A 57,671-nucleotide genomic window follows, 5' to 3' on the forward strand; every position below is an offset into this window, starting at 1 on the left:
GCGGGTGATCACTGTCGTGCCGGCCGCTGTGTCTCCACCACGCAGCCTGCGTAGCAGGATGATGAATGCGGTCAGTCCGAGGTAGGCCTCGGTCTTGCCACCACCGGTCGGGAACCAGATCAGGTCGACGAGGTCCCGGTCGTTCGAGTCTTCGGTGGTAGCGCCCTCCAGGGTCAGGAGGAGGAAGCCCAGCTGGAACGGCCGCCAGCGATACGTGTCTGCCGGGTAGTCCGGGTTCACCTCGGGGGCGCTGGTGGGGTCATGGGGTTGACCGGCGAGACTCGGTCCGCTGTGGACCATCTGCCTGAGCATCGCCCGGTTGGTGAGCGCGAACGCCCGGCGGACCACCGGATCTGCCTCGAGTAGCCGGACGCCGGCGCGCATCCGGGTTCGCGCTGCGTCGACGTCCGCTATGACGCGGGCCGCGGCTGCCCGAAGCTTGGGCGGGACGTCGCCGTCGGCCCGGACCTGTAGGCCGTCCCCCCAGGTCTCGTAGCTGTCTACGAACTCGTCCAGACCGCGGACCAGCTCCGGCCAGCCCGTGGTGTCGAACTCGGCGAGCCGGGCGAGGTCGAGGACCTTCTCATGACCGGCAACCTCGAAGGAGATCCCGGGCACCACCTGCCTGGGAAGGAATGCCGTGTGGACCCACGCCGGGGTCTCCCGACCATTGCCGGTCCAGGCCGCAGCTGCGCCGTGTCCGATCGCGTAGGTCGGTACGTTCCGGTAGAGGAGTTCGAGTTCCTCAGTCTCGTCATCGCCATAGAGATGCGGAGTGCTGGGGTAACGCTCGATCGTTCCTTGCGCAGGACGAGCGCGCATGGTGACCTGGAGTAGACAGCCGGCCGTGATCTCGGCGTGCGTCTCGGCTCGGATCTGGTTCACCAACGAGACAGTGACGATGGCGCCGGTAGGTCCGTGCCGCCGCCACACCACCTCGACGCTCGCGCGGCCATCGAGGATCAGTCTGCGATCCGTGAGTCGCGGCCGCCCGGCGTCGTCGGGAGGCTCGATGCGCACGGCGTCGTCGCCGACGAGTGAGATGGGTGTCCTTCGCCATTCCTGCCGGACGTCCCGACCATGGCCAGCGGACAGGTACCACGCGGCCTCGACCTCGACCACGATCGGGGAGCACTCGCTGGTGACAAAGCTAAGGCCGACCGAGCTCGGCTTGTTCTGGCCGGCCAGCGTCAGGGGATCTTCGTCGGCCTCGTCAGCCTGGTTGCCCACCTGACCGGGGACCTCGTCGAGGATCTCGCCATCCTGCTCCGCGGCTTCGGTGGCTTGCGTGGACTGGTACGAGGTCACCTCGGTCCGCGGGTACAGCAGACCGGTCAGGTACCGCCGGTCAGGCGCCTCTTGGAGCACCTCGTCGCGGCCGTTGACGGGCCCTACAAGCTGACGCTCCAAGTATTCGATGATCTTCCGTCGGTCGTCCACGCTGGAAGTCACCGACGCCCCCGTTTCATGTCTGATGATCGCCATCGGGATGATCTGTATCGGTCGTCCACGCCGCGCGTCTTTGGGCGCGGCTACGTTACGGAGAGCAAGGCTGGCCTGACGCGGAGGCGCCGTCGCGACTGTTGATGGTCCGTCGAGCCGAACATGTCCCTCCGTTCGCTGTTGCTACTCGTATGGATAGATTTCGTCGCAGACTGCAGCTGCACGGCGATCGTGAGCCGCCGGGTGTGCGTTGTGCTGTCCCAGGGATGCGGAGGATGACGTCAGCTTGCGCGCAGGAACCGCCGAAGGGACGTCATCCTGTGACGCGAGACTACTATGTGCTGCGTCGCGGGATCGGCGCGTACACGGCTGTTCCCGGGGTTCGGGCAGCCTGTCAGCCAGGCGTTCCGCACCCACCTGGTGTGTCGGATCGAACGCTCGGGGTGTCCATGGCGTCGCTAGGCTTCGCGCAGAGCTTCTTCAAGCGGCTTCCGGATCTTCCGAAGGAAGTCCAAAAGCGGATTCCGGAGCTCCTCGGGAAGTTCCAGGAGAGCACGATCGCCGGGCTCCATCTCGAGAAACCCCATGCGATCGCAGATGATCGCGGACGGACGATCCGGGTCACCAAGTTCTGGCGGGGCGTCGTGATGGCACCTACGGAAGGTGACCACTACATCCTGTTCGACATACTCGAGCACGACAAGGCGTACGCCTGGCTGGAGAACCACACCTTCGCGATCAACTCCGCGACGCAGGACGTGGAGATCGTGGATGTCTCCGCGATGCGGGCAGCAGCGGCAGCGCTTCCCGGTGCGGAGGCGCACCCGTCGCCTGGCATGTTCGACGCGTACGACAACGTCGTTCTCCTGGAACTTGGCATCGAGGCCAGTTACCTCCCGGTCGTGCGCCGGGTCCGGTCCGACGCCGACCTCGACCTGCTTGCCCAGGCAATGCCGGCGAGTCAGCACCAGGCGATGGAGATGCTCGCCGCTGGTTTCACCCTGCGCGAGGTTCGGACTGAACTCGGCATCCGGACCGGTGCCACCAGTGGCATGCCGCTTCCGGATGCATCAACGACCGGAGCCCTCGGCTCACCGACCGTGTTCGTTCCGAAGGGCGCCAGAGAACTACAGGAGGCACTGGACCACCCACTGGAGCTCTGGCGGATCTTTCTGCACCCGTCGCAGCGTCGGATCGCCTACCGCGAGAGGCATGCGGGCCCGGTCCGGGTCACCGGCGGTGCCGGTACCGGAAAGACGGTCGTCGCGCTTCATCGCGCACATCATCTCGCGCGGAGGCTCCCGCCCAAGTCGAGGCGGCCGGTTCTGCTCACGACTTTCGTGCGCACACTCGCCGATGACCTTCGGGCGAGCCTGAGGTCGCTCGACTCGGTGTCCGGCATCGATTCCAGTTCCTCGATCGAGGTGACTACGGTCGACGCGCTCGCGCATCGCATCGTCTCCGAGGCCGAGGGTGCCACCCCAAAGGTGATCGTCGACGACGAGCTCTTGGCGAAGATGTGGTCCGCCGCGGCGGCCGCGACCGGCGTGCCATTCAAACCGACTGTGCTCCGCCAGGAGTGGGAGAACGTCATCCTCGCTAAGGGGGCCAGGACATTGGCGGACTACCTGTCCGTCTCCAGGACCGGAAGGGCACAGCCACTGACCAGGCCCCAGCGTGTCCAGCTCTGGACGGCGGTCGAGCGGTTCCTAGGTCTGATGCACGAGTCGGGTGCGAGAACCTTTTACCAGCTCGCAGACGACGCGGCGAAATATGCCCGTGCCATGTCGGTCGGCGATCTGTTCCCACATGTCGTCGTTGACGAGGCGCAGGACCTGCACCCCGTACAGTGGCGACTGCTACGCGCTGTGGTGTCCGACGGGCCCGACGACCTCTTCATCGTCGGCGATGCGCACCAGCGGATCTATGACCATCGTGTGGCCCTGACGACCATGGGGATCAACGTGCGTGGGCGGTCGTACCGTCTGCGTCTCAACTACCGCACCAGCGAGGAGATTCTCACCTGGGCGATTGCCCTGCTAGGCGGCCAGACGGTGGACGACCTCGACGCCGGCACGGACAGTCTGGACGGCTATCGTTCCGCGTTCCGCGGCACGCAGCCGCCAACGACTCGTGGCTACCCGACGTCGGCCGCCGAACAGGACGGACTCGTGGTGACGGTCCGAGGCTGGCTCGACGGGGGAGTCGCCGAAGCCGCGATCGGCATCGCGGCCCGCACTCGTAAGGGGGCCGACGCGGCAGCAGAGGCGCTGCAGGCGGCCGGGATCACGTGCAGCCCGCTCGACCGCAAACAGCGTGGCGGCGTCGAGATCGGCACGATGCATCGCATGAAAGGCCTGGAGTACCGTGCGATGGCCGTCGTCGACGCCTCGGCTCGCTCGATTCCGCTTCCATACGCGGTCACGCCGAAGGCCGACGACCCGGCCGCTCACGCCCAAGACACCCTGCGTGAGTTGTGCCTCCTCTACGTAGCCTGCACCCGGGCCCGCGAGTTTCTTTCGGTCTCCTGGTCAGGTGCGCCGAGTCCCTTTCTACAGATGCCTGGCAACTGACGCCACCAATGAGGTCAGCACCCCTAGACGTCCTGCCCGAGCGCGAAGGCCGTCTCGAGGAAGACCTCCTGCACCACTTCGTGGAGATCGCCCTCATCCATGGCGTGCAGCGTCAGGATCGTGGTGAGCCGGCGGAGCCGCTTGGTTGCTTCTCGCATAAGCGCGGTCCTCGGCAGCGACCCCTTCTCCCTGACCAGGCCAATGTGAGTTCGAGCGATGGCGCGGGCGACCGCCGGGGAACCACCCAGCGTCGGGCGCTCCATGATGGCCACTGCCTCGTCCTCCAACAACTGGCCGGCGAGATCGGCCCCGAGCACATAGGCCCGCCACCACAGTCGTCGGAAGACATTGCGCGGCTTGCCGATCAGGCGTTCGTAGCTCGCGCTGCGCTGGGTGTTCGGGAAGCGCCAGAACGCGATGTCAGGAAGCAGGACGAGCGTGAGGAAGGACCACACGCCCTCGTCGGCCGCGTCCGCCGGCATGATTTCCAAGGTGCCGAGCAGGAGCTCGTAGAGACGGTGCTCGAAGTCGGTGAAGCCGCCGGCCGGCGCCATTGGCCAGCCGTACTCGCCCGCCAGCGCGCAGACCTTGTCGCGGATGACCATCAGTCGGTCCGGTGAAATCCGCGAGCCCCCGGTCGCGTACCAGTCCATACCCGGGTGTTCGGCGGTGGCGAGGGAACGCAACTGGTCCGGCGGCACATCGGTGCGTTCGACGAGCAGCACGCGCGCAGCACCGGGATCGAGCCTAGGGAAGACATGGTTCACGCCGGGCGCTCCAGCAGTCGAAGGGACGCTTGGAGCTCCGTCGCGAACTCGCCCGGAGACTCGCGGAGCAACCCACGCATCCCCGCGACTCCTCTGTCTTGGAAACACACACGGACGAGGCCCACGAGCAGGTCACCCAGGGTCCCGGCGTCGTGCTCCGCCTCGTCGTCGAGATCATCGTGGCTGGCCGCGAAGGTGAGCAGGGTTCTCGCCGCGTCGTAGAAGATGATCTCTCTCAGCTCCACGTCAGCGGATGGCTCGACGGCGTCGAGGATCTGACGGATCCGCGGATGGGCGCTGTTGAGGTAGAGCCGAACGGCACCGGTCGCGGAAGCAGCCAGGTCCGTCTCCTCGATGGACAACGCCCAGGCGCCACCACGGCCGTCGGCGATGCCCGCATGAGCGAAGTCGACGGCGACGACCGGGAATCGCTGGGCGTCACTTCCGAGATCAACGATGGTGCTTTCCGTCCACAGCGTCGTGCCGGGCCGGGCCGGAGCGAGCGGGTGCTGAGAAGCACCGGGCCGGCGAAGCAGTACATGGGTGTCGAGAGTGAGACGGCCGCCCAACTGCTCGCCGGGCAGCTTCAGCTCCAGTTCGGTGGCGCGACTGCTGATCGGAATGCCCGGGAGGGCGCCACGGAGGTTGGTCCAGGACGAGTGCCAGCTGATCGTCGCCTCGAGACGTGCATCCGCCGGCAGCCGGCAGTCGGCGAGCACCTTGGGCAGGTCCACTTCCAGCGTCCGATGGACCTTGACGTCCTTGAAGTAATCCCATTCGGGCAGTCGGGTCGGATCATCGGTCACGGGATGACCGACCGCGGTCAGATGCCAGTCCGCCCCCCGGATGTCGCCTGGCTTCGGCGTCAGGAAACCAAGGCTAACCGGCGCCTTCATCCGACCCCATCCTCAGCGATCTCCAGGTCTAGGACGACCGTGACCGCGGTGTCACGCGGCTGGAGGATGCGTACGGTCCATGCGGCCGAATCATCGGGACGGACGACGAGGCGGCTGCCTGCGACGAAAGCGTGATCGTTACCGGCCGGCCGCCAGCCCAGCACCGACGGAACCATCGCGCCCGCCGGCGCGTTCTCGGCGGGCTCGGCCTGGCTGCCGTCGAGGATTACTCGAGGAACCGCGGTGACGTAGACCGTCCGTGACCTCTTGCTGCTGCTCAATCGGAAGCCGAACTCAACCTCCGTCCCCGACGAATCCCCGGCCACGAGTCGGTGGCGCCGGTCGAGAACCACTGACACCCGTGCAGAGGAGCCGCCGCTCCGGGCCGCCGCGCCGTTGCCCGGAGCCCCGGTCTCATGCTGGGAGCCGCTCGAGATCTTCCCACCTGCTTCACCGGGCGCGCCGCGCCCTACGGCCGCTGACAAGCCGGGATCGGCTGCGGTGGCGTCACCTAGAAAGCGCCCGAGCAGCTCGGAGATGCCAACGACGCCGGCGTGTAGACCCTCCGAACCTGGAAGGGGCGGTGGTGTCGACGTCTTCTTCGCCTCGTCCCGCAGCTTGCGCAGGGCCACGCGAACGGGGTTGGCCTTGTGCTTCGTCGCCTGTGCGTTGTCGGGGATCCAGTCATCGTGGGTCACTGGCTCGGAGCGGGCGAAGTCGTCGTTCAGGTCGGGGTCCACAACGAAGACACCAGCGGCTCCTGCGGAGCTGTTCGGAACCCCGATCTCCAGGTACCTGACGACGAACCGTGGGTTTCTCATGAGCGCGATGCTGTTTTCAAGGTCGGCTGGGGGCGCCTCGAGCAAGTTGGAAGGAGACTTCGGTGCCCGCTCGAAGCCGCGGTTCACCAGCACACCGAGCCTCCTCGGTGGCCGCTCGGAACGGATCTCTGTCACCGTGTGCGGGCCGTGCTTGCCCTTCTCGATGTCACCCCTGTAGAACGCCTGTGCCAGCCGGTAGGCGCTCGTGTAGTGCCGCAGCACGCCTTTGTCCCTGGCCGGGAGCGGGACCGGATCGCCGTCGCAGTCGAACCCGAAATCGATCGAGGGACCGCCGGTGAGTGCGCCCATGTCGTGCGGCCAGGCGTGCCAGGAGGCGGCTGCTGCGATGCGGGCAACGACGTCGCGGAGGTTCTGACCAGGATCTCGCTTCGGAGCCAACACCATGAGCGCGGTGCCCGTTCCGTCGCGGGGAATGCGGGTCATCCCGAGGTTCGCCGCGAGATCCTCGGCAGCTTGGCCCAGCACGGGCTCGGCGCCGGTCGTAGCGTCGGGTTCGCCCCACCAGTGGCGACCTGTGAAACGCTGCCCATCCTCGGGCCGGGCGTATGCGGATCCAAGAGCCACGGCCATGAACCGACTAACCGGCTTGCCCGCGTCCGTCGACCTTGTGAAGAGGACGATCGTCGAGCAGGAGCTGGCCTCGTAGAGGACGCCCTTGCCGAAGCCGTAGGTGCCAGCGCCGAGGTGCTTGGTTTCGTCGCGGCCGATGTTTCGTACGAAGTCCACAAAATCGGTCGGGCCGTCCACAGCGACGTCCGCGCGGGTGGGTCCTCGAAGCCCCTGAGTGCCCGAGTCCGTGACGACGAGGACGGACAGGTCGTCGGTGCGGAGCCGATCGCCGATCGCGGGGTCGTCATGGTCCGGCAGGTCCTTGAACACCACCGTGCTGAGGGTGCGGCGCTGCTCGTCGTTCACCCGCCAGGCATCGACGTGGTACGAGATCGAGCCGCCCGCGATCCGTGCGTCCCAGCTGTTCTGCAGAGTCTCGCGGAGAAAGACCGTCCATGGCCCGAGGGCAGAACGTCCCAGTGCACGCCGGGCTGCGCGTGCATCGATGTTGCCGCGTGGGTGGAACGGCTCCGAAAAAATCTTGATGATCGTAGCTCCCGGTCGCTGAGCTTTATGCTGATGGGGCTGGCTCCGGACGTTATCCGCCGCCGCCGGAGTGGACTACCCGGACTCGTCGTCACTTCCGGCTTGCTGTCGTGGCGAGCCGGAAGCGACGATCGCATGCAACCGGTCAGGACTGCGCGTCCAGTTCGTCGATGGCGTCGAGATCGATGATCTCGGTCTCGAGCTGCCGGTTCGAGAGGTCGGCGGACTTATAGGTGATCTCGCTCCTGACTCCGCCCGCCTTCGGGAAGAAGATCCCGAGTCCGATCACGTGCTCCACCGCGTCCAGCGCGACGCGCGGGGAGGAGCCCTCCAAGCGCCTCGGTTCCGAGACCTTGTCGATCGGGTAGACGCACAGCAGGCCGACGTCGCCAAGGACATCCTCGCGATAGACGCGGAGCTTGTTGTCGTCTGGCTTCCCGCCATGGAGCTCGCCGAGTTCCTTGCTGCCGAGCTGGAGATCGGCTACGCGGTCGGTCGTGGAGATCAGCGCCTTGATGTTTGCGTACGGCTTGCTTGGCATCGGCAGGCGGCTCCGCTTGAGGAGCCCCACAGGCCGGCCGAGCCCGAGGTCAATGGCGCCGTCGGAGCCGGAGCCGGTCCGGTTCATGACGACGACGTTCCAGGTCCGCAGGAAGCCCTGCCGGTTCTGGCTGGCAATGTACTCGCGAAGGAGATCGCCCTTCATGCGGAAGGCCTCCTCGTGGAACCGGTAGTCGCTGAGGAACGCCTCGATCAGTGCCGAGGGCACGCTCCTGAAGAGGAGGTGCTCGCTCGGCATCGAGACCGGCGTGGCCCCGACCTGCTGTACCAGCCGGCGGGTCGCGTCCTGGTTGTGCAGCAACCAGTCTTGGTCGCGGTGGTGGAACAGGATCGTCTGCTCGCGGTGCCGGCTGAAGCTGATCTCCGCGTCAACCGCGTCGCGCATCTTGGCGGCCGAGGTGATGGCCATCGCGGGGTGGGTGCGGATCCTGACCGGGACCTCGAGCGGGCTCAGTTCCTCGACCTCGTACCGGCGGATGTCCCGTCGGATCTCCTCCTCGACCGTCGCCAGCGCGAAGAACCACTCCTTCAACTCGTCGGTCATCCAGATCCGCGGCAGGTCACCGTAGCCGCGGCGATAGCCGAACCAGCGGCCCATCTGGAGCTGGGTGTCGTAGGCCGAGGAGGCGCGCACGAAGTAACTGCAGGTCAGCCCCTCAAGCGTGAGCCCACGCGAGAGCGTGTTGCCGCCGATCACCACCGCGGTGATCCCGGCCGGGTCGCCGTAACTGAGCCGGTCCTTCGAAAGGTAGTTGTCGACGATGACTCGCACGTCCGCCAACACGGCGGGAAGGTACTTCTCGATCTCCGCCCAGGTAACGGGGCTCAGGCCCTGGGAGGCGGACGGCAGCTTGGCTGACTCCTCCTCCCATTGACTGCGCAGGCTGGCGAGCACGGCCGTCCTACTGTTCGTCACGTCCTTGCGCAACTGGTGGAGAATCTTCTCCACCGGTGCCTTCGTAGCGAAATGTGCCCTGGCGTTCATCGAGGTGTGGATCAGCATCGAGTTGTGGAGCCCGCCATCGGGACGCGCACGACGCGCTGCCGTCGCGAGCAGGAACCACTGCAACGCGTCGATCAACGACAGGGTGATATCGGGTTCCCAGAGGTCGAGGCCGTCCTTGACCCGCGGGGGCCTGATCGCAACGGCCTCGTCCTCAGGGATCTGGCGGATGATGTCGAGGCCTTGGTCCAGGGCCTCGACCTCGTCGATCGTCAGAGGGTCCCGGCCGAACAGCTTCTCGGGCCCGAAGTATCCGTCTGGACGCGGCAGGTCGACCACGAAGTCGCGAGGGTAGAGGTCATCCTCCTTCTCCGGGTCGATGAGCAGGTTGGCGAACGGCGTCGCGGTGTAGGCGATGTAGGCGGTCTTCGGCTGCCTGAGGATCTGGCCGATCAGCCCGTTGATCGAGGAACGGTCCTTGAGGCTCACGTTGATGCTCGCCTGGTCGGCCTCGTCGTCGATCACGAGGATCGGGCAGTTCGCAACAACCTCGTCACCGGCCTGGCGCATCCAGCGCACAAGACGACGCAGCCGGTGTGGGTTCTTCTTGACCACGGCGAGCAGGCGGTGGTCCGGGTTCGAGAGCAGTTGGCGCGCGTTGCCACGCACCGTGAAGTCGGCCTCCGGATACGTCAGCAGGTGCCAGTGGGCTTCCAGATCCTCGACGAGCATGCTCTGCAGCCGGCCCTGGGTCTGTGCACGGAGGTTCTCTGTGAGGCCGGACAGGACGATGACGAGCCGGTAACCGACGTCAGCTGCCTTGGCAATCACGCTCATGAAGTTGGTGGTCTTGCCGCTCTGGACGTAGCCCAGGACCAGGCCGCGGACGTTGATCTCGGCCGTTCCGGGCGGCCTGAGGAGACTCACGACTCGATCGGATGTTCGATTGAGAGCGTTCATGGATTCGTCGGGGATGCCGCTGAAACGAAGTCGCTTCTCCAACACCGGCCAGAAACGATGGTCGGGGCGCGGTCCGGCATACCACGTCCCGGTCTCCCTCTCTCGGTTCAGGAGCACGTGAACGTCGTCGAAGCTGCGTACCCGCTGCGTCCGCTTCTCGTAGAGTTCGCGCGCGTTCGCGAGGACGTCATTGGGGGTGTACCTGCTGAGGCGTCGGATGGCCCCGTCGGCCGAGCTGCCACCAGCCACCATCATCGCGATCGTGTCCGCAGTCTCATCCACGAACTCGTCGCCCGACGACAGCATGTTCGACGCTTCGGTACCCATGGTACTTACCCCCGGTTGTCCTTGCTTCCGCCGTTAGCGATCGACTGCAGGCCACATGTTGGCACACGGGTGCGACAACACGTGTCCGCCGTGATCCAGTGCGATGGCACGCGGCAGGTGCAGGTTGTCCTGCAGTGGCAACGTTCGGAACTACGGTCCTGTGGGAGCAATACGGGTAATCATGCCGTTTGCGACGGGATGGGACGTCGCACCGAGAAGCGTTGCGGCGCGCGGGAGGCCGAGCCCGATCCCTGACCGGGAGCAAGAGCTACGTCACCAACCTTGCCGACCCCTCATCTCCGCGAACCATCGGTTCGTCTGGGCACTGCCGAGTCCGTCGGTCCACATCCGGCCTCGGAGTCCCTGATCGAAGTCAGGGCTGGCGTCGGGGCCTGCGGTGGAGGTAGGTGCGTAGGCGGTCGGCGGGATCGTGGGTGGCGTCAGGCTCGGYGGGGGTGCGGTGGAGTCTGGTGAGGAGGGCGGGGGCCTTGGTGGTCTTGAGAGTTTGGTAGCCGGCGAGGGCTCGGTCGACGGCTTGGCGGGTGGTGGCGGCGGCGCTGTCGCCGAGCCTGCGTACGGTCTCGGACCTGTGGGGTCGAAGGCCATGCCTGTCTGTGGGTGTGCTCGCGGCCGGCCTTGGTCCGGGCATGGTCGTGCGCTGCGGCTCGGGTTCCGACCCGGACTCCGACTCGAGGGTGAACTCGGGCACGCGGGCCGTCGACGGCGTCTCCACGGCGAGTTGAGCGGTGAGTAGATCGGCGATCTGCCTGGCGCCGGCGCGCTCGTCGGGGTTCGTGGCGAGGGCAGCGTCCAGAACGTCGCGGACCTTGCCCGGCAACGAATCGGGTGCCCGCGGTGCCGTCGATGGGTCGGGCTGGCCCAGCTCCCACCAGGCGAGCAGGCACAGCGCCAGGGAGTAGACGTCGGATGGGTTTCCGGCGGCGTGTGCGGTTCGGCGGCATTCGGGTGCGCGGAACGCTTGGCCCTCGTGGTCGACGTCGTCGGCGTCGTGCACGGTGCCGACGTCGGCATCGGCGATCTTGGCGATGAGGAAGTCGGAGAACGTCACCCGGTTCGTTTCCGGGTCCATCCAGACCCGGCTCGGGTGCAATGCGCGGTGGGTGATGCCCTCGGCGTGGATGTCGGCGAGCCCGGCGTAGGAGTCGGCGGCCACAGCCACGAAGGTCTCGATCGCGGGCCGCACGTCGGCGCGGATCAGGTTCCCCAGCGTGAGCAGGGTTGGCTCCGGCGGGTGCATCGGGATGACCCACATCCGCTCGTAGTCGACGCCGAAGTATGGGTCGACGGCGAAGACTCTGCGCAGTGGTGCCAATCGTCGCATCGCGTTGTACTCGCGTAGCAGCGGGTTGTCGTTCTTCCGGAGTTCATCCTCGGTGAGGCCCTGGCGCTCGAGGGTGAGCAGCACCCTTATCGAGCCGTCGTGATGCCGGCCGACGTAGCGGCGTCCGCGCGGCGTCGGGTCGAGTCCGGTCACGATCACGTAGGGTCCGAGCTTCTTCGGAATCGCCGAGCGCCCGGACAATCCAGCGACGTGATCTTCGACGCGCTTGCGGAAGGGGGCGAAGTTGAAATGGCGGCCGACGAAGTCGTCGATCTCGCGGAGGGCCTGCTCGCAGCCGGCCAGGCGGACCACGTGGCGCTCGACGCGCGGATCGTCGACGTTCAGCCTGACATCGGGCGAGGACAACACGACCAGCGCGTAGACGAGGTGAAGCGGAGCCTCTCCGAGCGGAACAGCCTGCTTGAGCGCGCTGCGCAATGGCCGGTTGTGCTGCGTCAGGCCGCCGGCCAGGATGCGGGCGGCGCCCACAGCCTGGTTGATCGGGTTACCGCGGTCCTCGCGGGTAGCCCGGTCGTACCAGAAGACATCGTTGCCATTGAGGTCGCCGTGCCAGGATTTTTCCTCTATCACGATGACGCTGTTCGGCCCGATGGCAATGAAGTCGGTGTCGCGCGTTCCCGAGGTGTGTACCAACTGCCGGCCGCAGACGATCGTCCACTGCTCGTCCAGGTGGTCGCGCAGGTAGCGGGCGGTGGCCTCCTCGCCCGGCCCGCCCCACTCGCCGTGGCGGATGATCGTTGCTCCCATGCGCCCCCCTCGCTGTCATCCGCGCCGCCCGGCGCACACCCGCGGAGGCGCCCCGCCGGTGCGAGCCGCTTCCTTCCAGAAGGGGTACAGCCACAGGAACCAACGATCCGGTTCGTGGGATTGTGGCGCCGGCCTCCCCGTCAAGTTCCGACAGACTGTCGCATACCCCGATACGGGCGCTGCACCACAGGTACGCCTAGGTAAGCGGATTTGACCCGGACAGTGACTATCGCCGCCGGCTGCTCGCTCAGAGTGCGGATGTGCCCGAGGGGAACGGACATTCCGGGCGAACCAGAAATTGCCGGGCGAACGCCGGGTTCTCCGGCAGATGGCCGCCCTGGGCGAGCTAGCGTGTCTGGCGAGCTAGCGGGCGGTCTCCAGGCGATCGGCTACCCGAGTGGCCAGGCAGGTGCCCGACCGCGGACCGATTGCCCGCGGGTTGGCGCCGGCGCGCCGGCGCTCCGGAGCGCTCTGACCCCCTCCGTCCAAGGGCGAGATCGCTGGTTCTGTATCGAGGTCCGAACCGCGCACCGCTCTTAGCCCGGATCCCGATACAGAATTGATGATCATATCTGGCGTAGGGCRTTGACGACTGTCTCGACGATGTAGGTGGGGCGGGTGAGCACGTCCTTCCAGGTGACGCGGACCAAGCGCCAGCGCAGTCCCTGCAGGCGGTTCTGTCGTTCGCGGTCGTGATGGAGGGGCTTGGGGTCGAGAACCGGCGTGCCATGAAAGGCGGCGCCGTCCGCTTCCAGACAGACCCGTCGCGACACCMAGGCCATGTCGACCCGAGCGACGAACGTCCCGGACCCATCACAGATTGGATACTGCAGCTCCTCCGGAGGTATCCCGGCATCCGCGAGAACCAGCCGCACCMACGACTCCAGCGGCGACTCGGCACGCCCGTCGACCTGGAGGAGCCACCGATATCGGCTGGCTGCGCCGCGTCGGCCGAAGAGTTCCGTCCGTATGTCGTCCAGATTGAGCAGTCGGCGGCCATGCAGCGCGGCGTCCAGCAGCGCGACCGCTTCGGGTCGTTCCCAGGCGAGTACCAGATCGGCGAGTGTTCGAGGGAGGCTTGTCGCCGGCAGGCCTCGGATGGGTCGCACCTCATCCTCAGGAACCGTTCCGGCGTGCAGGACCAGCCCGGCGGACCGAGGACGGGAACTCGTAGGCGCGACCAGCAGACGAACAGGCTCGGTCGGCGTGCACGGCGGGAGCGCGCCGAGCCCGTATAGCCGCGCGGCGCTCAGGCCGCACACGATGGCATCAGGACGGCGATGCAGTGCGGCGCGCAGGCGCCCGAGTAGCGGATCCGCGCCAGGTACGTCAGGTACGAAGTAAGTGCCGTTGAAAGGTCGTATCCAGGCGTTGGTCCGTATTAGCTGTTCGATCTGCCCACGGGTCAGCCCGGCGTCGCGGGCCTGAGCCACGCTGATCATGCCCTGCTGCCGGCGGGCGACGCGCAGAGCCGCCGCCAGCCCCGGGTACTCGGCCCGCTTCCGCTGACTGGCTGTCGCCACGAGCGGCAGAATCCGCCCGACCAGCTCGCCGCGTCAGGCAGAGGCGCCGCTTGTGGACAAGGCAAGACCTGTGGATATGCGGATGCCGCGGCGCCTTACCTCGGCGGTGACGCGACGCCGGCCCGGGCGAGGATCGCCCTTCTATATCTGGACCAGAGCCCCGGCATCCGGATCAGAGCCTCAGCCGAGGCTGGCGCGCGAACCCCGGGCAGAACTCACGATCACCGCGTGGYGCACGAGGTTGATCGTCGGTTCTGTACTCGAATCCGAACTGGGAGCGGTGTGCGGTTCGGATTTGAGTACAGATCTGGCGATCATCTGAGGGTTGTCAGGTGATCTCGGAGTGCGGTGGCGACCTGGTTCGTGGTGGGGGAGGCGTCGATCTCGGTGAAGGAGGGGAACTCGGGGAGAGAGCGGTAGGCGGCGTCGAAGGCGGTCAGGTAGGAGGGGTCCTCGACGTCGCGGCCGCGGGCTTCGACGCGGCGGGCCGCCTCGTCTGCCGGGATCGTCAGGTAGAAGGTGACGTCGGGGCGAGGGAAAACGGAGTAGGCGACGCGCACCAGCCGCTCAGCGTGGCCGCCAGTCTCGCCGCCTCCGCCACCTCCGCCGGGTGCGCCGCCTCCACTGCCTCCGCCGTATGCGCCGCGTGCGCTGCCGCCTCCGCCGCCTCCGTCGGGTGCGCCGCCTCCGCTGGGTGTGCTGTCGCCGCGGGCTCGCATGATGGCGAACTGGCAGTAGGAGTAGCGGTCCATGACGGAAACGCGGCGGGTCAGGGTCGAGATCGTGGTCGCTCGGGCGATCGCGACCCAGCGGATGGACGCCTCGACTGCCAGATAGCCACGCCGGCCGAGTAGGTGCCGCCCGTCCCGGCGTCCGAGCCGACGGGCCAGCGGATCGATCAACGGCCGTCCGCCGCCGTTCTCGAAGTACCGCGCTGGCGTTCCAGCCGCCGTGAGCTCCCCGGCGAGCCGTTTCGCCGCGGTCGACTTCCCCGACCCGTCAACCCCCACCAACACGATCATCGTCGGCCGCAGGCGCATACCTGACGTTATCCGTGGGTCGCCACCGGATGGTCAGTGCCGCATGGACGGCGCTGCATGGTCGACCCCGCCTGGCCGACTGCCGGCCGTTGGCCGTTGGAGCCAAGCCGGGCGCCGTGGAACGGCGGCTAGCTCTGGCAGCCCACGCCGTCCCCGTCAAAATCCAGCTCGAAGGGGTCTGGCTCCAGGACCCGGCCCGGCCCGCGCACGTAGTTCGGGCCATCGCCCGAGCCGCCCGCGCAGTCGTAGTCGCCGACGCCGTCCTGGAGGCACTGGTCCGGATACGACGGATCACAGCCCGGTGCCGGTGCCGGTGCGGCAACGGTCGTCGGCATGGGAGATGGTTCCGCGACCCCTGGCTGCTCGGGTGCCGACGCGGGTGCGGGTGCGGACCCGGGAGCGGGAGCCGTCGTCGTGTCCGGGCGAGGAGCCGTCGTCTCCGGGCCAGGAACTGCAAGGGTCGTTGCCGAAACTGACGCGGCCGCCGGCGCCGGTGGAGTCGCCAGCACCAAAAGCGGCGGCGGGGCCGGCATGGGAGTAGACGCCGGTTCCTCCGCCGCCGCCGGCGGCGCCGGCGGCGGCAACGTCGGCGAGGTCGGCAACGGCTGCGGGGTCGGCGAGGTCTGCGGGGTCGGCGTGATGATCCCCGGCTGAGAGGTCACGTCAGTTCGCGGCGTAGTCGTCGCTGGTGGTGGCGCGGTCAGTGCTAGCGCCGCCAGATCCGCTGCTGGCTGGTTCCGCGGCACGCTCGAACCGATGGCGGGCCCCGAATCCGTTGCGGAAACCGGGCTCGATGGCCCGGCCGCGACGGCCACGATCTTGCTTGCTGGCGTGCCTGTATCGGTCGGGTCGGCGGCGCCGGACGGGATCGGTCGCGCCAGTTCGGACGGCGTCGCGGGCGTGGTTGGGACGGTCCGGGCGGCTGGCGGGGGTGGGGTCGCCGCCGGTACGGCCATCACTCCGGCCGGCGGCTCGGTCTGCTCCAAGAGCTCGGTGCTTGGGCTTGACGGCTKGGGTTGGCCGGTCTTGGCGAGGATGAACCCCTGGTCTGGGTCGCTGCGGCAGCCGGAGAGCGCAATCAGCAGAAATGCGGCCGGAACGGCGGTGACCGCGATGCCGAACTGCCCGTTCGAGCCTTTTGGCCGGTGCCGCCGGCGAGCCATTCCACTAGGCGCGTCGGCCACCCCTACCGCGGCCTCACGGATAAGGGGAAGCTCGCGCGATGTCGCTCCCGGAACAATCAGCATTGCACTCCTCGATCGCCGTAGATCGATCAGGTTAGCGCTCGAACCGGCATCAAGGCGTCAGGCGCGCTCCGAACAGGAAACGGTGAAGCGCGCGGAACCGACCCGATGCCGCTATTCCCTCTTTTGGTTCGATGCCGGATGCGTTCTTGGCACGAGGCGTGCAGTGAAGAGGCGGCATGGCACGGCGGCATGCGACTGAATGATCGTGGGTGGCGGATCTCGCTGCCGAGACTCCCGCCGCGGGATGGTGTCTAGCTCTGGCAGCCGACGCCGTCGCCGTCCGCGTCCAGGCCAAAGGGATCCGGTGCCAGGACGCGGACCGGTCCGCGCACGTAGTTCGGGCCATTGCCAGAGCCGCCGGCGCAGTCGTAGTCGCCCTTGCCATCTTCCAGGCAGACGTCCGGGTAGGCCGGATCGCAGTTCGAGCTGGCCGGCGGAGCGGGAGCGGCGGCCGTTGTCCGGGCCGGTGYTGGAGCCGGCGCGGGTGCGGGCGCGGCGGTGGTGGTCCTGACCGGGGCGGGAACCGCGGTTGTGGCCGGGGCCGCGGGGCGCGCTGGCGGCCGCGTCGCGCCGGGCTGGTTGGCGGCGGCGAAGGGMATCGGCGGATTGGCCGTGGTTGGCGTCGGGCTGGGTGGCGCTGAGGACGTCGCTACCGAGGCCGATGCGGATACGGTCGCCGAGGCCGGTGTCGTCGTGATCCCGTCCGACAGGACGTCAGCAGTCTGAATCCGGCCAGCGTTAGCCAGGCTGTCCTTTGTCGCGGACGCGCAGGCGGACAGTCCCAGTAGCAAAACGGCGGCTGGTACAGCCACCGCCACGGCGCATGTGAGGCGAATTCGTCGACCTCCAGCGGACGCTGCTCGCCGTCCATCCTTCGTCGCGATGACCGCAGAGATGACCGCAGAGTCGAACCGCTGTCTGGACAATGAGAAATCTCGCATAGTGCCCCCCCGAGTCACTTGAGGTGACCAAGCTAGTTGCAGGCCAATGAAAAAGACACGGGGAACGCACGCGATGGCGCAATCCTGTTCATCCGGTGTTGACCGCACCGCAGGGATTGCTCGCCCGTTTTTTCTCGGCCTGGGTCGACTACGGGAGTCGGCGGCCATGCCTGCTTCCGGCGACGCTGGGGCGGCAGCCTACGGTCCCTGCGTCGGCGCGAGAGTCACTGCCCGGTGAGGCCGGCTCCGCCTTCTCGGGTTGGCTCCGCCTTCTCGGGTTGGCTCCGCCTTCTCGGGTTGGCTCCGCCTTCTCGGGTTGGCTCCGCCTTCTCGGGTCGCCGTGGCTTTCCGTTACCCCGCTGCGCGGTTGGCCCGGCGTCGGATCCGCTCCTGATGCCAGGTGCGTAGCGGTGGCATGACGTGGCGGAGGGCGGGGCGGGTTACTTCGTAGGCGACGGTGCCGAGTTTCAGAGGGAGCTTTTCCAACGGACGGTAGTCGTCCGCGGCAACGAGGCGGCATGCCAGATCGGGACGGAGCTGGCGGAGGTAGCGACGCGCTCGGGCCGCATGCAGCGGATCGGAGGCAATCTTGATGGTCGCCGCCGATTCCAGGTAGGTCATCGCGAACGCGAGATTTTGCTTGGTGGTGTGCGCTTGAGTCTCCAGGACGATCTGTTCCGGGGGCACTCCGAGTACCTCCCGCGCATAGCGCGCCATCGCCTCGGCCTCGGCGATCACCGCTCCCCGCGTGGCGGCCCCGCTGAAGACCAGCAGTGTGCCGTCCGAGACCGGCAGAGCGCCGTCCGAGACCAGCGACGTGCCGTCCATGCCGGCTCGGCCGCCGACGTCGTGTGCCTGGCCTCTCGCCTGGTCGCCAGCCTGGCTTCCGTCGTGGCTCATTGACCGGACCGCGATCTCGGTGCGCCAGCGCTGCAGCGGGTGTGTCCGGCCGTCACGGGCCGATGGATAGCCGAGAACGAGCACGGTCTCCCCGACGACCCCAGTCGCGGTTCCCCCGTCTCCCTCGCCGGCGGACGCTGAATCGGTCCCCAGGTCGGGCCTGGTCACGCCGGTCCTCGGTGGGCGCCGGGCGAGCGGATCGAGATGCCGGCGGGAGGCGGCCCAGTGCGGGATCTCGGCGGTACCGACCACCAGGCCGGCGAGCGCGATGACTCCCACTACCGCTACCACGAGCATCGTCACCCACATGACGACGGCCGCCTTCGCGACGCCAGCCGTGACGTCGGTCGCGACGCCGGTCGCCGCAGCGGCGGCGACGTCAGCCGCGTCGACAGCGACAGCGACAGCGCCGGCGCCGGCGCCGGCGACGATCGAGGCGATGGCGATGGCGATGTCGATGGCGGTGACGACGGACGAGGAGGGCTCGAACGGGCTCGCACGACTCGATTCTCGCCCGGTTGGGGTCCGCGCTCAGGATCGCCGGCTGGCTACGGAGGCCCCGCCGGCTGGTTCCGGAGGCTCGCCGGCTGGCCGGGGCCCGGGTGGCGGAGGATCGTCGGGGTAGCCGGCCAGCGGGCCGGAATACCAGCGGGCCGGAATGTCAGGCACGATCGGAAGCACCATGACGCTTGCGACGACCGATCTTATGGACGCCCTGCCACCGGGCGGGCTGGCCGCTGCCCGCGAGGACCCGCTCGGCGAGGACGCGATCTACGCGACCTTCGAGGAGTGGGCCGGGGAGCAGGGGCTGAGCCTCTACCCGCACCAGCAGGAGGCGCTGATCGAGATCGTCTCCGGCGCGCATGTCATCCTCTCCACCCCGACCGGTTCGGGGAAGAGCATGGTGGCGGCCGGGGCGCACTTCGCGGCGCTCGCGACCGGGCGGCGCTCCTTCTACACCGCGCCCATCAAGGCGCTGGTCTCGGAGAAGTTCTTCGCGCTGATCGAGATCTTCGGCGCCGAGAACGTCGGCATGATCACCGGTGACGCGGGCGTCAACGAGAAGGCTCCGATCATCTGCTGCACGGCCGAGATCCTGGCGAACCTGGCATTGCGCGAGGGCTCGGCCGCGGACGTCGGCCAGGTCGTGATGGATGAGTTCCACTTCTATGCCGACCCGGACCGCGGCTGGGCCTGGCAGGTTCCGTTGATCGAGCTGTCGGGGGCCCAGTTCATCCTCATGTCGGCGACGCTGGGCGACGTCAAGCGGTTCGAGGAGGACCTGACCCGGCGCACCGGTCGCCCGACGGCCGTCGTCCGTTCCGTGGACCGGCCGGTCCCGTTGTACTTCAAGTACGTCGTGACGCCGCTGCAGGAGACGATCGAGGAGCTCCTCTCCACCCACCAGGCTCCCGTCTACATCGTCCACTTCACGCAGGCGGCGGCGCTGGAGCGAGCCCAGGCGCTGACCAGCATCAACGTCGCGACGAAGGCCGAGAAGGAGCAGATCGCGGCGGCGATCGGCGGTTTCCGGTTCACCTCCGGGTTCGGCAAGACGCTGTCCCGGCTGGTTCGCCACGGGATCGGCGTGCACCACGCCGGGATGCTGCCGAAGTACCGGCGGCTGGTGGAGATCCTCGCTCAGGCCGGCCTGCTGAAGGTCATCTGCGGGACGGACACCCTCGGCGTCGGCATCAACGTCCCGATCCGCTCGGTCATGTTCACGTCGCTGTCGAAGTACGACGGGACGAGGAACCGGATCCTGACCGCCCGCGAGTTCCACCAGATCGCCGGGCGCGCCGGCCGGGCCGGCTACGACACCGCCGGCTACGTCGTCGTGCAGGCGCCCGAGCACGTCATCGAGAACGAGAAGGCGCTGGCGAAGGCCGGCGACGACCCGAAGAAGCGCCGCAAGGTCGTTCGCAGGAAGCCGCCGGAGGGCCAGGTCGGCTGGGGCCAGCCCACCTACGAGCGACTCGTCTCCGCCGAGCCGGAGCCGCTGACGTCGCATTTCCGGGTCACCCACTCGCTGCTGCTGAACGTCATCTCCCGGCCCGGCGACGCGTTCACCGCGATGCGCCATCTGCTCACCGACAACCATGAGGACACCGCCGCGCGGCGCCGGCACATCCATCGCGCGATCGCGATCTACCGGGCGCTGCTCGCCGCCGGTGTCGTCGAGAAGCTCGACGAGCCGGACGCGGAGGGCCGCACGATCCGGCTCACTGTCGACCTGCAGTTCGACTTCGCGCTCAACCAGCCGCTCTCGCCGTTCGCGCTCGGCGCCCTCGACCTGCTCGACAAGGAGGCGCCCGACTATCCGCTCGACGCGCTGTCCGTCATCGAGTCGACGCTCGACAACCCGCGCCAGGTGCTGTCCGCGCAGCAGTTCAAGGCGCGCGGCGAGGCTGTCGCGGCGATGAAGGCCGAAGGCATGGAGTACGACGACCGGATGGAGGCCCTGCAGGAGGTCACCTACCCGAAGCCGCTCGACGAGCTGCTCACCGCCGCGCTGGAGATCTACCGGCGCGGCCATCCGTGGGTCGACGACTACGAGCTCTCGCCGAAGACGGTCGTGCGCGACATGTACGAGCGGGCGATGACGTTCGCCGAGTACATCCAGTTCTACGGGCTGGCCCGCTCCGAGGGCCTGCTGCTGCGCTATCTCGCCGACGCCTACAAGGCGGTGCGCCAGACGGTTCCGGACGCGGCACGCACCGAGGAGCTCACCGACCTCATCGAATGGCTCGGCGAGCTGGTCCGCCAGGTCGACTCCAGCCTGCTGGACGAATGGGAACGCCTCCGTAACCCGACGAAGGGCGACCTCGCCGCCGCCGCCGCGATCGAGCACGGCGAGCGGCTCACCGACAAGCCTCCGGCCGTCACGAAGAACGTCCGCGCCTTCCGCGTCCTCGTCCGCAACGCGCTGTTCCGCCGGGTGGAGCTGGCGGCGTTGCGCCGCTACTACGACCTCGGCGAGCTGGACGCCGAATCCGGCTGGAACGCCGAGGCCTGGGAGGACGCCCTGGCGCCGTACTTCGAGGAGCACCGCGAGATCGGCACCGGCGCCGACGCCCGCGGCCCGAAGATGCTCATCGTCGACACGGCCACCGAGCGCGGGAAGTGGCTGCTGCGCCAGATCTTCGACGACCCGGCCGGCGACCACGACTGGGGCATCAGCGCCGAGGTCGACCTCGCTGCCTCCGACGAGCTCGGCGCCGCCGCCCTCACCGTGACCGCCGTCGACCAGCTCTGAAAGCCCGGTCCGCCGACGCCCCACAGCCCCGTCGGCGGCCGCCCGAGCCGGCCGGGCATCGACTTTGGTAGCGCCCTTCGGGCGGTTTCGGACGACGTGTCGACCCCGTACGCTGCCGCACATGGGCGCGGTCGGCACCGGCGGGCGCGTCGGAGTGCGCCGGATGGAGTACCACTGGCTGTTGCCGGCCCTGCTCACCCAGGAGATCCCGGCCGACGGCGACGCCGGCCGGCCGGCACCCCGGTCGGCACGGGACTGGGCCGTGGACGTGGTCCTTTTCGTGGCCGCGGTCTGGGGCGGGCTCGCGGTGTGGGTGCCGCTCGTCGAGCAGGCGCCCGACGTGTCGCCGGCTCTGCGCGCCGCCGACCTGGCGGCGGGGCTGGTGACCTGCGCGGCGCTGTGGTGGCGGCGACGCTGGCCGGTGACGCTCACCCTCGCGCTGACCCCCCTGGGGGTGTTCTCCGCGTCGGCCTCCTTCAGCCTGCTGATCCTGATGTTCAGCGTCGCCGTGCACCGGCGCCCGCCCGTGGCCGCCGCGGTGGCCGGTGTCTTCTGGTTGCCCGGTTTCCTCTACCCGCTGGTCTGGCCGGATCCGGAGCTGTCGTACGCGGGCTCGGTGGTGCTCACCCTGGGACTCACGGCCGGGGTGACGGGCTGGGGGATGTTCATCCATGCCCGCCGGCAGCTCGTGATCTCCTGGCGGGAGCGGGCGGCGCTGGCCGACGCCGAGCGCCATCGGCAGGTGGCCGACGCCCGCCGGCTGGAACGGCTCCGCATCGCGCGGGAGATGCACGACGTCCTCGGCCACCGGTTGTCGTTGCTGACCATGCACGCGGGCGCGCTCGAGTTCAGGYCGAACGCGCCACCCGAACAGCTCGCCCACGCCGCCGGCGCGGTCCGTACCAGCGCCCGGCAGGCTCTCGTCGAGCTGCGCCAGGTGATCGGCCTTCTCCGGCAGGACGATGCCATGCCCGAGCCCGGACCCGAGCCCGGACCCGAGCCCGGACCCGAGCCCGTGCCCGAGTCCGAGCCCGTGTCCGAACCCGTGTCTGAGTCGGTGCCTGAGCCCATGCCTGAGCCTGGGCCTGGGCCCGACCAGGTCGTCCATGCCGAGCGGGTCGAGCGGGTCGTCCATGTCGAGCGGGTCGGGCGGGTCGAGACGGGCGAGAGGGTCGGCGGCGAGGGTGCCGGGCCGGTCGACGGGTACGCGCCGGTCCCGGAGACGCCTGGCCTTGCGGACCTGGCGGCCCTCGTCGGCGAGTCCCGTCGCGCCGGTACCGCCGTCCGGGCCTACTACCGCGTGGTCGAGCCGCACACGGTATGGCCGGTAGCCGCCCGCGGCGCTTACCGGATCGTCCAGGAGGCGCTGACCAACGCCCGCAAGCACGCGCCGGGGCGGCCGGTCACGCTGATGGTCGACGGTTCGGTCGGCGAGGGACTGCGCATCGAGGTCCGCAACCAGACCGGCCCGTCCGCGGCCCCCGAGTCGGCCGGGCGGTCCGAGCCAACCGGCGGAGCGGGGCTGGTCGGGCTGGCTGAGCGGGCGGCCCTGGCCGGCGGGGCGCTTCGGCACGAGGTGACCGCGGACGGTGAGTTTCGCGTGTGTGCCTGGCTGTCATGGACGCCGGTCGAGAACGCCGGAACCATCAGCGGAACCACCGCAGGAACGATCACCGGAACCCGGTCGGCGCGCGAACCGGGCGGGAGCGGCGGATGACCGATCCACGGCAGACTGCTCCGCCTGGCGCGACCGGCGGGCCGGCCGCACCCGTGCGGGTACTGGTCGTCGACGATGACCCGCTGGTACGGGCGGCGCTGGCCATGGTGTTCGGCGGTGGGGATGAAGTCGCGCTCGTCGGCGAGGCGGGCGACGGCGACGAGGTGCTGGCCGCGGTCGAGGCGCACGGCCCGGACGTGGTGCTCATGGACATCCGGATGCCGAGGGTCGACGGCCTGGCCGCGACGGAGGCGTTGCGCGCCCGGGCGGACCCGCCCGAGGTCCTCGTCCTGACCACGTTCGACACGGACGAGCATGTGCTGCGGGCGCTGCGGGCCGGCGCGAGCGGATTCCTGCTCAAGGACACCCCGCCGGCCGAGATCATCCGTGCCATCCGGCGGGTCGCGGCCGGAGACCCGATCCTGTCGCCCGCGGTGCTCCGCCGCCTCATGGCGCACGCCGCCGCGTCCTCGGCGGCCACCCCCGCGGCGGCCACCGACTCCACGGGCGCGTCGCCGCCGGCCTTCACGCCAGGCGCGTCGGCCGCGCCGCGCGCGTCGGCGGAGGTCTGGCGCGCCCGCACCCTGCTCGACCAGCTCAGCGAGCGGGAACGCGAAGTGGCGCTCGCGGTCGGGCGCGGGCTGTCCAACGCCCAGATCGCCGCCGAGCTCTATATGAGCGTCGCGACCGTCAAGTCCTACGTCTCGAAGCTGTTTGTACGCCTCGGTCTCGACAACCGCGTACAGATCGCTTTGCTCGTCCATGACGCCCACCTCGACGCCGGATAGCCGCTTCCACGGGATCAACGGAGGCGGAATCAACTGAGGTCGTCGAGCCATAGCCCAATGGCCGTAGGCGGTGGCCGGGTGGCTGGCACAGCCTGGCGGCATGAGCTATCGAGTGGACGTTCAGYGGCTCACGGTCCGCTGTCGGGGTGGCGGTTCGGCGCCACCGGCGCTGGATGATGCCTCGTTCTCCGTGGAGCCGGGCCGCGTCTGCGGCCTCTTCGGCCGGGAAGGGGCCGGGAAGTCGACGCTGCTCGCCTGCCTGGCCGCCTACCGGCGCCCGTCCGCCGGGACGGTGCGCGTCGACGGTGACGACCCCTACGAGAACGCGCGGCTGATGAACGGGATCAGCCTGGTCGACGGCCGGGGCGGGATCGGGGTCGACGAGTCGACGACTGTCCGCGAGGTGCTGGAGATCGTCGCCCTGCTGCGTCCCCGCTGGGACCAGGCCTTCGCGGACACGCTGCTCGACCGGTTCGAGGTGGCCGCCGGCGCGAAGGTCGGTCAACTGGCCCGGGGCCGACGGGCGGCGCTGGCGGTGACGATGGGGCTGGCCACCAGGGCGCCACTGACGATGGTCGACGAGGCGCATCTGGAGCTGGAGCCCGCGCACCAGTCGACCTTCCAGGAGGAGCTGCGCGCCGACCAGGCCGCCCATCCGCGGACGGTCATCCTCGCCGGTGCCACGGTGGGGGAGCAGGGCGCCGAGGGCATCCGCGGCGTGGATGATGACGGAGGCCTGCTCGACGACGTCGTTCTCCTCGGCCGCGGGCGGGTGCTGGCCGCGGTGCGGGCCGCCGACCTGCGCGGCCTCGGCCGAGAGCTGACCGGCGATGCCGATGCCGTCGCCGCCCTCGTCCACACCCTGACCGGCGATGCCACGGCCGACGAGGCAACGGCAACGGCCACGGCCACGGCCGACGAGGCAACGGCCGGCGATGCCCTGATCGGCGATGCCCTGATGAGGGACGCCCTGACCGGTGAGGCCGTGGCCGTGGTGGCCGACCGCCGGCTGGGCCGGCTCCGCTCGGTCGTGCTCGCCGGCCAGGTGCCCCCCGACGCGCTCAGCGCGGCGGACCGCGCCGGGATCAGCGTCAGCCCGGTGGGGCTGCGCAGGCTCGTCACCTGCCTTACCGATGACCGGCTCCGGTCCGGCGACCACCGGGAGCGCACCTCATGACGGAAGCAGCCAAGGCGGAAGCAGCCGAGACGGATGCCGCCGGCCGTCCCCCGGCCGTCCCGGCGGCCGCGGCGGCCGCGGTCGTGACCTCGGCCCGGACCGCGAACCGGGAAGGGCCGCCGCCGCTGGCGAACGTCGCCGCGATCACCACGGCCGGCACCATGATCTGGATCGGCCTGCTGTGGCTGGTCGTCGCCGCCGGTTTCGGCATCGTGCTGGGCGTCGTCGCCGCGGTGGGTTCGTCCGACCACAGCCTCTGGCAGCACGGGTTTTCGGGCTGGCAGCGGTTCATACCGTTCGCCGCCGGCCTGTCGATGACGTCGGCCTTCGCGCCGATGCTGGTCGGCAACGGCGTCACCCGGGCCCGGCTCGCCACGGCGGCCACCGTGACCCTCGTCGTCGTCGCGGTGGCCGGTGGCCTGTTCGTCGCGCTTGGCTATGGCGCGGAGAGGCTCGCCTTCGACGCGCTCGGCTGGCGCCATGAGCTGTCCGACGGCCGGCGGCTCTCGGGCGGCGGATACGTCCGGGCGGGCGTCGCCTATGCGGCGCTGTTCGCCTGCTACTTCGCCTCTGGATGGCTGATCGGTGTCGCACGCGGAGTCCTCGGTCGGGATGGGTTCGCGCCGCTGGTCGTTCCGGCTCTGATTCCGGCGGTCGTCGCCGAGCTCCTGCTCCGGTCCGAGGTCACCGGCCTGCCGTTCGCCGGCCGCCTTGGTCTGGATCGCCTGCCCCAGCCGTCGCTCACGCTCGGCCTGCTCGCGGCGCTGACCGCCACCGCCCTCGCCACGTGGGTGGCCCATGCCGCCAGCCGGCACATCACCCTGCCCATCGGCGGCGGCCCACGTTAGGGGGCGGTCGCGGTCCCAATGCCCGGCCATACCGGGGACAATTCGGCCATCCGGATGAACCCTCCGATGGCGGTCCGGCACACTGGGCCGCATGGGTGTAGGGGAGCCCTCCGGGGAGTTCTCGGGCCAAAGCCAGCCGACGGGCTGGAACCAGGGCTACCCGCCAATGGGCCAATATCAGCAGCAGTACCCACCAACCGGTCAGTACCAGCAGCATCCGCCAACAGGCCCGTACCAGGGCTACCCGCCGCCGGGCCAGTACCAGCAGCCGCCGGGCGAGTACCAGCAGGGCCAGTACCAGCAGCAGTATCCGCCGGCCGGCGGATACCAGTGGGCTCCGCCGGAAGGGCAGGTCCCGCCAGCCGGCCAGAACCCCTGGTACCCGCCGCCGGGCGGCCACCAGCCATCGCCCCGTCGGCGACCCTGGCTGGTGCCGGTGCTGGTCGTCGGTGGATTGGTCCTCGTCGCCGGCGTCGTCCTCGGCGTGCTGAGACTGGTCAACCATGACGGGGGCGGGAGCGGAACCGGGACCACGGTGCCGAGCGCCTTCCTCGGAACCTGGTACGGCACGCACGGTGGCTCCGAGATGTCCCTGGAGCTCAAGGACGGCAAGGTGGGTGACGTCGTCGGCGCGACGACGTACCCGGGCGCCTGCACCGAGACGGTGACCCTGATCGAGGTCGGTGACGGCTCGTCGATCCGCGTGCACGAGGCGGTGCAGCCGGGCGACACCGAATGCACCGACGAGGACATCACCCTGACGCTCCAGGGATCGGGTTCGTTGAGCCTGCGCTATGAGTCGTACGCGGAGGGTGACCCGGACGGGACGGTCGTCATGACGCGGGCCGGCGGCGGCAGAGCGGCCTGAGAGCGACCTGACCGACCAGGGGCCGGAGCGGACGTAGGCCGCGACAAGCGGAACCGCCCTGACCTCGACAGGAGGGAGAGATCAGGGCGGTTCCGGGGCTCCCGCGTCCGGTGGGGGGAAGAGACGCGGGAGGGTCTTGCTGGTCGGCGTTGACTAGCCGAACAGCGCCTTGTGGGTCTGCGGACCGACGACGCCGTCGACCAGCAGGCCGTGGGCGGCCTGGTAGGCGCGCACGACGCTGGAGGTCTGCGGGCCGAAGTAGCCGTCGACCGCGACCACGTGGCCAAGGCTCCCGAGCTTCTGCTGCAACTGGCGGACCGCGTCCAGGTAGACGCTGTGGTTCGCCGCCTGCGACAGGTACCAGGCGTTCGCCGGGATCGCGGGCGCGGCCTTGGCCAGGGCGGCCGGGGCGGCGGAGACCGTCCCGCTGCCGACCGCGTTCGCGGCGGCATAGCCACGCGACAGGTAGTTCCGGTAGGCGCCGGTGGTGTAGGTGGTCCAGGCGCTTGGGCCGGAGCCCTTGCAAACCTGGGTGGCGGCCCACGCGTTGGTCGCCGGGTCGTAGAGGTTGCGGCTCCCGACCCAGCCGGAATGCGCCCGCATGTTGATCTGCCACAGGCCGCGCGAGTCCTCGCCGACGGTGGCGTGCGCGTAGGCGTTGCCGCCGGACTCGGCCAGCGCGATCGCGACCCAGGTCGCGAGGCTGACGCGGCAGCTGTCCAGGCCCGCGGAATGCGCGTAGGCGGCGATCTGGGAGTCCGAGACGCTGGACGCGGCACTGGCCGGAGCGGCGCCGGCGAAGACGGCGGCGCCGGCGGTGGCGGTTACGACGCCGGCGGCGACAACAGCCGAACTGCGGCGGCGGAAAGCACTCTGCTTGCGATGACGACCCTTGAGCATTCTGCGAAAATCTTTCCCGCACGCCTGTGAGGTTAGCTGTCGGGTTCGGGCCGGGAAGCCCGGCCGGCTATTTTTGGGCGCGCTGAAAAGCGCCTTTGAATGGCCGACTTAACCCCAAGGGCTCGCGCTGGGTGGCGCGAGCCCGGAGGAACGTGGTTCCCCCATTTCTGCCCTGGCGATGTTCTCGGAGGGGGCACCGATCCGGGGGCAGAACTCGGCGTCCGGATCGCTGCTTGCTGCGAGCGGAGCAACCGTAACTAGCTACCGGGTGTAGTCACAAGCGGGCGAACTGGGCAGATGTCCGGCAAGGCTGTCACGCTGCGTGTAAAGCCCTGTGGCAACGCGCTTGTCAACAACTAGCTGTGACCAGCGTCACATCAATTGTTGCAAAATTCGGGGAACAAGGAGCCGTTGTCGCGCGAATCAATGTCGCTCAACGGTTTCCAACAGCCACCCTTACCGAATGATGCTTATCGCGAGCGACGCAGATCTGATGCGCCGCGTAATATCCCGCCGAACTTCCCTCCGATCGAGCAATCGCCCGTCACGACGTGTTCCAGCCGTTGGGAAGCCGTGGTCGAGGTCACATCGGGTGACGACTGCCCGTCGGCTGTCGAGGCCGGTCGGGAGATCCGAACTCGTGAACAGGGCGTGAACTGTCGAGGGGAATCCTGACGCCGGTACGTACCGATTGAGTATGTTTGGTCCGAAAAATCGCCTCCGCACCGAAGCCGATGCGGAGGGTAGTCGATCCGCGGGTTGGAGCGTTGTCCAGGTGTTCGAAACCACCGCGGACAACCTGGGCACGTTCTTCTCGGCCGCGGCGCTGGTGGTGTCGCTCGCCGTCTGGTTGATCGACCGCTATGTCCGTCAGCGCCGGATCGTCAGCTACCGGGTCCACCTGAACACCAAGATTGACGTGAGCCCGCGGTCGGCCGCCGACGTCGCGGACCTGGAGCTGCGGCGGCGCACCGACGGAGAGCCCGTTCCCGGCGCGAGCCTGACCCTCGTGCGGGTGAAGAACGCAGGCCGTCTCGACGTGGACGCGGTGGACATCGTCCGCCCGCTCACGTTCACCTTCCCAAGGCGATCGGCCATGGGCGTCGAGGTGGTCGAGCCCAGCCCGGTGGAACTGCGCGATGTGATCATGAATGCCCGCTGGCCGGACCACCCGGGCCGCGTCCCGGGGCCGTTCATGGAAGGCGACAGGGTCGAGCTGCCGCCCATGGACCTGAACGAGGGCGTCCGGTTCAAGCTCCTCGTGCTGCTGTCCGGCGACGGCAACGAGGTGCACGCCCGCGGCTACATCCGCGGCGGCAAGTTCGAACGCGACACCAACCGCCGCCGCAATCGCGGGCTCGTCCTGGGCGGGCTCTCGTTGCTCCTCGCCGGCCTGCTGATCGGCCTGGTGATCGTCAACTCCCGTTCGGACCCGAGCGAGAGCACGGTCCGCTGCCTACGCGGTCAGCTGCAGATCGAGGGTTCGACGGCGTTTGCTCCGGTGGTCAAGCTCATCGMCGACGAGTACCACAAGACCTGCGGTGACGCGGACATCGCGGTTGTCGCGAACGGCAGCATCAGCGGGCTGCGGGCCGTGGCGAACACGGGCGCCAACGACCCGAAGACGGCGGCCGCCAGGCTCGCGATGTCCGACGGCCCGGCCTCCGGCGATTTCGGTTCACTGGTCGCGCGGCCCGTCTCGGTGGTCGTCTTCTCCCTGCTCGTGAACGACTCGGCCGGGATCCACGGTCTCACCGTCGACCAGGTCCAGTCCGTCTACGACGGTCGGGTCACCAACTGGAAGGACGTCGGCGGCAACGACGCGCCGATACGCCTGATCTCTCGCGGCTCCGAGTCCGGCACTCGCGGGGCGTTCGAGCGCCGGGTGCTGGGCACCCAGGAGCCCCCGGTCTCCTCGAACGACTGCTTCACCAAGGACCGTGACCCGAACGCGGCCACCACCCGGTGCGAGTTCAGCAGCGAGGCAAGCCTGCTCGACCAGATCTCCCGCACCCCGGGCGCGCTCGGCTACGCGGAACGCGGCGCCGCCGCCACCTACCCGAAGATCAACGAGATTGCGTTGAACGGCTGGACCCCAGACATCAGCACGGTCGAACGCGGCGACTACCCGTTCTGGGAGGTCGAGTACCTCTACACATACGGCACCCCGCCCGGTGACAGCCTGCTGTCGGCCTTCCTGGAGTACGTCAGCACGGACACGGCGAAGAACCTGCTCCGCGGCGAGGGCTTCACGCCATGCGTCGACCGCGACAAGAACCTGATGGCTACCCTCTGCGCCACCCGGCGCTGAGCCACCAGCACCCAACCACCAGCACCCAACCCCAACCACCAGCACCCAACCGCCAGCCACGAGCCGCCAGCGCACGGCCGCCTGCCTGGCCGCCCGGGCGGGCGCCGGTCGTCAGGGCTGGAAGCGGTAGCCCATGCCCGGCTCGGTCAGGAGGTGGCGGGGGCGGGCCGGGTCGTCCTCGAGCTTCTGGCGCAGGCGGTTGAGGTAGGTGCGCAGGTAGTGGGTCTCGGTCTCGTACCGCACGCCCCAGACCTCGGTGAGCAGCTGGCGCTGGGTGACGAGCTTGCCGGGGTGGCTGAGCAGCACCCTGAGCAGGCCCCACTCGGTCTTCGTCAGGTGGATCTCCTCGCCCCCCTCCTCACCGGCGGCCTGGTCGCTCCCGCCGCTCCCGCCGCTCCCGTCGCCCGCGCCGCCCGCGGCGGGCCAGGCGCGGGTGACGCGATGGGCGGCGAGGTCGACCGTGACGTGGCCGAAGCGGACGATGGGACTTGCCTCCTGCTCGCCGCCGCGGCGGGCGACCGCGCGCAGCCGGGCGAGCAGCTCGTCGATGCCGAACGGCTTGGTGATGTAGTCGTCGGCGCCGGCGTCGAGGGCGCCGACCTTGTCGCGGCTCTCGGCCCGGCCGGAGAGCACCACGATCGGCACCCGCGTCCAGCCGCGCAGGCCGTGGATGACCTCGACGCCATCCATGTCCGGCAGGCCGAGGTCGAGGATGACGATGTCCGGGATGGTCGACGCGGCGGCGGACAGGGCGCCCGCGCCGGTGTCGGCGACGACCACCTCGTAGCCGCGTGCTCGCAGGTTGATCCGCATCGCGCGCAGGATCTGTGGCTCGTCGTCGACGATCAGCACCCGCGTCACCGGACACCGCCGGTGTCGTCCAGCTTTCCGTCGCCGTCGCCGTCGCCGTCGCCGTCGTGGTCGCCGTCCGCGGCCGCCGCCGCGCTGTCCTCGTCGGCGGGGAGGTCGATGACCATCGTGAGGCCGCCGCCGGGGGTGTCCTCCGGAGTGAGAGTGCCATCCATCGCCTCGACCAGGCCGCGGGAGAGCGCGAGACCGAGGCCGGTGCCGGTGGTGTTGTCGGTGTCGCCGAGGCGCTGGAACGGCCGGAAGATGGCGTCCCGGTCGGCCTCCGGCACGCCGGGGCCACGGTCGACGACGCGGATCTGCACCCGTGTGCCGAGCGCGCTCGTCGTGATCAGCGGCGGGGCCCCGGCCGGCGAGAACCGGATCGCGTTCGCGACGACGTTCGCGACCACGCGCTCGAGYAGCACCGGGTCGGCCCGGATCGCCGGCACCTCGGGCACGTCGCCGATCTCGCCGAGAACCCGGTTCGCCTCGCCGGTCTCGCCGCCGATGCGAACCCCGGTCGCGTCCGGGCCGATGCCGTCGAGGGCGAGCGCGACGACGTCCTCGGCGTGGACCGCCCGCGGGAACACCGACAGCACCCCTGCCTGCAGCCGGCTCATGTCCAGCAGGTTCTCCACCAGCGTCGTCAGCCGGTCGAGCGACTCGTCCGCCGTCGCGACCAGCTCGGCGCGCTCCTCGGCCGACCAGACCACGTCCTGGGCGCGTAGCCCGGTGACGGCCGCCTTCGCGGCGGCCAGCGGCGCCCGCAGGTCGTGCCMGACGGCGGTGAGCAGCGCGGAGCGGACCCGGTCGGCCTCCGCGAGCGGCCGGACGCTCGCCGCCTCCTGGGCGAGCCGGAGGCGTTCCGCGGCGGTCGCCGCCTGCGCGGCGAACGCGGCGAGCAGCCGCCGGTCAGCGGCCGGCAATGGCCGCCCGCGCAGCGCCAGGGTGAACCGGTGGMCGGCCGGCACGTCGACCYCCCCCTCCGACGGCCGCGTACAGGGCCGCGGCCCGACCGCCGCGACGACCCGCCAGCGCTCCCGCCCGGTCCTCGCCGTGCCCGTCTTGTCTGCCGTGTCGGACGAGTAGGACTCGAGGAGTGCCACCGACGTCATTCCGAAACTCTCCCGGGCCCGTTCGAGGATCGCGGGCAGCGGGTGCTCGCTGCGCAGCACGGTGCCCGCGAGCGTCGCCAGGGTCTCCGCCTCGGCGCCCGCCCGCGCGGCCTGGCCGGAGCGGCGGCGGGCGAGGTCGACGACCCGGCTGACGGCGACCGCGACGGCGACGAACGCCACCAGCGCGAACGTGTTGTTGTGCTCGGCGATCGTCCAGCGGTACAGCGGCGKGGTGAAGTAGTAGTTCAGCAGCACCGACGAGGCCACCGCCGTGGCCAGCGCCGGCCAGATACCGCCGACGACCGCCACCGCCACCACGACCAGCAGGTAGAGCAGCACGTTGGAGGTCAGGTTCAGGGCGGAGCGGCTCGCCGTCGCCACCGCCGTGAACAGCGCGAGCATGGCCGCCGCCAGCGCGAACCCGGCCAGCTGGCGCCGGTACGCGACCCACCGCTCGCCACGGTGACCGCGACCGTGGCCGGCCGCGTCGCGCCCACCTCGCGCGCCCGGCGAGGGAGGCCCGCCCAGCGCGGGAGGTTGGTCACCGCCGTCGCCCGGCTCCTCGCCGGCGGGTCGTGCGCGCCTGCCGACGGCGCTCGAACGCTCGTGGGTGACGAGGTGGACGTCGATCGAGCCCGAGCCGGCGGTCGTCGTGACGCCGACGCCGCGGCCGAGCAGCTGCGCGAGCCGGCCGCGCCGGCTCGCGCCCAGGACCAGCTGGGTGGCGTTCTCGGCCCGGGCGAAGTCCAGCAGCGCGGCCGGGACGTCCTCGCCGAGGACCTGGTGGTAGCTGCCGCCGAGGCTTTCCACCAGGTCGCGCTGCCGGGCGAGCGCCGCCGGGTCCGCGCCGCTGACCAGGCCGTCCGGGCGGCTTACGTGGACGGCGAGCAGATCGCTGCCGCTGGGGAAGCGCGCCGCGATCCGGGCCGCGCGCCGGATGAGGGTGTCGCCCTCGGGGCCGCCGGTGAGCGCGACGACGACCCGCTCCCTGGCCTCCCAGGTGGCGGTGATGCCGTGGTCGGCGCGGTACCGGTCGAGCTGTTCCTCCACCTTGCCGGCGACCCAGAGCAGGGCGAGCTCGCGCAGCGCGGTGAGGTTCCCGACGCGGAAGTAGTTCGACAGCGCGGCGTCGACCTTGTCGGCGGCGTACACGTTGCCGTGCGCCATCCGGCGGCGCAGCGCCTCGGGGGCCATGTCGACCAGCTCGACCTGGTCGGCGGCCCGGACGACGGCGTCGGGGATCGTCTCCCGCTGCGGCACCCCGGTGATCGTGCTGACGACGTCGTTCAGCGACTCCAGGTGCTGGATGTTCAGCGTGGTGACGACGTCGATGCCGGCGGCGAGCAGCTCCTCGACGTCCTGCCAGCGCTTGGCGTTGCGGGAACCGGGCACGTTGGTGTGCGCGTACTCGTCGACGAGTGCGAGCGTCGGGCGGCGGGCGAGCACCGCGTCGACGTCCATCTCCGTGAACTCGCCGCCCCGGTGGCGCAGGACCCGCCGGGGGATGGTCTCGAAGCCCTCGGACATGTCGGCGGTGAGCCGGCGTCCGTGCGTCTCCACCAGGCCGATCACGGTGTCCGTGCCGCGCCCGCCCCGCCGGTGCCCCTCCGAGAGCATCGCGTAGGTCTTGCCGACCCCGGGCGCCGCGCCCAGGTAGATCCGTAGCCTTCCCCGTCGCGGCCCGTCGGCGCTGCCCGTCGTCATCGGGTCAGCCCACGTGGACGGCGGGGCGGCGCGACCGGTCCGGCTCGGCCTCGCGCAGCACCTCGCGGGTGATCGGGGCGACCTCGCCAACGCCGAAGACCAGGAAACGCAGGAAGTTCGTGAACGGGTTCCCCTCGGTCCACTCGAAGTAGATGTGCGGGCGGGCGCCCGTCAGGTCGCGCAGGTGGAGCAGCAGCGCGGCGATCGCGTTCGGGACCGACGTGCTGGTCAGCCGCAGCACCCGGTAGCCGTGCCTGTCGACGCCCATGACCGACAGCGTGCTCTCGAACTCGGAGGCATCCGTGATCGAGACCTCGACGTACAGCAGCGGGTCGCCGGCGGGCAGATGGGCGTCCCGGCGGACCTGCGCCTCCTTGTCGCGGTACTCGGCCTCGTCCCCGGAGTCGGGCTCGTTCGCGACCAGTCGCAGATTGCCGCCCGGCTCGCCGTTGTGGCCGACRCAGCCGGCCTCGGCGACGAAGCGGCGGGCGGTGTCGTCCATCCGGATGTCGGTCACCCGCAGCTCGAACGCGCGCACCGCGCGGGAGACGAACGAGACGATCAGGATCGTGATGATGAAGATCGACGCGATGATCAGGCCGTCCGGCCGTTCGAAGACGTTCGCGATCGTCGTGTAGATGAAGACCGCCGTGATCAGCGCGAAGGTGACCATCCGTCGGGTCGAGCGGTGGCCGTCGCCGTCGCGCCGCATGCACGACAGCGTGACGGCGAGCGAGGCCGACGTGATGAGCACCAGCACGCCGGTCGCGTACGCCCCGCCCTGCTTGTCGACGCTCGCGTCGAACACCCAGGTGACGAGGAAACCGATCGCAATGAAGATCAGGACGAGCGGGCGGACGGCCCTCGTCCAGCTCGGGGCCATGCCGTAACGGGGCAGGTAGCGCGGGACGATGTTGAGCAGGCCGGCCATCGCGGACGCGCCGGCGAACCAGAGGATCGAGATGGTGCTGACGTCGTAGACGGTGCCGAACGCGCCACCCAGCAGGTCGTGGGCCAGGTAGGCGAGCGCGCGGCCGTTGGCCGGCCCACCGGGGTCGAAGTCCTTCTCCGGGATCAGCCAGACCGTCACCAGGCTGGTGCTCAGCAGGAACACGCTCATGATCGCGGCGGCGGTGGTGAGCAGCCGGCGGGCGTCGCGGATGCGGCCGCGCGGGTGCGCCTCGGTGTCCTCGGGATCCCCCTTGATCAGCGGCATCACGGCGACACCGGTCTCGAAACCGGACAGGCCGAGCGCCAGCTTGGGGAACACGATCAACGCGACCCCGACGAGCAGGAACGGGTTGGGATGCTCGTTGACGAGCAGCTGATGCCAGTCGTCGATGACATGCGGCTCGCTCACGACCTGGGCGAGTGAGACGGCCACGACCACGGCGTTCAGCGACAGGTAGATCACGACGAGGATGACCGCGATGCCCACCGCCTCGGTGAAGCCGCGCAGGAACACCGCTCCCAGCAGGGCGAGCAGTACCAACGTGATGAGCATCGACTCCCCGTGCAGGAAGCTCGGGGTGTACGGGTTCTCGACGATGTGCGCGGTCGCGTCCGCCGCCGACAGGGTCATCGTGATGATGAAGTCGGTGGCGGCGAAGCCGAGCAGCGCCAGCACCAGCAGCTTGCCGGCCCACCACGGCAGGAAGCGCTCCAGCATGGCGATCGAGCCCTCGCCGTGCGGGCTCTCGTGCGCCACCCGCCGGTACACCGGCAACGCCCCGAACAGGGTGAGCAGCACGAGCACCAGCGTCGCGATCGGGCTGACCGCGCCGGCGGCGAGCACCGCGATGCCCGGCTGGTAGCCGAGCGTGGAGAAGTAGTCGACGCCGGTCAGGCACATGACCCGCCACCAGCGGTGCCGCGGGTGCTCCTCGGCCGGCTGGGTGTGCGGGYCGGCATGCTGCCTCGACCGGTCAGCAAGCCCCTGCAACAGCCAGTTCCGCAGGTCCTGCCGGTAGCGGGCCGCCCGGGTCGGCGGCTCGCCCGCCCGCGCCTGCCCGGACGGCCGCCACGGGCCGCGCCCATCATCAGGCGGCGCCTCGGCGGCGGATCCGGTCTGGGCCGGCGAGTCGAGGGGCGCGGCTTCGGCTCCCTCGGAGGCGTCCGACGGCCCGGCTACGGCCGCGGAACCCTGAGCGGGGGTGCCCATCTTGTCCGGCGCGCTTCCAGGAACCCTTGGCCGCGCCGTCACCGATACCTCCGTCGCACGTCGTCGCCCGGCGACCCCGGCCGCCGGGCGAATTGGGCCGGTCCGTCCGGCGCCATGGTGCTGACCGTGCCACATCGTGAGGTCGGCGGGTGCCTCCGAAGATCCTTGTTAACGGTTTCTTGACACCCCCGACCTGGATGCATGGCCGCTACGCTCACCCGGCGGCTGCCTCTCCGCCGCGCGCCGCGCCGGGGGCGGGCGCGAGTGGGCCGCGAGTGGGAACTGCCACGTCGGCCCGCATACCCTCGCGACGATCATCTACTCGTCCGTGGGCGGCTGGATGCTCATGATCACATCCTGGGTGCGCGCATATGGGATCGGGCCGCCGCCTTCGGGGCGGCCCGATCCCAGCTATGCCCTGCCGTGGTCAGCCGGCCGCGCGGGCGGCGGGTTTGCTGATGCGGTCGAGGGCGGCGTTCAGCTCGACGACGTTGACCGTCGGTTCGCCCATGAATCCCAGGGCGCGGCCCGTGGTGTGCTCAGCGACCAGCTTTGCGACGACGGTCGGGTCCAGGCCGCGATCGTGGGCGACTCGCGCGACCTGAAGGCGGGCGTAGGCCGGCGAGATGCCCGGATCGAGGCCACTGCCGCTGGCGGTGACGGCATCGGCCGGTACGGCCGGCTTCGCCGGGGCATCGCCTCGGATCGGCACGATCTTGCCGGCCGTGACGTCCTCGTCCAGTTCGCGGCAGCTCACCGTGCTTCCCGCGTAGGTGGCCAGGAACGGCGTGGCCGGGCAGACCTCGTTGACGCTGACCACCCGGGTGACCGCGCCCTGGTAGCCCTGCTCGGCGTAGAACACGGCGAGCACCGCGCCGACGCCGGACGGCGTGCAGTACGGCCGCGCGCCGTCGACCCCGTTCGCCTCGCCCACCGCCTTGCTGCGCGCGCAGACCTGAGTGAGCAGGCTCTGGCGGCTCTCGTCGTCCGCGGTCGCCGGGTCGTCCGGAGCGTCGACGACGTCCTCGGGGCCGAGGTTCGACGCGCTGGTCGACGTCGGGTCGTAGCCGTCGCCGGCGGCCGACGGCCGTGGCTGGAAGTAGCCGGGCAACGGGTCGCCGTCGCCGTCGGTGGCCAGCTGGCCGATGAGCCGTGAGCCGACGACGGTGCCGTCCGTCGCCTTGATGAGTGAGCCTTCGGCCCTGCCATGCAGCCCAGGAATCTGGGCCACGGCGAGGAGCGCGAACGGGTAGGCGAGTCCACAGATGACGGTGAACACGAGCAGGGCGCGCAGCGCGGCGAGGTGCTGGCGGGCCCAGCTCGGAAGCCGGATGACCATGTCAAATCCCCGGGATGAACTGGATGATCAGATCGACGATCTTGATGCCGAGGAAGGGGGCGACGAGGCCGCCGACTCCGTAGACGAGCAGGTTGCGGCGCAGCATCGAGGACGCGCTGGCCGGTCGGTACCGCACCCCGCGCAGGGCGAGCGGGACCAGCGCGATGATGATCACCGCATTGAAGATGACGGCGGACAGGATGGCCGACTCCGGGCTCGCCAGCCGCATGACGTTGAGCCTGTCGAGACCCGGGTAGATCGCGGCGAACATCGCGGGGATGATCGCGAAGTACTTCGCGACGTCGTTCGCGATCGAGAACGTGGTCAKGGCGCCGCGGGTGATGAGCAACTGCTTGCCGATCTCGACGATCTCGATGAGCTTCGTCGGGTTCGAGTCGAGGTCGACCATGTTCCCGGCCTCCTTGGCGGCGGAGGTGCCGGTGTTCATGGCGACGCCGACGTCGGCCTGGGCGAGGGCCGGGGCGTCGTTCGTGCCGTCGCCGGTCATCGCGACCAGCTTGCCGCCCGCCTGCTCCCGCTTGATCAGGGCCATCTTGTCCTCGGGCGTGGCCTCGGCGAGGAAGTCGTCGACGCCGGCCTCGTTCGCGATGGCCTTCGCGGTGAGCGGGTTGTCACCAGTGATCATCACGGTCCTGATGCCCATGGCCCGCAGCTCGTCGAACCGCTCGCGCATGCCCTGCTTGACGATGTCCTTCAGCTGGATGATGCCGAGGACGCGGGTCCTGGGCTCACCGGCGACGCCTGGCGCCGGCGCGACCCGTTCGGCGACGACCAGCGGCGTGCCGCCGGTCGCCGAGATCTCGTCGACGGCCTCCCGGACGCCACCAGGAACCGTGCCGCCTTCCTCGCGCACCCAGTGCAGCACGGCGGCGGCGGCGCCCTTGCGGATCGATCGGCGCACATACACCCCGTCGCCGTCGCCGGTGCCGCCAGCGGTGCCGGTGCCCGCGCTGTCGGTCAGGTCGACGCCGGACATCCGGGTCTGTGCGGTGAAGGGGACGAACCGGGCATGTCCGAGCTCACCGGGGCTGCGTTCCCGCAGTCCATGCCGCTCCTTGGCCAGGACGACGATGGAGCGGCCTTCCGGCGTCTCGTCGGCCAGCGACGACAACTGAGCCGCATCCGCCAGCAGGTCGGGTGTGATGCCGCCGAACGGGAGGAACTCCGACGCCTGCCGGTTTCCGAGGGTGATCGTGCCGGTCTTGTCCAGCAGCAGGGTGTTGACGTCGCCCGCGGCCTCGACGGCCCGGCCGGACATGGCCAGCACGTTGCGCTGTACCAGCCGGTCCATGCCGGCGATGCCGATCGCCGAGAGCAGCGCGCCGATTGTCGTCGGGATCAGGCAGACCACCAGTGCGACCAGCACGATTCCGGTCACGCCGTGAGCGTTCAGGGCGCTGGTGTCGCCGACGCCCGGATGCTGGGCGCGGGAGAAGATCGCCAGCGGCTGCAGCGTGGCCACCGCGAGGAGGAACACGATCGTCAGGCTCGCCAGCAGGATGTTCAGCGCGATCTCGTTCGGTGTCTTCTGCCGGCTGGCGCCCTCGACGAGCCGGATCATCCGGTCGATGAAGCTCTGGCCCGGCTTCTGGGTGATCCGCACGACGATCTGGTCGGAGAGGACCTTCGTGCCACCCGTGACCGACGACCGGTCGCCGCCGGACTCGCGGATGACGGGCGCCGACTCGCCGGTGATCGCCGACTCGTCCACGCTCGCGACGCCGGCGACGACGTCCCCGTCACCGGGGATGACCTCGCCGGCCTCGACGACGACGTGGTCGCCAAGCAGCAACTCGGGCGCGGGCACCCGCTCGGCCTGGCTCGGGTCGACGGGGGCGCCCACGCGCCAGCCGGCCAGCCGGCGGGCCACCGTGTCGGTGCGGGTGCGGCGCAGCGTGTCGGCCTGCGCCCGACCGCGGCCCTCGGCGACGGCCTCGGCGAGGTTCGCGAACAGCACGGTCAGCCAGAGCCAGGCGACCGTCAGCCAGGCGAAGACCGTCGAGTCGGCGATCGCCAACACCGTCGAGAACACGGCGCCGATCTCGACGACGAACATCACCGGGTTGCGCCACAGCGTCCGCGGGTCCAGCTTGCCGACCGCCTCCGGCAGCGAGCGGATCAGCTGCGCCGGGTCGAACAGCCCACCGGCCCGGCGTGCCGGCCTGTGCGAGCCGTCCGGCTCGGGCGAGCCGTCGGCGGGCGTGTCACCTGTCTTCATGGCCTTTTCCATCACGGTTGTCTGCGGAGTAGACGCGGTCTCGTCCGCCCTGGACCCGGCACCATTGGTGCTCACTGGTGGATTCCTTCGGCGAGCGGGCCGAGCGCGAGCGCCGGGAAGTAGGTGAGCGCGACGAGGATCAGCGCGACGCCGGCGAGCATCCCGACGAACTGCGGGCGGTGCGTGGGCAGCGTCCCCGCCGAGACCGGCACCGGGCGCTGCGCGGCGAGCGATCCGGCCAGCCCCAGCACCAGCACGATCGGCAGGAACCGGCCGAACAGCATCGCGAGGCCGAGCGCCGTGTTGTACCAGGTGGTGTTCACCGAGATGCCGGCGAACGCCGACCCGTTGTTGTTGCCGGCGGACGTGAAGGCGTACAGCACCTCGGATAGGCCGTGCGGCCCGGAGTTGAGCATCGACGCGCGCTCGCCCGGCAGCGCCATCGCCACCGCGGTGCCGATCAGCACGACCGCGGGCGTCGCCAGCAGGTAGAGAGCGGCGAACTTGATTTCCCGCGCGCCGATCTTCTTCTGGAGATACTCAGGTGTCCGGCCGATCATCAGTCCCGCGACGAACACCGCGACCACGGCCAGCATGAGCATTCCGTAGAGGCCGGAACCGGCGCCGCCGGGCGCGATCTCCCCAAGCGCCATGTTCAGGATGAGCGTCGCACCGGAAATGCTGGTGTACGAGTCGTGGAAGGAGTTGACCGCGCCCGTGGACGTCAGCGTCGTCGCCGTGGCGAACGTCGCCGACTGCGGTACCCCAAACCTGCTTTCCAGGCCTTCGGTGGACGCGCCGACTGCCTCCGGAACCGTGCCGTGATGGGCCATCTGGAATCCCGCGTTGATGGCGAGGCTGCCGACGGCCAGCACCGCCATGACCGCGACGATCGCCAGCCCCTGGCGGGCGTTGCCGACCATCTTCCCGAACATCCTGGGCAGGCTGAACGGGATCACCAGCAGCAGGAAGATCTCGATCCAGTTCGTCCACGAGGTCGGGTTCTCGAACGGGTGGGCCGAGTTCGCGTTGTAGAACCCGCCGCCGTTCGTGCCGAGCTCCTTGATCGCCTCCTGGCTCGCGACCGGTCCGCCGGTGATCGTCTGCTGGCCGCCGACGACGGTGGCGAACGTCCGGTTGCCGTGCAGGTTCTGGATCGCGCCGCCGGCGACCAGCACGATCGCGAAGACGAAGCTGACCGGCAGCAGCACCCGCAGCGTGCCGCGGGTCAGGTCCACCCAGAAGTTCCCGAGCGTCTCGGTACGGGACCGGGCAAATCCACGCACCAGCGCCACCGCGACCGCCATGCCGACCGCGGCCGACACGAAGTTCTGCACGGCGAGCCCGGCCATCTGGACGAGGTGCCCGGCGGCCGACTCGCCCGAGTACGACTGCCAGTTCGTGTTCGTGACGAAGCTGACGGCGGTGTTGAACGCCTGGCTCTGCTCCATCGCCGGCATGCCGAGGCTGAGCAGCAGGTGGTTCTGCAGCCGCAGGAACCCGTAGAGGAACAGGACACCGACGGCCGAGAACGCCAGCACGGAGCGCAGGTACGCCGGCCACCGCTGCTCGGCGCGGGGATCGACGCCGACGAGGCGGTAGGCGACCCGCTCCGCCCGGGTGTCACGCGGGCTCGTGTACACGTGGGCGAGGTAGTCCCCGAACGGGCGGTAGACGAGGCAGAGCGCCGCCACCAACGTGGCGACGAAAAGGACACCGGCCCACCCGGCGCTCATTTAGAACTTCTCCGGGAAGAGTAGAGCCGCCACCAGGTAGCCGGCGACGGCCACAATGAGGACGAGGCCGGCAAGATTCTCGGCGCTCATAGTTTCTCCACCCCGCGGGCAATGACCGCGAGCACGACGAAAGACGCGATCACCACCACGACGAAGACCAGGTCGGACATGGCTTGAAGCYCACTTTCTGGGTCCGCCTTCCGTAGGCGCAGACCCACTGGAACGGTGTGGCCAGGGCGAGATCTACCCGGGCCGGAATGAATCGTCCCGGTCTCGGAACCGCTGTCACATCATGGGGCGGACCCGGAGGGATGCGATCCCCGTTGACGCCCTGTTGACGGCCTCCACCGGGGTTTCTACACCGCTTTTACGACCTGGCCTGACCGTGTGTCCCGGGCCACTTCCGGTGTGCGGCGGGGACCGCGGCCGAAAAACATCCGTTGTCAGAAAACGTGGCGGAAGACCGAGGTAGCTCGATGGAACGGTGACGGGTGGGGTGAAGGGTGGCGAGGCCGTCGGCGGCGGAGGCCGGCCGGACGCGGCGGCGGACGTGCCGGGTCACCACCCGGCGCGTCATCGTGGGCGTGACGGCCGCGCCGGCCAGGAGTGCCAGGGCGATGAGCCCGGAGCGGCCGGGCGCGGCCAGCTGGCCGTCGCCGCGGACGACCATCCCGAGATAGAAGGGCCAGGCAAGCACACCCGCCAGTGCCGCCCCCGAGATGGTCGCGCGCCAGGCCACCAACGCCACGAAGCAGCAGAGCATCGCCAACCCGACGTGACGGGCCGCCGAAACCCAGACGAACACGGCGGCGAGCACGAGAACGCCGGTGAAGGTGATCGCGAGCACCGCGGCTGTCGGTGTCGGTGTCGGCCCGGCCTCGGTCGAGATCACTTCGGCGTCGGCCGCGCCGTGCCCGGCCGACGCCGCCTCGGGAAAGGGAGACGCCACCTCGGGAGAGGGACAAGAAGCTGCTCGTGACCGCATGACCGCCTCCGATGCCCGGACGCCGCCGGCCGCGGGTGGGCGGCGCTGTCATCGCCTGGCCGGTCGGCCGCGCGGGGGATCCGGGCGGTGCCGGTCCGCGATCCGCCCGGCCAGGCTCCGTCCACCATTTCTCCGCCCACACCCCGTTCGCGTGGCCGTGAACGAGACGTTGACGCGCCTTGGCCCGATCTAGACGCCCCGTATACGCGGCTACCAGCCCGGCCTGGACTACCAGCCCGGCCTGGACTACCAGCCCGGCCCACCGCGGACCCACCGCCGGCCTTGGTGAACGCCCGGCGCGGCTGAACGAATCGCCGACCGGGTCACAGCGGATGCGGGCCAGGGTTCTCGTCGCGCCGTCCCCGAGGGTTCGGGACGTCCCCTCGTCGGTCGTGCCGGTCGAGGGTGCCCCACCAGCCGCGGCGGCGGGCCCAGCGCAGCAGGGTGGCGGACATCGTCACGATCGCGACCAGGACGATGGCCAACTGCAGATACCGGGTGTGGCTGTTGACGATGATGTTCATGCCATAGACGGATGAGATCGCGGTGACCGGAAGTGTGATCGCGGCGATGACGGCGAGGCGCTCGGCCGCGATCGTCATCTTCGTCTCGATCCGGGTGCGGTAGAACTCGATGACTCCCTGCAGGTACTCGCGCTGGACGTCGGCCAGGTTCCGAACCTGCTCGAACTCGTCGACGGCCTCCGCGAGCAGCGGTCGCGCGACTGGCGTTAGTGCCCAGGACCTTCCGGCGAGCCGGGCGTAAATCTCTCTGTTCAGTGTGCTGATCGTCCGGGCCGCCAGCAGGCCGTGCCGTGCTCGGAACATCTCGTCCAGGAACGGCTCCGGCTCTCCGAAATGCCCACCGACGACCCGCTGCTCCAGGTCCCACACGTCGGCGGTCAGCGCTTCCACGAACGACTCCTGGCTCGCGGCGAGCGCCAGCACGATCGCGTGCGTCAGGTCGAACGGCGTCGCCGGCCGCAGCCGTCCCGACTCCAGCCGTTCCAGTACCGACCGGGTCTCCCGGACCGCGACCTGGGGGTCGACCACCGGGTTGATCGGTCCGTGCACCGTGACCAGGAAATGGCGGCCGATGAACTGGTCGAGCTCGATGTAGTGGACGTGGCCACCCTCGCCGCGTTCCGGCGTGTGCAGGACGACGAACACGTGGTCGGCGTACGAGTGGGTCTTGGGCACCCGGTTGCGGTCGGAACAGTCGTGCACCGCCCGTGGATGGAAGCCGAACACCTCTCGGAGCACCTTCGTCGCCGTCGGCTCGCAGTCCGGGATGTCCAACCAGACGAACCCGGCGCCCCCGCGGCCGTCCCCGTCGTCGCCGTAGCCGCTCTCCTCGCCGCCGCCGTCATCGGTGGCGGCGGCCCGTGCCCTGGCGAGCAGGTCGGGCAGCGCCTCGACGGGGTGCCGCTCGACACCCGTCCTCGTTACCAGCCGAACATCCATCGACGCCTCGAACTCACCAGCTCCAGCTCACCGCCGGCGCCCCGCGGGCACCGCGGGCGAGCCGGTGGGTGCGCCGCGGGCGAGACCCGGTCGCCCGGACGGACGATAGGCCCCCGCGGCACCTTTTCCCGCCGCGTTCCCGCCGCGCGCGTCAACGGACCGTGATTACTCGCCGTTCGCGTCCCGGCCTCCGGGCAGTGACCATCAGCCGTCTCTGCGCTGAGCGGCGTCCCGCTCGGCATCTCGTTGCGCGTGGCGCGCCTCCTGCGTCGCGCGTCGCGCGTCCTGGCGTTCATGCTGGCGTTCGTGCCTGGCTTCGTGGGCCGCCCGCCTGGCCTCCTTCCCGGCCGAGCTGGGGTCGGAGCCCGCGTCCTGCCAGGGAAGGCGAGCGGTCGCGACGGTCGGGCCGCCGGGTGGGCTGGTCAGCGTGAACCTGCCGTCCATCGCGCCGACGCGTTCGGCGAGCCCCGCGAGCCCACCGCCCGGAGCGATCGTGGCGCCGCCGCGGCCGTCGTCGGTGATGGTGAGCTCGAGCCGGTCGCCGGGACGGGTCAGCCGGATGGATGCCGTCCGGGCGCCGCTGTGCTTGCTGACATTGGTCAGCAGCTCGGACGCGGTGAAGTAGACGAGGCCCTCGACGGCCGCCGACGGGCGGTGGCTCGGCAGGTCGACACTCACCGTCACCGGCACGGTGCACCGCCCGGCCACGTTCGTGAGCGCCGCGCCGAGGCCGCGCTCGGTGAGGATCGCGGGGTGGATGCCGCGGGCAAGGTCGCGCAGCTCGCGCAGGGCGACCTTGACCTCACCATGCGCCTGCTCGATCATCTGGGCCGCCGCTTCGGGATCCTGGGCCATCCGTTCCTTGGTGAGGCCTAGATCCATGGCGAGGGCGACGAGCCGGGCCTGGGCGCCGTCATGCAGGTCTCGCTCGATCCGGCGGCGGTCGTCGGCGGCCGCGCCGACCATCGTCTCCCTGCGCGCCTCCAGCTCCCGGATCCGCCGCTCCGTCGCGCTGGACGGTGACAGCAAGGCCGAGATCATCGCTCGGTCGGCCGCGGCGAAGCCATAGACGACGTATGGCACGACCGGCCAGAAGACGACCAGCAGCGTGAGCGTCACGACGAAGGTGACGATCCCCCAGGGCAGTCGGATGAGCAGGTACAAGGCGCTGCGCCAGCCGACGGGGTCGGCCAGCCGAGTCCAGAGCCAGCCGAAGAAGCCGCTTTCGCGAACGGGCATCTTCGACGGCGACGCGATCTGGAGGCCGAGCAGCGCCCGCGCCCGTGCCCGGTCGACCCGCCCCCAGGCCCGGCAGACCGCCAGGGCGACGGCCAGGAGCGGCAATCCGATGATCGTCACCGCCAGCCCGCTGCCGACGCTGAGCAGCACGACCATGCACACGAAGCCGGCGATCCCGAGCGGCAGGTTCAGCAGCGCGAACGTGACCTGCTTCCACGCGCGCGCCCCGAGCCCCATCAGCGGGATGCTTTCGCTCGCCGGAGCCGGAGCCGGAGCCGGAACGGGTGCGGAGGTGGCCGGCGCCTTCGCCCACGCCGCGCCAGGTGCGGGCGTCGTCGACATGTCCACGGCCAGCGGGCTTGCCGCCTCGATCGGCGACGGCCGGTCCTCGCCATCGGTGCCCATGCCGTCACCGTCACCGTCACCGTCACCGTCGCCGTCGTCGGCGCTGTCGATGTCATCGACGTCATCGACGTCGCCACGGCCACTGGCGGGTTCGGCGTCGGCGGCCATCGGGGTTTTCCGGCTGCCAAACTCGGAGCCGGCGGGCATGACACCGCCGTGCTCCGCAACGCCCGGTTCCAGCCCGCCAGGCGTCGGGGTCTCGTCCTGCGCACGATCGACTTCCACGCCTACAAGCCTGCCTTGCCACCCCAGGTCCGCACCATGGGCCCAGACCGCCCGGCACGGTCGGGACAACCCCACCCTCGGCAGGGGTGGCCGGGCCGCCCACCTTGCCAGGGGCGCCAGAAGGCCAGCTCGGTGGGTGCCGCGTCGACGACCGGTGGGCAAGCCCGTATCCAGGGCGGATCAGACTGGCCGGGTGAGTGGTTCTCAGGCCGGTTACTCCGGTACGCCGCTGGCCCRCAAGATCGGGGTGAAGGCTGGGCACGAGGTCGTCCTGTGCGCCGCGCCGGATGGCTGGGCGATCCCTGACCTCCCATCCGGGGTGACGACGTCAGACCTGCCCCAGCCGCCTCCGGCCGAGTCGTCCCAGGCGGCCGGGCAGTCCGACATCGTCGTCGCCTTCTGCCGGACGCCCGCTGACCTGACCGCCGCTGTCTCGGGGTTCGCGCGGGCCGTCCATCCGGCGGGCGCGCTGTGGATCGCCTGGCCTCGCCGCGCGGCCGGGCACCGCAGCGACGTCACGGAGAACCTCATCCGCGAGGTCGCGCTCCCGCGTGGCCTGGTGGACGTCAAGGTCGCTGCCCTCGACACCGACTGGTCTGGCCTGAAACTCGTCTGGCGCAAGGAACTGCGCTAGACCGGTCGATCCGGGTGAAGGGAACGCGACGATGGCGAAGCCTCGCGCGCTCGGAGCCCATCCCAAGGGGTCAGAGCGACCGACCAAGGTGGCCGGCCAGCTCGAAAGTGCCGGCGATGCGGGTCCGGCCTCGGTGGACGGCTTCGGTGGACGGCGCCGGTTTGCGGGTGTTAGGACCTTTTCGCGGTGCCGCGTTCTCGCGGGGCCGGGCCCCGCATTGCGGGGCGCGGAGAAGGGAAGGGTGCCGGACGTGACGGAGACCGACGTGGCCGAGACCGAGCAGGAACGTTTCGAGGTGGCGCGCCAGATCGAGGCGCCAGCCTCCAAGATCTTCGAGGTGCTGCGTGACCCGAAGGGTCATGTGAGGATCGACAGCTCCGGGATGCTGCAGTCCAGCGACGGTGCGCCGGTGGACGAGGTCGGGGACACCTTCGTCGTGCACATGGACCGTGAGTCGCTGAACGACATCCCGCTCGGCAAGTACGACGTCACGGTCATCATCACCGAGTACGAGCAGGACGCGCACATCGAGTGGACGATCTCCGGTCTGATCCAGCCGCCGATCGGCCACATCTACGGCTACCGGCTGGAGCCCAAGGAGACCGGCACCCTGGTCACCTCGTACTACGACTGGAGCCGGATCCACGAGGCCTATCGCGGCAAGGGGATCTTCCCGATCATCCCCGAGGCCGGCCTGCGGGCCACCCTCGGCATCCTCGCCCGCACCGTCGAGCAGGGCTGACCGCCCGCTCGCCGCTGTCGAAGGCCGGTGGCACGGTGGTGAACGCGACCCGGAGCCGGCACGACGTCATACGGCGCGGGCGGACCCGCCGAGGCAAGGCTCGGACTCAACTGCCGTAGGCGGCCGAAGCCAGCCGTAACAACGGGCCGGGCGCTGTAACACCGGCTGGGTAGCGTCCAGCCTGGGTGGAACGGACGTGGCGCCGTAGGTTGGCGGTCGGCCGATCCTGCCAGTCGCGAGTCCGAGGAGGCGGCATGAAGGCGGACGGCGTCGCGGGGTCGGCCGCGTTGACGGTCGTCAACGCGTTGCTGGTGACCATGGCGGATGGGCAGGAGCCGTTCCGCGGCTGGTTCACCGTCGACGACACCGGCACGATCACCGCGATCGGGCCGGGCGACCCGCCGGCCGGGGAGCCGCCGGACGGCCCGAGCGGCGACGCCGACGCGGTTGCCGGCTCCGCTGCCAACGAGGCGGCCGGCTCCGCCCGCGCCGGGACCGTGCTCGATGCGGGCGGCGCGATCGTCGCGCCCGGGTTCATCTCGGCACACAGCCACCTGTTCATGTCGGGGCTGCGCGGCCTCGGCGTCGGTGAGACGCTCTACGGCTGGCTGGCGGAGAACATGGCCGTGCTGGCCGGCGCCGGCGTCGAGGACCTGTACTGGTTCACGCTGCACGGCTGCCTGGACTTCGCCGAGAACGGCATCACCTCCGCGTTCAACTTCACCCAGAGCCGGGTGCTCTGGGAGTACGACCAGCACGCGAACAAGGCGTTGCCCGGCCGGATCCAGCCGGTCGACTTCGTCACCCGCCAGGTCGACGCGGGCGCCGACGCCGGGATCCGGGTGATGTCGGCGGTTCGGCTCGACGACGAGGCGTTCGACGAGGCACAGGTCCTCGACACCTTCGCCCAGATCGCCGGCTACGCCGAGGCGAAGGTTCCCGGCCCGCTCAACCTCGGTACGGCGGTGTTCGGGGCGGTGCAGTGGGCCAGCTCACCGCGGTCCGCAGCGCTGGAGGCCGAGCTGATGCGCCGCCACACGGTCATCAACCAGGCCCACTTCGTCGAGACGGCGGAGGCGATCGAGCAGCAGCGGGCCAAGTTCGCCTGGTACGACGAGGCCGGGGCACTGGGGCCGCGTTTCCTGTTCGGCCATTTCGTCCACCCGACGGACGAAATGGTCGACAAGGCGGCGGCGACGGGCGCCGGAATGGTCTGGCAGCCGACGTCGAACGGCCGGCTCGGCTCCGGAATCGCGGACATTCCCCGGCTGCGCGCCGCCGGGATCCGGATCGGCGTCGGTCTCGACGACCAGTCCTGCACCGACATCTCCGACCCGTTCCAGAACATGCGGATCGGTATCTACACCCTGCGTGCCCTGCATTCCGACGCGAAGGTGCTCATGCCGCGCGAGATGCTGCGGATGCACACCCTCGGCTCGGCCGAGGTGCTCGGCGTCGCCGACCGGGTCGGCAGCCTGGAGGTCGGCAAGCAGGCGGACTTTCTCGTCGTCGACCCGCGGCGGCCGGACACCGGCCCGATCTGGGACGTCTACGCGACCTACGTGTTCGCCTGCGGCCTGCGCAACCTCAAACAGGTCTATGTCGGTGGACGGTCCGTCTACGACGCGTCCCAGCCGCCGTCCGAGCTCGCGACGACGGCCAGCGCCGAGCTGCATGCCCGCGTCGGGCACGCCGCCCGCGAGGCCGGCGTCACCGTCGGCCCGCTGACCTTCTGACCCTCTGCCTCCTGATCCGCCGGCCCGCTGACCCACCGATCTTCTGGCCCTCTGGCCTTCCGGCCTTCGGCCTTCTGGGGCCTGGCCTTCCAGTCGTCTGGCCGCTGATCTCCGATTTCCAGGCGCCGATCCTCCGACTACTGATCTTCTGTTCTTTGGCCTCCAGACGGCTTCGCCCTCTCTCGAGGGCGGAGTCAACATCCGCCGGTCGATCTGTTGACTACTTTCCGTAGCGGCGGGTGCCTGGCGGTCCTCGTCCGCGGGTATTGACGAGTGGCGCCGGTCTTACGGTCGGTGGTCATATCCGGCAGGTTGTCGGTCACCGCGAGATTGCTCGATCTTTCGGATCTCGCGCAGGGTCGCTGTTTGTGGCTGAGAGGTGTTCTTAACAGAAACCATAGGTTTATCGGCGCATAGTCAGGTTAATGTGCCGATATGACCGCTTTGGTTGTGCCGGAGGCGGACGGGGGCGTCTCTGTGCCATCGGTTGATCAGGGGGAGGCCCGGCCGGCCACGGTGTGGCTGTCCGAGGCGATCATTGGCGGCCTGGTGCTCGTGTTGTCCTTGGTCGCCTGGGTGTCGCTGGCGCTCGCCGACCTTGGTGCGCACAGCCTGGCGGCGGTCGCCGCTACCACGGCGGCCGTGCTGGTGGCGGTGGCCGGCGTCGCCCTCGGTCGTCGGGCGCTGGTCGCCGCGCGCCGCCGCCCTTCCCGGGAGCTGACCGTCGAGGAACCTCGGGGAACTCTCCCCGCTGGCGGGACGGCCGCCTCCGGCGGAGCTTCTGGCATCTCCGGCCGGGCTTCTGGCGTCGAGCCACGGCGACGGGTACGAATCCGTGTCGATCCCGCGGGGCTCGTGGTGATCGCCGGCGTCGCCGCCCTCGCGGGTTTCTTCTTCTTCCCCGGGTTTGACTACGGCGCCGCGGACAAGGACCCGGGAGGCTACGTCGCCCACGGCATGGAGATCGCCCGGACAGGTGGGTATTCCTTCCGCGACCCGGCCTCCGACCCGGCTCGGGTGCCGCACGTGGAAGCGGCCTCTCCCGGAGCGCGATTCCCAGGAGTGTGGATATCCCACGATGACGTGATCGTGCCGCAGTTCTACGCGCTGTGGCCGGCTCTGCTGGCGACGGCCGCGGACCTCGGTGGCGAACGTGCCCTCATCCAGGTCGGGCCGCTGTGCGGCCTGCTCGCGGTGTGCACGCTGACGCTCGTCGTGCGGCGCGCGGTCACCAGCGCGTTCGGCGGCCCGGCCCCACCGGCTGCGGGCGGCGCCGGGCGGTATGCCAGCGCGGCCGGGCTGTTCGCCGGCGCCGCCACCGGCGCGCTGCTCGCGACGAACATGCTGCAGGTCTGGCAGGCCAAGTACCCGTCGTCCGAGATCAGCGCCCAGCTGTTCTTCGTCGCCGCCCTGTTCGGCGTTGTCATGGCTCTGGCCACCGGTTCCCGGCTTCCGGCGGCCTTGGCTGGTGTTCTCGCCGGTATCGGCTTCCTTGACCGGGCCGACGGGATGCTGACGTTGCTGCTCGCGGCGGCGGCCGGGGCCGCGCTCGTCGCGGTCCGCCGGTTCGACCGGCGCGCGGCGGCCTTCGCCGCCGGGGTGGCCATCGTGCTGCCGCACGCGCTGTGGCAGGCCTACTCGCCGGACGCGAACCGCGACTACACCCTCATCAACGGCATCCCGGATCTGCCCACCATCGCGGGCATCGTCGCGGTGCTGTTCGCGGTCGGCCTCCTGGCGCGCCCCGTCGTCAGACGGATGATCGCCAGGCAGGCCGTCCGCGGCCGGCACACCGTCAGCGGCCCGCACACCGTCAGCCAGGYGGATCGGAACCGACGGTTCCAGCTGTTCGCGGGCGTGGTCGTCGTGYTGTTCGCGGCGGGGCTGTTCGTGCTCGGTGCGCTGCGCGGACAGCTGTTCGGCGCGGACTACAAGTTCTTCGAGGGCCTGGGCCGCCAGCGCACCTATGACGAGCAGTCTCTCGACCGGTTGGCCTGGTTCGTGTCCTGGCCGGGGTTCCTGCTGGCGCTCGCGGGTCTGGCCCTGGTCGCGGTGCGCCGCTGGAACGCCATGCTGTGGGCAGTCGCCCTCTCGACGCTGCCGCTGCTGGCCGTCTACGCCTGGCACACCCGCAACTCGGTGCGGCTGATGTGGTGGGCGCGTCGCTATGTGCCGGTGGCGCTGCCGGGACTGCTCGCCCTGGCCGGGATCGCGCTCGGGGTGGCGTTGGCGGCGTTCGCGACCCGCCGCCTGTCGACGCGGCTGGCGGTCGGCCTGCCCGCGGTCGCCGCGCTCGGCGGCCTGCTCGCCTTCTTCGTGCCGCAGTCGCTTCCGTTGCGTCACCACGACGAGATGGGCGGCAGTTTCGCGGTGACAGCCGAGCTCACCGCGCTTGCTGACGGGCGCCAGGGTGTCTACCTCTGGCCACGGGAGCCTTGCTGCCTCACGGAGAGCGACCTCTTCCCGGCCGCGCTGTGGCTCGGTCGGGGCGAGCTGTCAGCTTTGCTGCCCGACGACGAGGCGGACAGGCCCGCCTACGTCGCGGACTTCCTCAGCGGTTTCCCGGACTCGCCCGTGTTCGTCATCGGGTCCGGCACCGACGTGCCGAACATCCCGGGCGTCGAGCTCGTCGCCGCGCGGCACATCACCGCCTCGTTGCCGTTCTGGGAGGAAAGCGAGACCGCGCGCCCCGACCACGCCACGTCCATTCCGGTCGACTTCACCGTCTGGCGGGTGCGGCGCTCCTGACGAGGCGGCGATCGTCTCGCTCCAGGACCTCGGCGGCCGGCGTCCTGGCTTCCGGGCGTCCGGACACCCGGACGCCCACGCCCGGACGCGATGGTCAGCGGCTGAGCAGCCCGAGCAGGCCCGGGGGCAACAACGGCACGGGCGGCGATGGCTGGGCGAAATGGGAGAGGGGCTGCCAGCTCACCTCGTCGTCATCGGCGTCCAGCACCTTGCCCAGCTCGTCGCGCTCATAGAACGAGCGGTCGAGGAGATCCGCGCCGAAGATGAAGGCGATCTCGTGGTGCGGCCGGCCTTCCCAGCTGAAGATGTTCTCCAGCACACCGAGCAGCTCGACGTTCGTCAGCTCGGCGCCCAGTTCCTCGCGCAGTTCGCGGTGCACGGCCTCGACGGCCGTCTCACCGAACTCGACACCGCCGCCCAGCGGGCGAAAGATCAGGTCGCCGGTCACGCGGTCCTTCCCCTGGTAAACCAGCAGGTCGTCCTCGCGTCGCACGGCGGCCAGCGCGATAGGCCGGATTCTTGGATTTTTCGCCACGCCCTGGACGCTAGCTGACGATCTCGCTGCTCAGCTGGTGGCGCTGCCGCTGGCCTCCGCGGCGACCTCGGCACGGACCTTGTCCATGTCGACGGCCTTCGCCTGCGTGATGAGGTCCTCGAGCGCCGCCGCCGGCAGCGCGCCGGGCTGGGAGTAGAGCACGACGTTGTCCCGCACGATCATCAGCGTGGGAATCGACGAGATGCCGAAATGGGCGGCGAGCTCCGGCTGCGCCTCCGTGTCGACCTTGCCGAACACCGCGTCCGGGTGCTTCTCGGACGCCCGCTCGTACACCGGTCCGAACATCCGGCACGGCCCGCACCAGGACGCCCAGAAATCGACCAGAACGAGATCGGACTCACCACCGACCACCTCGTCGAAGTTCTCCTTGGTCAATTCCTTGGTCGCCATCGCCGGCCTTCCTCCGTCGGATCACTTAGCCCAACTCAAGGACGGACGGGGCCTCGGCATTCCCGCCAGGCCAGGTCGACGCCGCGATCTCGACCCCCGAAGGCTGTCGTCGGTGGGGYCGGCCGCGCCGCGACCCCCTGCCGGACGCCTGCTTACGCCGGAGGTAATCGACCGGAATCGGCCCGGCGATGACGGTGGGTGCCACTGACCGATCGAGGTTCGGAGGCACCGTTGACAGCGACCAGGGAAGACCAGGCCCTGACGCCGGCCGCGCCGGCCGCGCCGGCCGCGCCGGCCGCGCCGGCCGCACCGTCCACGGCGGCTCAGGCCGCGGGACCGGGCAAGGCGGGTGTGCCGCGCGAACCGCGCCCCGGCCGCGAGTCGGGTTTCGCGGCCCGGCTCGAGCTGCCCGTGCTGCTCGCCGGGATCTTCATGATCATTCTTGATTTCTTCATCGTGAACGTGGCGATCCCGTCGATGCAGGCCGACCTGGGCGCCGGCCCGGCCGCCGTCCAGTGGGTGGTCGCGGGCTTCGGCCTGGCGCTTGGCTGCGGTCAGATCACCGGCGGGCGGCTCGGCGACCGTTACGGCCGCCGTCGGCTGTTCATCGTCGGGATGGCGCTCTTCACCGTCGCGTCGGCGGTCTGCGGGCTCGCGGACAGCAGCGAGACGCTGATCGTCGGCCGGGTCGCGCAGGGCCTGGCCGCGGCGCTGATGAGCCCGCAGATCCTCTCGATCATCAGCGTCGGCCGGGTCGGCGCGCGGCGGGCGCGGGCGGTCGCCGCGTACGGGACGACCATGGGGATGGCGGCGGCCTGCGGCCAGCTCATCGGCGGCGCGCTGACGCAGGCGGACGTCGCCGGCCTCGGCTGGCGGACCTGCTTCCTGATCAACGTTCCGATCGGTGTGGCCGTCGTCGTGCTCGCCCCGAGGGCGATCCGCGAGTCCCGCCTCGACGGGCCGCCCGACCTCGATGAGCGGGCCCGTGCCGCCGGGGGGAGGGCCGACGGTGGCGCCGGCGTCGGCACTGGCGGCGCTCTGGATCTTGTCGGGGCGGCGCTGGCGACGACGGTGCTGGTCGCGGCCGTGCTGCCGCTGGTGCAGGGGCGGGAGGCTGGCTGGCCGTTGTGGACCTGGCTCTGCCTGGCTGGCGCCGCCGTGCTGCTCGCCGTCTTCGGTCCCCACCAGCGGTGGATGACGCGGCGCGGCCGGGTGCCGCTCGTCGAGCTGGCTCTTTTCCGGGAGCGGGCGTTCACGGTCGGTCTCCTCGCGGCCCTGGTGTTCTTCACCGGTGTCGCGTCCTTCTTCCTCGTCCTCGCGCTCTACCTGCAGCGGGGGCTGGGGCTGGACGCGCTGCGTGCCGGCCTGGTGTTCACCCAGCTCGCCGCCGGCTACCTGGTGACGTCGTTCGCCGGTGGTCCGCTGGTCCGCCGGTTCGGTCGGGCGGCGCTCGCGGCCGGCGCGCTGGCGATGGCCGCCGGTCTCGGACTGCTCGCGCTCGTCGTCCACCAGGTGGGAACGACAGGTTCGGCCTGGCTGCTCACGGCACCATTGCTGATCATCGGTGCGGGGATGGGCCTGGTGATGGCACCGCTGATCGGGGTCATCCTGGCCGGTATCGCGCCGCGGCATGCCGGTACCGCGTCCGGGCTGCTCGCGACGGCGCAGCAGGTGGGCAACGCCTTCGGCGTCGCGATCGTCGGGGTCATCTTCTTCGGCGCGCTCGACCGCTCGGGCGGCGCGGCCGGCGCCGACAGCCCGGCGGCCTACCCACACGCACTGGTCCTGTCGATCGGTTACCTCGCCGCCACCTCGGTCGTGAGCGCCGGCCTGCTCATGCTTCTGCCGGCCACCCGCCGAGGCGGCGTACCCCCGGAATGACCGAAGGTAGGTGAGGCAGGGCATCCAGGAGGAGGGCGGTAACGGTGATGACGACGCGGACCATGTCGAGGAGCGTCCGCGCTGGTGTCGAGGCCACGGCGGGCGGCTCCACCGACGAACCGGTCGGGGTGCTCGTGCGGCGGTGGCGGGAGATGCGCCGGCTCAGCCAGTTGGAGCTGGCGCTGCGGGCCGACATCTCCGCCCGGCACCTCAGCTTCATCGAGACCGGGCGGTCACGGCCGAGCGCCGAGATGGTGCTGCGGCTGGCCGAGCACCTCGACGTCCCGCTGCGGCGGCGCAACGAGCTGCTGCTCGGCGCCGGCCACGCGCCCGCCTACCGCGAGACGCCGCTCGGCGCGCCGCCGCTCGCCCCGGTGCTGGCGGCGGCCCGGCAGCTGCTGCGCGGTCACGAGCCCTACCCGGCGCTGCTCGTCGACCGGTGCTGGGACCTGGTCGAGTCGAACGCCAGCCTGAGCGTCTTCACCAGCAAGGCCCACCCGCGGCTGCTGGAGCCGCCGGTGAACGTGCTGCGCCTGAGCCTGCATCCGGACGGGCTGGCACCGCACATCGTGAACCTGGGGGAGTGGCGGGCGCACATCCTCGGCCGGCTGCGCCGGCAGGTGCGCGCCAGCGCCGACCCGGAGCTTCTCGCGCTACTCGACGAGCTCACGACGTACCCCTGCGACCAGGCGGAACCGCTGGTGGATCTACCCGGACCCGGTGACGTCATCGTCCCGTTGCGGTTCCGGCACGAGGGAACGACGCTGACCTTCCTCAGCACGACGTCGGTCTTCGGCACCCCTGTCGACGTCACCGTCGCCGAGCTCGCCCTGGAGTCCTTCTTCCCCGCCGACCCCTCGACCGCGACCGCGCTGCGCGCGTTGCATGACGGCGGTGGGTAGCGATACCGCGAGCCGCTGAACAGCGCTTTCGTCGGGCCGGACTGCTGGCGGCGTCATGTCGAAATTCCGTGGACGCCGCCCGGCGACGCCGCACACGATGGCGCCATGTTGCGCCCCAGCCGCTACCGTGACCGCATCATCGCCGACCGGGCCGCCGCCTACTCCGTGCTCGATGAGGCGCTGGTCTGCCACGTCGGCGTCGTCATCGACGGCCGGCCGCACGTGTTGCCGACCCTGCACGCCCGGGTCGGGGACACCCTCTACGTGCACGGCTCGACGGCCGCGCGGATCCTCGCGGCGGCGCGCCCGGAGCCGTTGGCGGTGTGCGTCACCGTCTCACTCCTCGACGGCCTCGTCCTCGCCCGGTCCGCGTTCCACCACTCGCTGAACTACCGGTCGGTCGTCGTCCACGGCGACGCTCTGCTGGTCGCCGGCGCCGACGAGAAGACCCGGATGCTCGCCGCGCTGGTGGACCGGGTCGGGACCGACCGTTCCGCGCAGTGCCGGCCGCCGTCGCCCAAGGAGCTCGCCGCGACGGCGGTGCTCGCCGTCGACCTCGCCGCCGAGGGCACGGATGTCGCGCTCAAGGCCCGCGCCGGCGGCCCGATCGACGACGAGGCCGACCACGCGCTCGGCCACTGGGCTGGCGTCGTTCCGATCCGGCTCGTCGCCGGGGTGCCCGAGCCGGATGGGGACCGCGGCATCCTGCCCACCCCTGTCGGTCTGGCCCCGACGCTGCGCTGAGGGATCTTTACGGGCACCGATGAGTTCGCAACGGCCGGTGGGTCTATCTGAATGTCCGTTGACCTCATCAGCAAGATGGAGCTCGCGATGCCTCCGCTCGACACCACTGTTGCTGGCGCCCCCGTCTGGGTCGACCTGATGACGACCGACCCGGCAGCCGCCCGGACGTTCTACGGCGAGCTGTTCGGCTGGACGGCGCAGGAGCCGAACGAGCAGTTCGGCGGCTACTTCAACTTCCTGCGGGACGGCCAGCCCATCGCCGGCGGCATGCAGTCCCAGCCGGACCAGGGCGTGCCCGACGTCTGGTCGGTCTACCTGCGTACCGACGACGCCGAGAAGACCGTCGCCGCCGTGGCCGAGAAGGGCGGCCAGGTGATCGCTCCGGCGATGGCCGTCGGCGATCTCGGCGTGATGGCGGTCGTCGGCGACCCGACCGGCGCCATGATCGGCATCTGGCAGCCCGGGCTGCACACCGGCCTCGGGGTGACCGCCGAGCCGGGCGCGCCCGCCCACTTCGAGCTGTTCACCCGCGACCACCAGGCGGCCGTCGCCTTCTACCGCGACGTCTTCGGCTGGAACACCAAGACGGTGGGCGACACCGACGAGTTCCGCTACACGATCCTGGTGAACGCCGCCGGCGAGCCGCTGGCCGGAATCATGGACGCCGCCGCCTTCCTGCCGACCGGGGTGCCGGCGCACTGGTCGGTGTACTTCGCGACCGAGGACGTCGACGCGACCCTCGCGACGGCGGCCGAGCTCGGCGGCAAGACCGTCAACCCGCCCATGGACACCCCGTACGGCCGCCTCGCCACGGCCGTCGACGTGACCGGCGCGGTCTTCAAGCTGGTCGGCCCGAACAAGGACCCGAACGCCGCGCCGACGGGCTGACCGGTGGCCCTCCGGTTCTGGTCCGGCCCCGGCAGGGTCACCCGGCCCGGACCAGAACCCTTCGGCGCCAGCCGGCGCCTCGGGATCAGCCCACGCCTCGGGATCAGCCCGTGCTTTGGGAGCAACCCGCGCCGAGCGATCGGCCGGCGATCAGTCGGCGCGGCCCTCGGGAGCGCCAGCGGTGGCCTCGAAGACGAGCACCGGTGAGTAGGCCACGACGGGACGCGGCCGGTCCTGGTCGGGGAGCTGACGTAGCTGTTTGATCGTCGGTTCGACCTCGGCGGCCCAGATGTCGTCCGGCAGGTCCCACAGCCGGGACCAGAGCCGGCTCTCGGTCTCCGCGGCGACCTGCTCGGGCGTCGCGGCGTCCTCTTCCTGCCCGATGGGGAATCTCTCGACCAGGCGCAGCCCGTGCCGCTCGGCCGTCTCGATGACCGACTCGGGCCGGGATCGGGCGGCCTGCAACCGGTAGGTGTCCAGCCGGGCGCTCATCGCATCCATGAGGCGGTCGACGTCGGAGACCGTGTCATGGTCGCCCCTGCCCACGACCGCGAGGCATCCGCCGGGCCGCAGCACTCTGGCCACGTCGCCCAGGACGGCGGAGGTGTCGGCGACCAGGTGCAGTACGTGAACGGAGAGGCAGGCGTCGACGCTGGCGTCCGGGAGCGGGATCGCGCTCGCATCGGCGCGCACGACCCGTCCCGGAACCCGCCGCGCCGCGTAGGCGAGCATCTGCGCCGACAGGTCGATGCCGATGACCTCCCAACCGAGGGAGGTGAAGGCGGCGGCGACCAGCCCGGTCCCGACGCCGATCTCCAGCAGCCTGCCGGCCGGCAGGTGCGGTCCGACCTGGGTGGCGACCGAGCGGCCGCGCGCCTCACCACCGCGGGTGTCGTCGTAACGGTCAGCGATCCGGTCAAAATTGACGGACTCCGGCACGGCCTCACCCTATGACGG

The 57,671-nt window shown here is 70.3% G+C and carries 41 protein-coding genes and 1 riboswitch (1 of these 42 only partly in view); of the genes, 17 read left to right on the top strand and 24 right to left on the bottom strand.

Annotated elements, in window-relative coordinates; genetic code table 11:
- A protein-coding gene (locus BCD49_RS00220; protein WP_241832218.1) for a helicase-related protein crosses the window boundary here: on the bottom strand, positions 1 to 1,440 show its start. Its footprint begins 1,779 nt before the window's first position; only the first 1,440 of its 3,219 coding nucleotides appear in the window; the start codon lies at positions 1,438 to 1,440; its stop codon lies beyond the left edge, outside the window.
- A 452-nt stretch (positions 1,441 to 1,892) separates the two neighbouring features.
- On the opposite strand from BCD49_RS00220, the gene BCD49_RS00225 reads away from it, so the two are divergent.
- Complete coding sequence (locus tag BCD49_RS00225) at positions 1,893 to 4,016, top strand: UvrD-helicase domain-containing protein (protein WP_007508656.1); 2,124 nt, start codon at positions 1,893 to 1,895, stop codon at positions 4,014 to 4,016.
- 23 nt (positions 4,017 to 4,039) lie between these two features.
- Here the strand turns inward: BCD49_RS00225 and BCD49_RS00230 are convergent, their stop codons facing one another.
- The 8 genes from BCD49_RS00230 to BCD49_RS00265 all read right to left on the bottom strand — a co-directional run bounded on the left by BCD49_RS00230 (position 4,040) and on the right by BCD49_RS00265 (position 15,415).
- Entirely contained in the window at positions 4,040 to 4,783 is a 744-nt protein-coding gene (locus BCD49_RS00230; RefSeq protein WP_007508657.1) for a DUF6339 family protein, read from the bottom strand.
- Positions 4,780 to 5,679: a hypothetical protein gene (locus BCD49_RS00235; RefSeq protein ID WP_007508658.1), complete on the bottom strand. Its 900-nt coding sequence runs from the start codon at positions 5,677 to 5,679 to the stop codon at positions 4,780 to 4,782. Before BCD49_RS00235 ends, BCD49_RS00230 begins: the two co-directional genes overlap by 4 nt.
- Entirely contained in the window at positions 5,676 to 7,268 is a 1,593-nt protein-coding gene (locus tag BCD49_RS00240) for a hypothetical protein (protein WP_131803343.1), read from the bottom strand. The genes BCD49_RS00235 and BCD49_RS00240 overlap by 4 nt, the downstream gene beginning before the upstream one ends.
- Before the next feature lie 493 nt (positions 7,269 to 7,761).
- Positions 7,762 to 10,407, bottom strand: a complete 2,646-nt coding sequence (locus BCD49_RS00245) for a Z1 domain-containing protein (protein WP_007508660.1) — start codon at positions 10,405 to 10,407, stop codon at positions 7,762 to 7,764.
- Positions 10,408 to 10,780: 373 nt separating this feature from the next.
- Positions 10,781 to 12,517 (bottom strand): NERD domain-containing protein kinase family protein, encoded by a 1,737-nt coding sequence (locus BCD49_RS00250; RefSeq protein WP_071040963.1) that lies wholly within the window; start codon positions 12,515 to 12,517, stop codon positions 10,781 to 10,783.
- A 566-nt stretch (positions 12,518 to 13,083) separates the two neighbouring features.
- A complete protein-coding gene (locus BCD49_RS00255) occupies positions 13,084 to 14,040 on the bottom strand; it encodes a type IV toxin-antitoxin system AbiEi family antitoxin domain-containing protein (protein ID WP_083401157.1) in 957 nt (318 codons plus the stop codon).
- Between the two features lie 314 nt (positions 14,041 to 14,354).
- Positions 14,355 to 15,062 (bottom strand): dTMP kinase, encoded by a 708-nt coding sequence (locus BCD49_RS00260; RefSeq protein ID WP_241832221.1) that lies wholly within the window; start codon positions 15,060 to 15,062, stop codon positions 14,355 to 14,357.
- Between the two features lie 146 nt (positions 15,063 to 15,208).
- Entirely contained in the window at positions 15,209 to 15,415 is a 207-nt protein-coding gene (locus tag BCD49_RS00265; protein ID WP_007508664.1) for a hypothetical protein, read from the bottom strand.
- 196 nt (positions 15,416 to 15,611) lie between these two features.
- Here BCD49_RS00265 and BCD49_RS45745 point away from each other — a divergent pair, with 196 nt between their 5' ends.
- Positions 15,612 to 15,734, top strand: a complete 123-nt coding sequence (locus tag BCD49_RS45745) for a hypothetical protein (RefSeq protein ID WP_007508665.1) — start codon at positions 15,612 to 15,614, stop codon at positions 15,732 to 15,734.
- Positions 15,735 to 17,619: 1,885 nt separating this feature from the next.
- Here the strand turns inward: BCD49_RS45745 and BCD49_RS00275 are convergent.
- Positions 17,620 to 18,465, bottom strand: a complete 846-nt coding sequence (locus BCD49_RS00275) for a YdcF family protein (RefSeq protein WP_106410368.1) — start codon at positions 18,463 to 18,465, stop codon at positions 17,620 to 17,622.
- 385 nt (positions 18,466 to 18,850) lie between these two features.
- Between BCD49_RS00275 and BCD49_RS00285 the strand changes: the two genes are divergently transcribed.
- From BCD49_RS00285 to BCD49_RS43035, 6 genes are all read left to right on the top strand, one after another.
- On the top strand, positions 18,851 to 21,424 hold the full coding sequence (locus BCD49_RS00285; RefSeq protein ID WP_007508669.1) for a DEAD/DEAH box helicase: 2,574 nt from the start codon (positions 18,851 to 18,853) through the stop codon (positions 21,422 to 21,424).
- Positions 21,425 to 21,587: 163 nt separating this feature from the next.
- Positions 21,588 to 23,141, top strand: coding sequence for a sensor histidine kinase (locus BCD49_RS00290; RefSeq protein WP_158072921.1), 1,554 nt, complete (start codon positions 21,588 to 21,590; stop codon positions 23,139 to 23,141).
- Positions 23,138 to 23,929 (top strand): response regulator transcription factor, encoded by a 792-nt coding sequence (locus BCD49_RS00295; protein WP_007508672.1) that lies wholly within the window; start codon positions 23,138 to 23,140, stop codon positions 23,927 to 23,929. The genes BCD49_RS00290 and BCD49_RS00295 overlap by 4 nt, the downstream gene beginning before the upstream one ends.
- Positions 23,930 to 24,029: 100 nt before the next feature.
- Positions 24,030 to 25,106 (top strand): ATP-binding cassette domain-containing protein, encoded by a 1,077-nt coding sequence (locus BCD49_RS00300; RefSeq protein ID WP_083401158.1) that lies wholly within the window; start codon positions 24,030 to 24,032, stop codon positions 25,104 to 25,106.
- Positions 25,103 to 25,954, top strand: coding sequence for a hypothetical protein (locus BCD49_RS00305; protein WP_007508674.1), 852 nt, complete (start codon positions 25,103 to 25,105; stop codon positions 25,952 to 25,954). The genes BCD49_RS00300 and BCD49_RS00305 overlap by 4 nt, the downstream gene beginning before the upstream one ends.
- A gap of 91 nt (positions 25,955 to 26,045) precedes the next feature.
- Positions 26,046 to 26,822, top strand: a complete 777-nt coding sequence (locus tag BCD49_RS43035; protein ID WP_007508675.1) for a hypothetical protein — start codon at positions 26,046 to 26,048, stop codon at positions 26,820 to 26,822.
- 153 nt (positions 26,823 to 26,975) lie between these two features.
- Here BCD49_RS43035 and BCD49_RS00315 read toward each other — a convergent pair whose 3' ends face one another.
- The gene (locus tag BCD49_RS00315) at positions 26,976 to 27,722 is read right to left on the bottom strand and encodes a peptidoglycan-binding protein (protein WP_007508676.1); all 747 of its coding nucleotides are present in this window, start codon (positions 27,720 to 27,722) and stop codon (positions 26,976 to 26,978) included.
- Positions 27,723 to 27,728: 6 nt separating this feature from the next.
- Positions 27,729 to 27,910: riboswitch (cyclic di-AMP (ydaO/yuaA leader) on the bottom strand.
- 587 nt (positions 27,911 to 28,497) lie between these two features.
- Here BCD49_RS00315 and BCD49_RS00320 point away from each other — a divergent pair.
- Positions 28,498 to 30,033 (top strand): substrate-binding domain-containing protein, encoded by a 1,536-nt coding sequence (locus tag BCD49_RS00320; protein WP_071040970.1) that lies wholly within the window; start codon positions 28,498 to 28,500, stop codon positions 30,031 to 30,033.
- A 111-nt stretch (positions 30,034 to 30,144) separates the two neighbouring features.
- Here the strand turns inward: BCD49_RS00320 and BCD49_RS00325 are convergent, their stop codons facing one another.
- From BCD49_RS00325 to BCD49_RS00370, 10 genes are all read right to left on the bottom strand, one after another.
- On the bottom strand, positions 30,145 to 30,894 hold the full coding sequence (locus BCD49_RS00325; protein ID WP_007508678.1) for a response regulator: 750 nt from the start codon (positions 30,892 to 30,894) through the stop codon (positions 30,145 to 30,147).
- Positions 30,891 to 33,701, bottom strand: a complete 2,811-nt coding sequence (locus tag BCD49_RS00330; RefSeq protein ID WP_083401159.1) for a sensor histidine kinase — start codon at positions 33,699 to 33,701, stop codon at positions 30,891 to 30,893. Before BCD49_RS00330 ends, BCD49_RS00325 begins: the two co-directional genes overlap by 4 nt.
- A gap of 4 nt (positions 33,702 to 33,705) precedes the next feature.
- The gene (locus BCD49_RS00335) at positions 33,706 to 35,904 is read right to left on the bottom strand and encodes an amino acid transporter (protein ID WP_198939415.1); all 2,199 of its coding nucleotides are present in this window, start codon (positions 35,902 to 35,904) and stop codon (positions 33,706 to 33,708) included.
- Between the two features lie 385 nt (positions 35,905 to 36,289).
- Complete coding sequence (locus tag BCD49_RS00340; RefSeq protein WP_007508681.1) at positions 36,290 to 37,201, bottom strand: potassium-transporting ATPase subunit C; 912 nt, start codon at positions 37,199 to 37,201, stop codon at positions 36,290 to 36,292.
- A gap of 1 nt (position 37,202) precedes the next feature.
- The gene (gene kdpB, locus BCD49_RS00345) at positions 37,203 to 39,440 is read right to left on the bottom strand and encodes a potassium-transporting ATPase subunit KdpB (RefSeq protein WP_071040971.1); all 2,238 of its coding nucleotides are present in this window, start codon (positions 39,438 to 39,440) and stop codon (positions 37,203 to 37,205) included.
- A 71-nt stretch (positions 39,441 to 39,511) separates the two neighbouring features.
- Positions 39,512 to 41,176, bottom strand: coding sequence for a potassium-transporting ATPase subunit KdpA (gene kdpA, locus BCD49_RS00350; RefSeq protein ID WP_007508684.1), 1,665 nt, complete (start codon positions 41,174 to 41,176; stop codon positions 39,512 to 39,514).
- A complete protein-coding gene (gene kdpF, locus BCD49_RS00355; protein ID WP_063630134.1) occupies positions 41,177 to 41,266 on the bottom strand; it encodes a K(+)-transporting ATPase subunit F in 90 nt (29 codons plus the stop codon). It lies immediately after the preceding gene.
- Positions 41,267 to 41,543: 277 nt separating this feature from the next.
- Positions 41,544 to 42,161: a hypothetical protein gene (locus BCD49_RS43355; protein WP_007508685.1), complete on the bottom strand. Its 618-nt coding sequence runs from the start codon at positions 42,159 to 42,161 to the stop codon at positions 41,544 to 41,546.
- Positions 42,162 to 42,484: 323 nt separating this feature from the next.
- Entirely contained in the window at positions 42,485 to 43,624 is a 1,140-nt protein-coding gene (locus BCD49_RS00365) for a magnesium transporter CorA family protein (protein ID WP_007508686.1), read from the bottom strand.
- 204 nt (positions 43,625 to 43,828) lie between these two features.
- A complete protein-coding gene (locus BCD49_RS00370; RefSeq protein ID WP_232793908.1) occupies positions 43,829 to 45,493 on the bottom strand; it encodes a sensor histidine kinase in 1,665 nt (554 codons plus the stop codon).
- A 193-nt stretch (positions 45,494 to 45,686) separates the two neighbouring features.
- Here BCD49_RS00370 and BCD49_RS00375 point away from each other — a divergent pair, with 193 nt between their 5' ends.
- The 4 genes from BCD49_RS00375 to BCD49_RS00390 all read left to right on the top strand — a co-directional run bounded on the left by BCD49_RS00375 (position 45,687) and on the right by BCD49_RS00390 (position 51,353).
- Entirely contained in the window at positions 45,687 to 46,127 is a 441-nt protein-coding gene (locus tag BCD49_RS00375; protein WP_071040973.1) for a DUF3052 family protein, read from the top strand.
- 250 nt (positions 46,128 to 46,377) lie between these two features.
- On the top strand, positions 46,378 to 46,869 hold the full coding sequence (locus BCD49_RS00380; RefSeq protein WP_232793907.1) for an SRPBCC family protein: 492 nt from the start codon (positions 46,378 to 46,380) through the stop codon (positions 46,867 to 46,869).
- Between the two features lie 254 nt (positions 46,870 to 47,123).
- Positions 47,124 to 48,605 (top strand): amidohydrolase family protein, encoded by a 1,482-nt coding sequence (locus BCD49_RS00385; protein WP_007508690.1) that lies wholly within the window; start codon positions 47,124 to 47,126, stop codon positions 48,603 to 48,605.
- Positions 48,606 to 49,040: 435 nt separating this feature from the next.
- Positions 49,041 to 51,353: a hypothetical protein gene (locus BCD49_RS00390; protein ID WP_131803345.1), complete on the top strand. Its 2,313-nt coding sequence runs from the start codon at positions 49,041 to 49,043 to the stop codon at positions 51,351 to 51,353.
- A 94-nt stretch (positions 51,354 to 51,447) separates the two neighbouring features.
- On the opposite strand, the gene BCD49_RS00395 is transcribed toward BCD49_RS00390, so the two are convergent.
- Positions 51,448 to 51,888 (bottom strand): NUDIX hydrolase, encoded by a 441-nt coding sequence (locus BCD49_RS00395; protein WP_007508692.1) that lies wholly within the window; start codon positions 51,886 to 51,888, stop codon positions 51,448 to 51,450.
- A 30-nt stretch (positions 51,889 to 51,918) separates the two neighbouring features.
- On the bottom strand, positions 51,919 to 52,299 hold the full coding sequence (gene trxA, locus BCD49_RS00400; protein ID WP_007508694.1) for a thioredoxin: 381 nt from the start codon (positions 52,297 to 52,299) through the stop codon (positions 51,919 to 51,921).
- A gap of 231 nt (positions 52,300 to 52,530) precedes the next feature.
- Between trxA and BCD49_RS00405 the strand changes: the two genes are divergently transcribed.
- The 4 genes from BCD49_RS00405 to BCD49_RS00420 all read left to right on the top strand — a co-directional run bounded on the left by BCD49_RS00405 (position 52,531) and on the right by BCD49_RS00420 (position 56,714).
- Complete coding sequence (locus tag BCD49_RS00405; RefSeq protein ID WP_007508695.1) at positions 52,531 to 54,180, top strand: MFS transporter; 1,650 nt, start codon at positions 52,531 to 52,533, stop codon at positions 54,178 to 54,180.
- A gap of 62 nt (positions 54,181 to 54,242) precedes the next feature.
- Positions 54,243 to 55,082, top strand: coding sequence for a helix-turn-helix domain-containing protein (locus BCD49_RS00410; RefSeq protein ID WP_051466592.1), 840 nt, complete (start codon positions 54,243 to 54,245; stop codon positions 55,080 to 55,082).
- A 105-nt stretch (positions 55,083 to 55,187) separates the two neighbouring features.
- The gene (locus BCD49_RS00415; RefSeq protein ID WP_007508699.1) at positions 55,188 to 55,826 is read left to right on the top strand and encodes a pyridoxamine 5'-phosphate oxidase family protein; all 639 of its coding nucleotides are present in this window, start codon (positions 55,188 to 55,190) and stop codon (positions 55,824 to 55,826) included.
- Positions 55,827 to 55,913: 87 nt separating this feature from the next.
- Positions 55,914 to 56,714: a VOC family protein gene (locus BCD49_RS00420; protein ID WP_027140213.1), complete on the top strand. Its 801-nt coding sequence runs from the start codon at positions 55,914 to 55,916 to the stop codon at positions 56,712 to 56,714.
- A gap of 150 nt (positions 56,715 to 56,864) precedes the next feature.
- Here BCD49_RS00420 and BCD49_RS00425 read toward each other — a convergent pair whose 3' ends face one another.
- The gene (locus tag BCD49_RS00425; RefSeq protein WP_007508704.1) at positions 56,865 to 57,653 is read right to left on the bottom strand and encodes a class I SAM-dependent methyltransferase; all 789 of its coding nucleotides are present in this window, start codon (positions 57,651 to 57,653) and stop codon (positions 56,865 to 56,867) included.
- Positions 57,654 to 57,671 lie beyond the last annotated feature (18 nt).

The sequence above is a fragment of the Pseudofrankia sp. EUN1h genome, assembly GCF_001854645.1.
In the GTDB taxonomy this organism is placed as follows: domain Bacteria; phylum Actinomycetota; class Actinomycetes; order Frankiales; family Frankiaceae; genus Pseudofrankia; species Pseudofrankia saprophytica.

Excerpts from the sequence above, each read along its gene's own strand:
- BCD49_RS00275 (WP_106410368.1), bottom strand. The coding sequence starts at position 18,465 with ATGCTCGTGGTAGCGGTAGTGGGAGTCATCGCGCTCGCCGGCCTGGTG.
- BCD49_RS00340 (WP_007508681.1), bottom strand. The coding sequence starts at position 37,201 with ATGGTCATCCGGCTTCCGAGCTGGGCCCGCCAGCACCTCGCCGCGCTG.
- BCD49_RS00260 (WP_241832221.1), bottom strand. The coding sequence starts at position 15,062 with ATGATCGTGTTGGTGGGGGTTGACGGGTCGGGGAAGTCGACCGCGGCG.
- BCD49_RS43355 (WP_007508685.1), bottom strand. The coding sequence starts at position 42,161 with ATGCGGTCACGAGCAGCTTCTTGTCCCTCTCCCGAGGTGGCGTCTCCC.
- trxA (WP_007508694.1), bottom strand. The coding sequence starts at position 52,299 with ATGGCGACCAAGGAATTGACCAAGGAGAACTTCGACGAGGTGGTCGGT.
- BCD49_RS00225 (WP_007508656.1), top strand. The coding sequence starts at position 1,893 with ATGGCGTCGCTAGGCTTCGCGCAGAGCTTCTTCAAGCGGCTTCCGGAT.
- BCD49_RS00265 (WP_007508664.1), bottom strand. The coding sequence starts at position 15,415 with ATGCCGACGACCGTTGCCGCACCGGCACCGGCACCGGGCTGTGATCCG.
- BCD49_RS00420 (WP_027140213.1), top strand. The coding sequence starts at position 55,914 with ATGCCTCCGCTCGACACCACTGTTGCTGGCGCCCCCGTCTGGGTCGAC.
- BCD49_RS00235 (WP_007508658.1), bottom strand. The coding sequence starts at position 5,679 with ATGAAGGCGCCGGTTAGCCTTGGTTTCCTGACGCCGAAGCCAGGCGAC.
- BCD49_RS00305 (WP_007508674.1), top strand. The coding sequence starts at position 25,103 with ATGACGGAAGCAGCCAAGGCGGAAGCAGCCGAGACGGATGCCGCCGGC.
- BCD49_RS00245 (WP_007508660.1), bottom strand. The coding sequence starts at position 10,407 with ATGGGTACCGAAGCGTCGAACATGCTGTCGTCGGGCGACGAGTTCGTG.
- BCD49_RS45745 (WP_007508665.1), top strand. The coding sequence starts at position 15,612 with ATGGGAGTAGACGCCGGTTCCTCCGCCGCCGCCGGCGGCGCCGGCGGC.
- BCD49_RS00365 (WP_007508686.1), bottom strand. The coding sequence starts at position 43,624 with ATGGATGTTCGGCTGGTAACGAGGACGGGTGTCGAGCGGCACCCCGTC.
- BCD49_RS00315 (WP_007508676.1), bottom strand. The coding sequence starts at position 27,722 with ATGCTCAAGGGTCGTCATCGCAAGCAGAGTGCTTTCCGCCGCCGCAGT.
- BCD49_RS00385 (WP_007508690.1), top strand. The coding sequence starts at position 47,124 with ATGAAGGCGGACGGCGTCGCGGGGTCGGCCGCGTTGACGGTCGTCAAC.
- kdpA (WP_007508684.1), bottom strand. The coding sequence starts at position 41,176 with ATGAGCGCCGGGTGGGCCGGTGTCCTTTTCGTCGCCACGTTGGTGGCG.
- BCD49_RS00285 (WP_007508669.1), top strand. The coding sequence starts at position 18,851 with ATGACGCTTGCGACGACCGATCTTATGGACGCCCTGCCACCGGGCGGG.
- kdpF (WP_063630134.1), bottom strand. The coding sequence starts at position 41,266 with ATGAGCGCCGAGAATCTTGCCGGCCTCGTCCTCATTGTGGCCGTCGCC.
- BCD49_RS43035 (WP_007508675.1), top strand. The coding sequence starts at position 26,046 with ATGGGTGTAGGGGAGCCCTCCGGGGAGTTCTCGGGCCAAAGCCAGCCG.
- BCD49_RS00415 (WP_007508699.1), top strand. The coding sequence starts at position 55,188 with ATGTTGCGCCCCAGCCGCTACCGTGACCGCATCATCGCCGACCGGGCC.
- BCD49_RS00295 (WP_007508672.1), top strand. The coding sequence starts at position 23,138 with ATGACCGATCCACGGCAGACTGCTCCGCCTGGCGCGACCGGCGGGCCG.
- BCD49_RS00410 (WP_051466592.1), top strand. The coding sequence starts at position 54,243 with ATGTCGAGGAGCGTCCGCGCTGGTGTCGAGGCCACGGCGGGCGGCTCC.